Origin of the sequence: Qipengyuania sp. NPDC077410, from assembly GCF_044543405.1 — a bacterium.
GTDB lineage: Bacteria > Pseudomonadota > Alphaproteobacteria > Sphingomonadales > Sphingomonadaceae > Qipengyuania > Qipengyuania pacifica.
In genome coordinates, this window is record NZ_JBITWB010000002.1 from 553,437 (window position 1) to 607,029 (window position 53,593).

The 53,593-nt window shown below is 58.5% G+C and carries 62 protein-coding genes and 1 pseudogene; 35 read left to right on the forward strand and 28 right to left on the reverse strand.

What is annotated here, in order from left to right:
- Positions 1 to 153 precede the first annotated feature (153 nt).
- Genes ACIGGE_RS10675 through ACIGGE_RS10700 form a run of 6 tightly spaced genes read left to right on the forward strand, consistent with a single transcriptional unit; the run spans position 154 to position 2,839 of the window.
- Positions 154 to 678 (forward strand): hypothetical protein, encoded by a 525-nt coding sequence (locus ACIGGE_RS10675; RefSeq protein ID WP_397490323.1) that lies wholly within the window; start codon positions 154 to 156, stop codon positions 676 to 678.
- Between the two features lie 6 nt (positions 679 to 684).
- Complete coding sequence (locus ACIGGE_RS10680) at positions 685 to 1,107, forward strand: hypothetical protein (protein WP_397490324.1); 423 nt, start codon at positions 685 to 687, stop codon at positions 1,105 to 1,107.
- A complete protein-coding gene (locus tag ACIGGE_RS10685; RefSeq protein WP_397490325.1) occupies positions 1,107 to 1,745 on the forward strand; it encodes a hypothetical protein in 639 nt (212 codons plus the stop codon). The genes ACIGGE_RS10680 and ACIGGE_RS10685 overlap by 1 nt, the downstream gene beginning before the upstream one ends.
- Positions 1,746 to 1,755: 10 nt before the next feature.
- Positions 1,756 to 2,235: a hypothetical protein gene (locus tag ACIGGE_RS10690; RefSeq protein ID WP_397490327.1), complete on the forward strand. Its 480-nt coding sequence runs from the start codon at positions 1,756 to 1,758 to the stop codon at positions 2,233 to 2,235.
- A 14-nt stretch (positions 2,236 to 2,249) separates the two neighbouring features.
- Complete coding sequence (locus ACIGGE_RS10695; RefSeq protein WP_397490328.1) at positions 2,250 to 2,492, forward strand: hypothetical protein; 243 nt, start codon at positions 2,250 to 2,252, stop codon at positions 2,490 to 2,492.
- Positions 2,492 to 2,839: a hypothetical protein gene (locus ACIGGE_RS10700; RefSeq protein ID WP_397490329.1), complete on the forward strand. Its 348-nt coding sequence runs from the start codon at positions 2,492 to 2,494 to the stop codon at positions 2,837 to 2,839. The genes ACIGGE_RS10695 and ACIGGE_RS10700 overlap by 1 nt, the downstream gene beginning before the upstream one ends.
- A 30-nt stretch (positions 2,840 to 2,869) precedes the next feature.
- On the opposite strand, the gene ACIGGE_RS10705 is transcribed toward ACIGGE_RS10700, so the two are convergent.
- The 6 genes from ACIGGE_RS10705 to ACIGGE_RS10730 all read right to left on the reverse strand — a co-directional run bounded on the left by ACIGGE_RS10705 (position 2,870) and on the right by ACIGGE_RS10730 (position 5,955).
- Positions 2,870 to 3,418: a hypothetical protein gene (locus ACIGGE_RS10705; RefSeq protein ID WP_397490330.1), complete on the reverse strand. Its 549-nt coding sequence runs from the start codon at positions 3,416 to 3,418 to the stop codon at positions 2,870 to 2,872.
- Between the two features lie 4 nt (positions 3,419 to 3,422).
- Positions 3,423 to 3,788: a hypothetical protein gene (locus ACIGGE_RS10710; RefSeq protein WP_397490331.1), complete on the reverse strand. Its 366-nt coding sequence runs from the start codon at positions 3,786 to 3,788 to the stop codon at positions 3,423 to 3,425.
- Positions 3,778 to 4,362 (reverse strand): hypothetical protein, encoded by a 585-nt coding sequence (locus ACIGGE_RS10715; protein WP_397490332.1) that lies wholly within the window; start codon positions 4,360 to 4,362, stop codon positions 3,778 to 3,780. Before ACIGGE_RS10715 ends, ACIGGE_RS10710 begins: the two co-directional genes overlap by 11 nt.
- 133 nt (positions 4,363 to 4,495) lie before the next feature.
- Complete coding sequence (locus ACIGGE_RS10720; protein WP_397490333.1) at positions 4,496 to 5,053, reverse strand: hypothetical protein; 558 nt, start codon at positions 5,051 to 5,053, stop codon at positions 4,496 to 4,498.
- A gap of 1 nt (position 5,054) precedes the next feature.
- Complete coding sequence (locus tag ACIGGE_RS10725) at positions 5,055 to 5,447, reverse strand: hypothetical protein (protein WP_397490334.1); 393 nt, start codon at positions 5,445 to 5,447, stop codon at positions 5,055 to 5,057.
- Position 5,448: 1 nt separating this feature from the next.
- The gene (locus ACIGGE_RS10730; protein ID WP_397490335.1) at positions 5,449 to 5,955 is read right to left on the reverse strand and encodes a hypothetical protein; all 507 of its coding nucleotides are present in this window, start codon (positions 5,953 to 5,955) and stop codon (positions 5,449 to 5,451) included.
- 591 nt (positions 5,956 to 6,546) lie between these two features.
- Between ACIGGE_RS10730 and ACIGGE_RS10735 the strand changes: the two genes are divergently transcribed.
- Both ACIGGE_RS10735 and ACIGGE_RS10740 read left to right on the forward strand, forming a co-directional pair.
- Positions 6,547 to 7,341, forward strand: a complete 795-nt coding sequence (locus ACIGGE_RS10735) for a hypothetical protein (protein WP_397490336.1) — start codon at positions 6,547 to 6,549, stop codon at positions 7,339 to 7,341.
- 306 nt (positions 7,342 to 7,647) lie between these two features.
- The gene (locus tag ACIGGE_RS10740; protein WP_397490337.1) at positions 7,648 to 8,049 is read left to right on the forward strand and encodes a hypothetical protein; all 402 of its coding nucleotides are present in this window, start codon (positions 7,648 to 7,650) and stop codon (positions 8,047 to 8,049) included.
- Here the strand turns inward: ACIGGE_RS10740 and ACIGGE_RS10745 are convergent.
- Positions 8,046 to 8,606: a D-Ala-D-Ala carboxypeptidase family metallohydrolase gene (locus ACIGGE_RS10745; RefSeq protein ID WP_397490338.1), complete on the reverse strand. Its 561-nt coding sequence runs from the start codon at positions 8,604 to 8,606 to the stop codon at positions 8,046 to 8,048. The genes ACIGGE_RS10740 and ACIGGE_RS10745 overlap by 4 nt on opposite strands.
- Before the next feature lie 78 nt (positions 8,607 to 8,684).
- On the opposite strand from ACIGGE_RS10745, the gene ACIGGE_RS10750 reads away from it, so the two are divergent.
- Positions 8,685 to 8,864, forward strand: a complete 180-nt coding sequence (locus tag ACIGGE_RS10750; protein ID WP_397490339.1) for a hypothetical protein — start codon at positions 8,685 to 8,687, stop codon at positions 8,862 to 8,864.
- Positions 8,865 to 9,235: 371 nt separating this feature from the next.
- Here the strand turns inward: ACIGGE_RS10750 and ACIGGE_RS10755 are convergent, their stop codons facing one another.
- The 3 genes from ACIGGE_RS10755 to ACIGGE_RS10765 form a co-directional block, all read right to left on the reverse strand.
- Entirely contained in the window at positions 9,236 to 9,742 is a 507-nt protein-coding gene (locus ACIGGE_RS10755; protein ID WP_397490340.1) for a hypothetical protein, read from the reverse strand.
- 110 nt (positions 9,743 to 9,852) lie between these two features.
- A complete protein-coding gene (locus tag ACIGGE_RS10760) occupies positions 9,853 to 10,494 on the reverse strand; it encodes a hypothetical protein (protein ID WP_397490341.1) in 642 nt (213 codons plus the stop codon).
- A gap of 315 nt (positions 10,495 to 10,809) precedes the next feature.
- On the reverse strand, positions 10,810 to 11,139 hold the full coding sequence (locus tag ACIGGE_RS10765) for an SMR family transporter (protein WP_397490342.1): 330 nt from the start codon (positions 11,137 to 11,139) through the stop codon (positions 10,810 to 10,812).
- A gap of 332 nt (positions 11,140 to 11,471) precedes the next feature.
- Between ACIGGE_RS10765 and ACIGGE_RS10770 the strand changes: the two are divergent.
- The 4 genes and pseudogenes from ACIGGE_RS10770 to ACIGGE_RS10785 form a co-directional block, all read left to right on the forward strand.
- Positions 11,472 to 11,774 (forward strand): annotated as a pseudogene (locus ACIGGE_RS10770) (DNA-protecting protein DprA); the annotation flags it as partial.
- Positions 11,775 to 11,894: 120 nt separating this feature from the next.
- Positions 11,895 to 14,474: a type I DNA topoisomerase gene (topA, locus tag ACIGGE_RS10775; RefSeq protein WP_397490343.1), complete on the forward strand. Its 2,580-nt coding sequence runs from the start codon at positions 11,895 to 11,897 to the stop codon at positions 14,472 to 14,474.
- Positions 14,474 to 14,656 carry a hypothetical protein gene (locus ACIGGE_RS10780; protein ID WP_103023151.1) on the forward strand — a complete coding sequence of 61 codons (183 nt, stop codon included), beginning with the start codon at positions 14,474 to 14,476 and terminating at the stop codon, positions 14,654 to 14,656. Before topA ends, ACIGGE_RS10780 begins: the two co-directional genes overlap by 1 nt.
- A gap of 23 nt (positions 14,657 to 14,679) precedes the next feature.
- Entirely contained in the window at positions 14,680 to 16,131 is a 1,452-nt protein-coding gene (locus ACIGGE_RS10785) for an MFS transporter (RefSeq protein WP_397490344.1), read from the forward strand.
- A 22-nt stretch (positions 16,132 to 16,153) separates the two neighbouring features.
- Here ACIGGE_RS10785 and era read toward each other — a convergent pair whose 3' ends face one another.
- The 3 genes from era to lepB are packed head-to-tail and all read right to left on the reverse strand — an operon-like array spanning position 16,154 to position 18,617.
- On the reverse strand, positions 16,154 to 17,056 hold the full coding sequence (era, locus tag ACIGGE_RS10790) for a GTPase Era (protein WP_397490345.1): 903 nt from the start codon (positions 17,054 to 17,056) through the stop codon (positions 16,154 to 16,156).
- Positions 17,053 to 17,724 carry a ribonuclease III gene (gene rnc / locus ACIGGE_RS10795; RefSeq protein WP_397490346.1) on the reverse strand — a complete coding sequence of 224 codons (672 nt, stop codon included), beginning with the start codon at positions 17,722 to 17,724 and terminating at the stop codon, positions 17,053 to 17,055. The genes era and rnc overlap by 4 nt, the downstream gene beginning before the upstream one ends.
- Positions 17,721 to 18,617 carry a signal peptidase I gene (gene lepB / locus ACIGGE_RS10800; RefSeq protein WP_397490347.1) on the reverse strand — a complete coding sequence of 299 codons (897 nt, stop codon included), beginning with the start codon at positions 18,615 to 18,617 and terminating at the stop codon, positions 17,721 to 17,723. The genes rnc and lepB overlap by 4 nt, the downstream gene beginning before the upstream one ends.
- A gap of 69 nt (positions 18,618 to 18,686) precedes the next feature.
- Between lepB and pgi the strand changes: the two genes are divergently transcribed.
- From pgi to gorA, 7 genes are all read left to right on the forward strand, one after another.
- Positions 18,687 to 20,240 (forward strand): glucose-6-phosphate isomerase, encoded by a 1,554-nt coding sequence (gene pgi / locus ACIGGE_RS10805; RefSeq protein WP_397490348.1) that lies wholly within the window; start codon positions 18,687 to 18,689, stop codon positions 20,238 to 20,240.
- Entirely contained in the window at positions 20,237 to 21,109 is an 873-nt protein-coding gene (locus ACIGGE_RS10810) for a DUF4886 domain-containing protein (RefSeq protein ID WP_397490349.1), read from the forward strand. Before pgi ends, ACIGGE_RS10810 begins: the two co-directional genes overlap by 4 nt.
- 55 nt (positions 21,110 to 21,164) lie before the next feature.
- Complete coding sequence (locus ACIGGE_RS10815) at positions 21,165 to 21,848, forward strand: hypothetical protein (RefSeq protein WP_103023158.1); 684 nt, start codon at positions 21,165 to 21,167, stop codon at positions 21,846 to 21,848.
- A 16-nt stretch (positions 21,849 to 21,864) separates the two neighbouring features.
- Positions 21,865 to 22,269 carry a GtrA family protein gene (locus ACIGGE_RS10820; protein ID WP_103023159.1) on the forward strand — a complete coding sequence of 135 codons (405 nt, stop codon included), beginning with the start codon at positions 21,865 to 21,867 and terminating at the stop codon, positions 22,267 to 22,269.
- 231 nt (positions 22,270 to 22,500) lie between these two features.
- Positions 22,501 to 23,865 (forward strand): DEAD/DEAH box helicase, encoded by a 1,365-nt coding sequence (locus ACIGGE_RS10825; RefSeq protein WP_397490350.1) that lies wholly within the window; start codon positions 22,501 to 22,503, stop codon positions 23,863 to 23,865.
- Positions 23,866 to 23,940: 75 nt separating this feature from the next.
- Entirely contained in the window at positions 23,941 to 24,627 is a 687-nt protein-coding gene (locus tag ACIGGE_RS10830) for a CDP-alcohol phosphatidyltransferase family protein (RefSeq protein WP_301642573.1), read from the forward strand.
- Between the two features lie 82 nt (positions 24,628 to 24,709).
- Positions 24,710 to 26,062, forward strand: coding sequence for a glutathione-disulfide reductase (gene gorA / locus ACIGGE_RS10835; protein WP_397490351.1), 1,353 nt, complete (start codon positions 24,710 to 24,712; stop codon positions 26,060 to 26,062).
- On the opposite strand, the gene ACIGGE_RS10840 is transcribed toward gorA, so the two are convergent.
- Positions 26,059 to 27,156: an NAD(P)/FAD-dependent oxidoreductase gene (locus tag ACIGGE_RS10840; RefSeq protein ID WP_397490352.1), complete on the reverse strand. Its 1,098-nt coding sequence runs from the start codon at positions 27,154 to 27,156 to the stop codon at positions 26,059 to 26,061. The genes gorA and ACIGGE_RS10840 overlap by 4 nt on opposite strands.
- Before the next feature lie 67 nt (positions 27,157 to 27,223).
- On the opposite strand from ACIGGE_RS10840, the gene ACIGGE_RS10845 reads away from it, so the two are divergent.
- From ACIGGE_RS10845 to ACIGGE_RS10875, 7 genes are all read left to right on the forward strand, one after another.
- Complete coding sequence (locus tag ACIGGE_RS10845; RefSeq protein WP_397490353.1) at positions 27,224 to 28,243, forward strand: NAD-dependent epimerase/dehydratase family protein; 1,020 nt, start codon at positions 27,224 to 27,226, stop codon at positions 28,241 to 28,243.
- A 109-nt stretch (positions 28,244 to 28,352) separates the two neighbouring features.
- Positions 28,353 to 28,907 (forward strand): TspO/MBR family protein, encoded by a 555-nt coding sequence (locus ACIGGE_RS10850; protein ID WP_103023164.1) that lies wholly within the window; start codon positions 28,353 to 28,355, stop codon positions 28,905 to 28,907.
- A gap of 31 nt (positions 28,908 to 28,938) precedes the next feature.
- Positions 28,939 to 29,187, forward strand: coding sequence for an accessory factor UbiK family protein (locus ACIGGE_RS10855; RefSeq protein ID WP_103023165.1), 249 nt, complete (start codon positions 28,939 to 28,941; stop codon positions 29,185 to 29,187).
- Between the two features lie 60 nt (positions 29,188 to 29,247).
- Positions 29,248 to 29,496, forward strand: a complete 249-nt coding sequence (locus ACIGGE_RS10860; protein WP_103023166.1) for a hypothetical protein — start codon at positions 29,248 to 29,250, stop codon at positions 29,494 to 29,496.
- Between the two features lie 26 nt (positions 29,497 to 29,522).
- The gene (locus tag ACIGGE_RS10865; protein WP_103023167.1) at positions 29,523 to 30,122 is read left to right on the forward strand and encodes a DNA repair protein RecO; all 600 of its coding nucleotides are present in this window, start codon (positions 29,523 to 29,525) and stop codon (positions 30,120 to 30,122) included.
- The gene (leuB, locus tag ACIGGE_RS10870; RefSeq protein WP_397490354.1) at positions 30,119 to 31,186 is read left to right on the forward strand and encodes a 3-isopropylmalate dehydrogenase; all 1,068 of its coding nucleotides are present in this window, start codon (positions 30,119 to 30,121) and stop codon (positions 31,184 to 31,186) included. The genes ACIGGE_RS10865 and leuB overlap by 4 nt, the downstream gene beginning before the upstream one ends.
- A gap of 56 nt (positions 31,187 to 31,242) precedes the next feature.
- On the forward strand, positions 31,243 to 32,355 hold the full coding sequence (locus ACIGGE_RS10875; protein WP_397490355.1) for a glycosyltransferase family 2 protein: 1,113 nt from the start codon (positions 31,243 to 31,245) through the stop codon (positions 32,353 to 32,355).
- 22 nt (positions 32,356 to 32,377) lie between these two features.
- Here ACIGGE_RS10875 and ACIGGE_RS10880 read toward each other — a convergent pair whose 3' ends face one another.
- Positions 32,378 to 33,649, reverse strand: a complete 1,272-nt coding sequence (locus ACIGGE_RS10880) for a phospholipid carrier-dependent glycosyltransferase (protein ID WP_397490356.1) — start codon at positions 33,647 to 33,649, stop codon at positions 32,378 to 32,380.
- Positions 33,650 to 33,692: 43 nt separating this feature from the next.
- On the reverse strand, positions 33,693 to 34,079 hold the full coding sequence (locus tag ACIGGE_RS10885; protein WP_397490357.1) for a hypothetical protein: 387 nt from the start codon (positions 34,077 to 34,079) through the stop codon (positions 33,693 to 33,695).
- Positions 34,080 to 34,166: 87 nt separating this feature from the next.
- On the opposite strand from ACIGGE_RS10885, the gene ACIGGE_RS10890 reads away from it, so the two are divergent.
- Positions 34,167 to 34,691 carry a TetR/AcrR family transcriptional regulator gene (locus tag ACIGGE_RS10890; protein WP_397490358.1) on the forward strand — a complete coding sequence of 175 codons (525 nt, stop codon included), beginning with the start codon at positions 34,167 to 34,169 and terminating at the stop codon, positions 34,689 to 34,691.
- A 41-nt stretch (positions 34,692 to 34,732) separates the two neighbouring features.
- Entirely contained in the window at positions 34,733 to 35,938 is a 1,206-nt protein-coding gene (locus tag ACIGGE_RS10895) for a trans-sulfuration enzyme family protein (protein ID WP_397490359.1), read from the forward strand.
- On the opposite strand, the gene ACIGGE_RS10900 is transcribed toward ACIGGE_RS10895, so the two are convergent.
- The gene (locus ACIGGE_RS10900; protein WP_146029810.1) at positions 35,935 to 36,348 is read right to left on the reverse strand and encodes a DUF6628 family protein; all 414 of its coding nucleotides are present in this window, start codon (positions 36,346 to 36,348) and stop codon (positions 35,935 to 35,937) included. The genes ACIGGE_RS10895 and ACIGGE_RS10900 overlap by 4 nt on opposite strands.
- Positions 36,349 to 36,848: 500 nt before the next feature.
- Between ACIGGE_RS10900 and apaG the strand changes: the two genes are divergently transcribed.
- Positions 36,849 to 37,247, forward strand: a complete 399-nt coding sequence (gene apaG / locus ACIGGE_RS10905; RefSeq protein WP_103023442.1) for a Co2+/Mg2+ efflux protein ApaG — start codon at positions 36,849 to 36,851, stop codon at positions 37,245 to 37,247.
- A gap of 3 nt (positions 37,248 to 37,250) precedes the next feature.
- Here apaG and ACIGGE_RS10910 read toward each other — a convergent pair whose 3' ends face one another.
- Positions 37,251 to 38,777, reverse strand: coding sequence for a Ppx/GppA family phosphatase (locus ACIGGE_RS10910; protein WP_397490360.1), 1,527 nt, complete (start codon positions 38,775 to 38,777; stop codon positions 37,251 to 37,253).
- Positions 38,774 to 40,939, reverse strand: coding sequence for an RNA degradosome polyphosphate kinase (locus tag ACIGGE_RS10915; protein ID WP_397490361.1), 2,166 nt, complete (start codon positions 40,937 to 40,939; stop codon positions 38,774 to 38,776). The genes ACIGGE_RS10910 and ACIGGE_RS10915 overlap by 4 nt, the downstream gene beginning before the upstream one ends.
- Positions 40,940 to 41,071: 132 nt before the next feature.
- Here ACIGGE_RS10915 and ACIGGE_RS10920 point away from each other — a divergent pair, with 132 nt between their 5' ends.
- The 4 genes from ACIGGE_RS10920 to ACIGGE_RS10935 all read left to right on the forward strand — a co-directional run bounded on the left by ACIGGE_RS10920 (position 41,072) and on the right by ACIGGE_RS10935 (position 44,932).
- Positions 41,072 to 41,869 (forward strand): LysR family transcriptional regulator, encoded by a 798-nt coding sequence (locus ACIGGE_RS10920; RefSeq protein ID WP_103023177.1) that lies wholly within the window; start codon positions 41,072 to 41,074, stop codon positions 41,867 to 41,869.
- 228 nt (positions 41,870 to 42,097) lie between these two features.
- Positions 42,098 to 43,678, forward strand: coding sequence for a Tad domain-containing protein (locus ACIGGE_RS10925; protein ID WP_397490362.1), 1,581 nt, complete (start codon positions 42,098 to 42,100; stop codon positions 43,676 to 43,678).
- Positions 43,675 to 44,304, forward strand: coding sequence for a TadE/TadG family type IV pilus assembly protein (locus ACIGGE_RS10930; RefSeq protein WP_397490363.1), 630 nt, complete (start codon positions 43,675 to 43,677; stop codon positions 44,302 to 44,304). The genes ACIGGE_RS10925 and ACIGGE_RS10930 overlap by 4 nt, the downstream gene beginning before the upstream one ends.
- The gene (locus ACIGGE_RS10935; protein WP_397490364.1) at positions 44,297 to 44,932 is read left to right on the forward strand and encodes a TadE/TadG family type IV pilus assembly protein; all 636 of its coding nucleotides are present in this window, start codon (positions 44,297 to 44,299) and stop codon (positions 44,930 to 44,932) included. The genes ACIGGE_RS10930 and ACIGGE_RS10935 overlap by 8 nt, the downstream gene beginning before the upstream one ends.
- A 12-nt stretch (positions 44,933 to 44,944) precedes the next feature.
- Here ACIGGE_RS10935 and ACIGGE_RS10940 read toward each other — a convergent pair whose 3' ends face one another.
- The 4 genes from ACIGGE_RS10940 to ACIGGE_RS10955 all read right to left on the reverse strand — a co-directional run bounded on the left by ACIGGE_RS10940 (position 44,945) and on the right by ACIGGE_RS10955 (position 48,522).
- A complete protein-coding gene (locus ACIGGE_RS10940) occupies positions 44,945 to 45,586 on the reverse strand; it encodes a GNAT family N-acetyltransferase (RefSeq protein WP_397490365.1) in 642 nt (213 codons plus the stop codon).
- 103 nt (positions 45,587 to 45,689) lie between these two features.
- On the reverse strand, positions 45,690 to 46,622 hold the full coding sequence (locus ACIGGE_RS10945) for a hypothetical protein (protein ID WP_397490366.1): 933 nt from the start codon (positions 46,620 to 46,622) through the stop codon (positions 45,690 to 45,692).
- Positions 46,613 to 47,992 carry a glycosyltransferase gene (locus tag ACIGGE_RS10950; protein ID WP_397490367.1) on the reverse strand — a complete coding sequence of 460 codons (1,380 nt, stop codon included), beginning with the start codon at positions 47,990 to 47,992 and terminating at the stop codon, positions 46,613 to 46,615. The genes ACIGGE_RS10945 and ACIGGE_RS10950 overlap by 10 nt, the downstream gene beginning before the upstream one ends.
- A gap of 263 nt (positions 47,993 to 48,255) precedes the next feature.
- Positions 48,256 to 48,522, reverse strand: a complete 267-nt coding sequence (locus ACIGGE_RS10955) for a hypothetical protein (RefSeq protein WP_196846425.1) — start codon at positions 48,520 to 48,522, stop codon at positions 48,256 to 48,258.
- A 182-nt stretch (positions 48,523 to 48,704) separates the two neighbouring features.
- Here ACIGGE_RS10955 and ACIGGE_RS10960 point away from each other — a divergent pair, with 182 nt between their 5' ends.
- Complete coding sequence (locus tag ACIGGE_RS10960; RefSeq protein ID WP_196846424.1) at positions 48,705 to 48,890, forward strand: DUF1289 domain-containing protein; 186 nt, start codon at positions 48,705 to 48,707, stop codon at positions 48,888 to 48,890.
- Positions 48,891 to 49,024: 134 nt separating this feature from the next.
- Here the strand turns inward: ACIGGE_RS10960 and ACIGGE_RS10965 are convergent, their stop codons facing one another.
- The 5 genes from ACIGGE_RS10965 to ACIGGE_RS10985 form a co-directional block, all read right to left on the reverse strand.
- Complete coding sequence (locus ACIGGE_RS10965; RefSeq protein ID WP_196846423.1) at positions 49,025 to 49,294, reverse strand: hypothetical protein; 270 nt, start codon at positions 49,292 to 49,294, stop codon at positions 49,025 to 49,027.
- Positions 49,291 to 50,073: a hypothetical protein gene (locus ACIGGE_RS10970; RefSeq protein WP_397490368.1), complete on the reverse strand. Its 783-nt coding sequence runs from the start codon at positions 50,071 to 50,073 to the stop codon at positions 49,291 to 49,293. The genes ACIGGE_RS10965 and ACIGGE_RS10970 overlap by 4 nt, the downstream gene beginning before the upstream one ends.
- 250 nt (positions 50,074 to 50,323) lie before the next feature.
- Positions 50,324 to 50,596: a hypothetical protein gene (locus tag ACIGGE_RS10975; protein WP_397490369.1), complete on the reverse strand. Its 273-nt coding sequence runs from the start codon at positions 50,594 to 50,596 to the stop codon at positions 50,324 to 50,326.
- Between the two features lie 360 nt (positions 50,597 to 50,956).
- Positions 50,957 to 51,850 (reverse strand): DUF4435 domain-containing protein, encoded by an 894-nt coding sequence (locus ACIGGE_RS10980; protein WP_397490370.1) that lies wholly within the window; start codon positions 51,848 to 51,850, stop codon positions 50,957 to 50,959.
- A 5-nt stretch (positions 51,851 to 51,855) separates the two neighbouring features.
- The gene (locus ACIGGE_RS10985) at positions 51,856 to 53,376 is read right to left on the reverse strand and encodes an AAA family ATPase (RefSeq protein ID WP_397490371.1); all 1,521 of its coding nucleotides are present in this window, start codon (positions 53,374 to 53,376) and stop codon (positions 51,856 to 51,858) included.
- Between the last annotated feature and the right edge of the window lie 217 nt (positions 53,377 to 53,593).

Sequence of the window (53,593 nt, forward strand, 5' to 3'; positions counted from 1 at the left end):
ATGGCTCAGCGCGTTTACGCGAATGGTGAGCCAATCATGGGACCACCGGGACCAGAAGGTCCGCAAGGTCCAGCAGGACCAAGTGCGGTAGACCAGGACTTGCAGGACTTGTCCATCTTATTCGAAAACAACTTGGTATAAGGAGGACGAATAATGTCCCTAGCAAGCAATCTACAAACACTTGCTACTCGCGTAGCTACAGAGTGCAAGAGCATTCGCACCCTAACCAACGGCAACGCTGCGGACCTATCCGCGCTAACCACTACGGCAAAGACTAACCTAGTTGCTGCGCTCAATGAGTTGAAGTCAGAACTGGACAGCGTAGCAAGTTCAGGCGGTGCAACCATCAATGACGCTTCAACCACAAGCACCACGCAAACTTGGTCGGTCAGCAAGATCGCAAGCGAAATCCAAGCTGCAATTGACGATGTAACAAACGGCGCTCCTACTGCGCTAGACACTTTGGACGAACTGGCAGCGGCCCTTGGTGATGATGCGAACTTCGCTTCAACCATTACCACTGCTCTAGGCAATCGCGTTCGTACAGATACAGCGGCGCAGGGTTTGACTGGTACTCAACAGTCCAACGCTCGCACTAACATCGGAGCAGCTTCGGCAGAGGACGTTGGTAACACCGCAACTGACTTCGTGGCGACATTCAACGCTGGATTGGTGTAATGTCCAATGAGTTTAGTCAGCCAAATTGATGCGCTAGCTGTAGCGGTACGCAATAAGTTCAATGCCATCACCACGGCTCTGGATGGTAAAGCAGACGCCGACCACACTCACGCGCCACGATACGCTGCCTACTCAGGCACTAACTTCACAGTGGACTTGAACAATCTGGACAGGGCGCAGCTAACCCTTACGGGTAATGCATCGCTGACACTGACAGGCGGTACTCACCTACAGACCATTTCCATCGCAGTTAGACAGGATGCAACTGGTGGCAGGACACTGACCCTACCAGCAAGTGTTCGCTTCAACGGCACGGTGACAGAGTACACGGCTCGCACGGATGCCAATGCGCTTGATTATGTGGTCCTCGTCTACAACGCAGATGATGCAAAGTACGACTTCCTAACCGCAAGCGGCGGGGTGGCATAATGGCTGTCGTACTCCATGATAACTTCAATGATGGTGCTGCCGGTGATTGGGTAATCAACAGACCCGGTTGGGTGGCACTGCCCAATTCAACTGGTCACACGGACAAGATGCGTTTGACTGGTAGCGGTACTGCTAGAACTTCCAGTTCGTACCAGAGAGACAACGGTGCAGGACTAGGTGCAGATACTGGTTATTCCGACCATTACCTGATTATCAAACCCAACTTCACGCTACTCAACACTTATACCTATTCAGCGTTGCGCGCTAGCAATGTGTCTAGCGGTGCGACGTTTCTCATGTGTGCTCTGTTTAGCCACAATGGTCCTCAATTCAGGCGCTACGTCGATGGCAGCAATCAAGAGTTCAGTCCTGCGAATGCTCTTGGTACAACCGTGTTACCAGATGATTCCTTTCGCTTTGAAATTATCGGTGATGTAGCTCGCGCTATTAGAGTTAGGGGAGATGGTAGTGAGGTTGTAGAAATTGATAACTTCAATGTGTCCGCTCTCCCACCAAGCAACTACGCCGGTATCACCACATGGTATTCAGGCCACTATGACGAAGTAACAATTGGCAACTTCGAAGGTAGCAGTGGTGGCAATCCAACTCCAAATCACGGCCTACTGGCACTGTTCTAAGAGGTGAACCATGTATCTAGTTTTTGAAGAGCAGGCAGACAGCTTCGTCCGTGTTTGGTCCGGTATGTTCCTGCACTCATCGGGTGAGCAGCAAGCCAGCCTAGCGACGATTGAGCAAATGACGGACGCAGAAGCAGCAGAGTATCGCATCTACCGTATCACCCCTCAGATTGCTCCTGAGGGCAAGGTAATCACCAGTCGCGTCGTTGTTCGCGTCGATGGCTACGTGACGGAAGGCGTAGAGCTAGCGGACGTTGAAGAATACATCGAACCCTTGACCCCTTGGCAGTTTCGTAAGGGACCGCGCCACTTCGACAAGAAGGCCGAGGTTGAGGCGTTCATGGCGACACAGCCAGAAGAAGTGGTTGAGGCTTACGAGTACGCCACCAGCATCGACCGCAATGATCCTATCGCACTTGGCTGCAAACAGGCGCTTGGTTGGACGGACGAGTTCACGGACGAGTTCTTTCACGTGTCCGCTACGCTCTAAAGGTAAATAAGCGTATGAATTTCATACGTGACCTTTTCTCCACTGCGGACAACAGCAATTGGGAACTTGCCAGAGTCCTTACCGCCATCTTCGCAGTCGCCCTTATCGGGTACCAAGGTTACTCCATCTACAAAGGACAGGATTTCGATCCGGTCAGTTTCGCAACCGGAGCAGGTGCTATCCTAGCAGCCGGTGGACTGGGCATTAGCCTGAAAGATAAAGCGCGCTCGTCAAGCCAGCGTGGCGAGGTAACTTAATGACAACCGGGATCGCATCACAAACCACTTCCACAACCACTGTAGCGACCCCTGTGCCGCCCGTGCAGGTCCAAGACGATGGATGGACTGTCAGTGCTACTATCGCGCTTGGAGCCTTAGTCTTTGCCCTTTTTGGGGCGTTCTTCCGTTTGCACTTTCGCGCAGTGAGGACTGAGGCAAATTCTCAGGAAGCGTTGGAGATTGCAAAAGCGAACAAGGGCCGCATTGAGACTTTGGAATCACAATCCAATCTCCATGCAGAGCTTATGTCCCGCTTCGAACGCACGATGGAGAAAATCGAGGGCAAGCTGGATAGGCTCATCGAACTAAGCACCACCAAAAAGTAAGGGCCAGCCTTTCGGCTAGCCCTTCGAATCTCAGTCAATGTGCTTCCAGCGTTCGTTCGCTCGCTGAAACTCGTCGTCTATCACCGCCATCAAATCCTTTGCACAGGGTGGTCCACCAAAGTCGCTCCAATACTCGAAAAACGACGCAGCGCCGTCGCGAACTTCCCTCAAAGCCAACTGCTCTTCGTCGCAGAAGATTTCCTCCCAGCGTGGATCATGTTCGGCTATCGCTCCGAATTGGGCTACCAGTGCGCTCACGTCTGCCCCCGCATAACGGGTGAAGAGCGTCCACCATTCACGATCCAGTGCTCGTTCTTCCTCAATGTCCCATACGTAACCGGTTACGGACCCATCATGCAGGTACATGCGAGGAAAATAATGTCCATTCATGGGTTCTACATGGGCGTTTGCTTGCCAGCCAAACCGATGGGCTTCGGCAATAAACTTACTGCGACGCATCTTTACCGCGTAGGTTGTACTCATTTTCATCAACTCCATACCGACCGCAGCAGGACGGCCCTGCATTGTGTCGATCTTGCCGGTTTGGAGTATTGGGGCCGACCATTCGGCCAGCCCCATGTGATTAACAGTAACGAAGTTTGAACAAGGTCGCGTATCTAGGATCGACGAAACGAAGGCGGAAACCAATTCGCCACATTTGCACGTGACCCGTTCCAGATACCCGCATTGTCCTCGTATGGATCAGCTTCGTTCGTTTCGGTAGTTTGCGCATCCAATCGCCTAATTCAGACTTCTCCAGAATAAGATCGCGGCCATCTGCACGACGACGTTCTTTAACTCTGCGGAGCAGTTCGGCTAGCTGCCCGATTTGACCAATCGGGAACAGGGCAGGTTCACCATCATAATCCAATTCCCAATCCTCAATGGTGACGAGGAAATCCCGCTCATCTTGCTGCTCAATCCGTAGGGTTTGAAGTTCAGTTTCCATGGTCGAACTCCCGTTCGAAAGCTGCAATGTCTGCGTCATGGAAGAGCATGACTTCTAGGGTGTAGCTAGTTTCGTATGATTTGCAGTTGTCCAACAAGCGCAACATGAAATCGCCCTTGCAGTGCTTGAAGCAGAAGGTCACATAGGGCCAGCTTTCCTCTTCGCCATCCTCGCTAATCATCCACCAGACGCTGTTGTCCTGATTGATAAACAAGTTCGTGTCAGGCAATTCACCAGCGACGATGACACGGGGCACCTTTGCAGTTTTACCGCCAGCGCGGTTAACCATCACAAGATCATTGTGCCACGGGGCGAGTTTCAGGACGTTAGGGACGTTGCTAGGCGAGTCCCAGTTTTCAGACATGTATGCGGCGGCAGCTTCCTTGCTACCGGTTTCAGCGATTGCCCAATCCACGTAGGACGCTGGAAACTCGGAAAGTCGGTACTCGTAAACTTCCACGGTACCGTCGCCATGGTCATCCTCGTAATAAACTACGGGATCATCCTCGGCTGGTTTAGGGACTACGAACAGGTGTTCGGTACGGGTGTTCGTTTTGGTTTTTGCTTCAGTCATTCGCTTGCTCATGTAGAAGCCCGACAACGCAAAAGCGGGTCGGGCTTGGTTAGGCACGATGTTATGCCGATCCACACGGGCAAGCGATTCGGCCCGAGTGATCCTTCTATACCTTGGAAGTCGTTCCCGTCAATTAAAATCGGACCTGCCCGCGCTTTACATCGCTGCTAGATTGCGGGGTCGATTCCCAATCTCGGGACGGAAAATCGAACCGCGTCCCATTAAGGAACAGGTACACGGTTGGCATCGCATTCACGTAGTCCACCAGTACCGCACCAGCTAGCTTGTCGAAGCCCCGCTTGCCGGATCGCAGGTTGTGCTTTCCGGTACCTGCCTCGTCGTTCTTTTTCGCCAGCATCAGGTGGACGTTGGCATCTTCGTGGTAGCCGTTGTCGTAGATGAAAGCGAACATCGCCCCTAGGTTGTCTTGCTGCGCTAGGGTCGTGTTCGGGTCTTCGTACATCGCGCCAATGTCTGCCAGCGTGATAAGGTGGGAATTGAAGTTCCAGCGTTCCGCGCTCTTGTTCCTATCCAGCACCAAGCCAAACTGCGTCTTGCCCTTTTCCGGTTCCGGCCCGTTGTCGTAGAACTCTAGGCGGTTCTTTGGCTTCTCGACCGGAATGGAATGCGCAGGCTTATCGCTTGGCATTTCGAAAAGTGAGTTGATTAGGTCTTCTGCTCTGTTGCTCATGTTAGTTTCCTCCCCAAGTTAGTTTGAATAGTGACGCCGACTTTGCGGATGGTATGGTTACATAGAGCGTCAGGGTATCCTCTTCGAAGTTGGCCGACCCACCAAACAGTTCGAACTCATGTTCGCCTTCGATTAACCAGCGAATGCAATCCAATTGGTGCGAAATGCGAACAGCGACATAATTCTCTGCTGCATCGTGCAACGCCCAAAACACCTTCGCATCGTTTTCATCCAACTCAGCTGGATCATCTATCTCAAAATCTGGGTCGTTCGATGGAAAATGCGTCTCCGCGAAATCGTGTAGTTCTTCCCAGAAGAGCGGGTATTTGATGGCGATTGCAAATCCGAAGTCTCCGGCATCTAGTTGATCGCTGAATGTGATTTTGTAGTCCATCTTACTTCCCTCCCTTTGCCTTTTTGGCGGCAATCAAAGCAGATCGAGCAGCACGCCGTTCAGGGGACCAACCAGCCTTAGGTTTGCCCTTCGTGGACTGGCTAATTTTTGCTTTGTGTGCGGCTGATTTTGGTTTGCCCTTTTGAGCAGCACCAATCTTCTTCTTTGCTGTTTGTGTATGGTTGTCACCAGCCTTCATCCGACATACCTGTGCGCTCATTTCGCGGGTGCAGATGAAAGCGGTGTTCACGTTGAAGAGTTTAGAGCAGACGGCATCGTAGCTTCTCCACGTTAATACGAGAGCGTCTTTCGATTCTTCGTTTTGGAGTACACCTAGGCTTCCCTTGTAAGCTGCCCATTCTAGGGCCATTAGCTGCCCATCTGTGAACAGGCTTAGGAATTGGGTATAGGACAGTTCAACCGCGTTGCCTTTAGCTTTCTGGCGCCTCGTTGAAGTCTTGTGCCAGCTTTGTAGGTAGCGGACTAACCTTGGAGTAAGTTGTATCATTTGGTGGCCTTTCGAAACTATTGGACCCCGAGTGGCCACCACAGTCCTCGGGGTCCGCATAGGGGTCGAAACCCTTACGCTGTAATCCTATTCGATGCATGGATTGGTGGCCGACATCGCGATCTTTCTGCTAACCACCTATTTATCCCTTCTAGCGAATCATGTGCTCGAATGTCACTATCTTTGTTCGCTCTCTATTATTAAACGAAAAAATAGAACTGGAATTGCTGATGAAGCAATAGAGTAAGACCATTACCATACTACGTATGGTAAAGGCCCTATCCCCTGTTGGTCCACCAGAAACTCCAATCCTATTAATCGGTCCTTGGCGTTCCTCGCCTCGCTTTCGTAAACTCAAGCGGTCGATCCACTAAGGACAAATTTCTTCCAATGTAGTTCGTCTGGATGGCTTCGCCGTCGCTTTCGCTCCACCTGCGGTCGGCCTTTCGGCCTCCACTTTGGTCGCGCCTCTGGCGCTATGAATGATCTGCCGTAGGCGAGAAAAACCGGCGCGGCGAACTACCCGCGAATACTGACTGCCACACCTGTCTCGTAGTAAACTGGTTAACAACCAGAAGAACCGAGGACAACTTGGCAGCTAAGACAAATTACCTACAGAACGCAGAACTCCTGCGCGAAATCCACAAGAGCAAAGTAACCTACTGCTCGTACCTCAACCGCGAAGATGCGGACTATGATGTAATCATTTCCAGCTTCGATGAGGTAACACCTGAGAACATGGAAAAGTGGGCACAAGAAAAGCAAGATGCTCACCGCCGCACATTGCGCAGCGCCTACATCAAGAAGCACAAGAAGCGGCACGGCAAGGACTATGATGCAATCCAAGGCGATTCCGTGGACCCAGCGGACCTAGTGTACCGCTTAATGACATGGGACCACATTCCCGATCTACCGGAGGGAGTGACGAAGCCGAAGGACAAGAAGCGCATCCTTCCCTTTCCACCCTTCAAGCATTTCAAGCTGGTGGATGGCGAATTCGTGGAAGTGTGCAGGAGCCATTGGCAAGGCGGCATCCAGAACGGATGGTTTAGTGAGGACCACGGCAAACTGACAAATAACCTAGGGCAAGCCTTCATGCTGCTCGTCAAGCGGTATGGACGACGCGGAAACTGGCGCGGATACACCTACAATGATGAGATGCAGGCAGAAGGGCTTGTGGCGCTCTGTAATGGCGCTTTGAAGTTTGACGAGAGCAGAAGCAGCAATCCATTCGCCTATTACACGGTGACTGTTCAGAACGCTTTTACGAAGGTGCTGAACGCGGAGAAGAAGCAAGCCAACACCAAGGATGATTTGCGCGAGAGTGCTGGCATCATGCCTAGCTCTAACCGCCAGTCAGACAATGCGGGGTATGGCCGTGCTTAAAAAGCCAAAGCGGTGTGACTACTGCGCCAGGGAAACGCCACCCTTCGTTTCCAAGACATGCTGCCGTGTTTGCTACGACTACAACAGGAAGGCCGCTAGGGATGGCCATGAGCCTCTACCCAAGTTGGTGTTTCCAGTGATCCTTACTTTGGATGAAGCCCGCGAGGAACAGCGCAGGGATCGTGAAAAGAACGGGGAAGCGTAAGCCTCCCCGTTCCTGCAACTGTGAGCAACCTGTAAGTTAATAAGGAATGTTACAACGCTGCAACCGTAACCTTCTACTTATGTCCGCTGATAACTAGGTACATGAGCGAGTGGGAATACGACAACAGCGTCAATCCAGATGACTACTTTGGTTTCATCTACAAAATTACCAACCTAGATGATGGGCGCATCTACATCGGGCAGAAACAAATCCATACCTACAAGGGTAAGGGTAAGAAGCAGACCAAGAAGGAAGGCCCGTGGCGAAAATACTGGTCTAGCTGCAAGGAATTGAAGGAAGACGTAAAGCGGTTGGGAGAAGACAAGTTCAAGCGCGAAATCCTCCACTGGTGCCCTGAGAAAGCTGGTATGCTCTATGCGGAAGTCTTTGAGCAGTGCAGGCACAATGTCCTAGGTATCACCCTCACAGACGGTCGTAGGGCATCCTACAATGCCAACATCATGGGCAAGTTCTACAAGTCGCCTGACTGGTTTAAGCCCTAAGGCTGCAATCCCGGTAGGTACTTGGTGCCGAAGCGGCCCTTCTTTGCTGTAAGGGTTTGGCGACGAGCGCGAGGACCAAAGCTGCAATGAATCCATCCCTGTGGTGGGAATTCCAAAATCAACTGATCGAATGGCAAACTGGCCGCGATCCATTTGGCAACGGTAATGTCTGGAAAACCAGCAACCGTGAAGTCAGCCGCCTCACCATAGCAGTGTTGGGAAGTCTTGCTCCCACGAAGTGCCTTGTTCAACGCTGGACTGCGCAGGCCACTCGTAACCACGACAGGCGCAGCAAAATGATTGCGCACAGGTTGTAGGACATTCTCGCACAATCTAGCCAGCGCCAATAGCTGCGCACCATCTGGCAGGTTGGAAATGCCACGACGAGCAGCGGTATCACTGACCAGCAATTCCCGAAGTTCAAAGCTAGGGGAAAGTTTGACCCGCAAGTAGGACTTGTCTGTCTTGATTGCGGTAGCGATGGCTTGAGCAGTCTTAGGCCCCCATTTTCCATCAACGGTAAGCCCTAGGGCGTTCTGTGCGTATGTTAATTCCATACGATTAGTTATCGGCCCGTTTGACCCCTGTTTTGACCCTTCTTGCCTAAATACATGGCCAACAAGGGAGGGCACAACATGAAGATCGAAAGCACACCAATTTCTGACGCGGACATTCTAATTCAGGCTCGCAAGGACAAGCTGCAAGCTATCCGAAATGGACACAAGGGCGAGTTGCTAGAACTACTGGATAGGACGATAGCCCTGTTTGCACACGCTGCTAGCGAGGTAGCAAGTAGGAAACCTGCGGAAGATTGACTGACACTAAATTCTCATCGGAAAGGGGGCGGAGGAAACTCCCACCCCTTTTCCATGACTTCTACACAGGGTTGTCCTATTGCTCTAACTAGCCTGTTCTACCTATGTTCCGCACATGGTCAGGCACAAAACAGACACCCTCACGGCGCTCATAGGACAGGGCTACTGGCTGAAACTGTCCTGCCCCTGCGGACATACTGCTAAGATTGATCCTATGCCCCTACGGATGGCTCTGCATGATCGCGGGGCACGTGATACACTGGATGGCTTGAACGCCCGTATGCGCTGCCAGCGGTGCGGAAAGCGCAGCTTCCGCGCAGAACCCTGCTATGGTCCAGCTACATGGTCAGAGAATGGTTAAAAGCTGCGTCTCACCTCGGCCCCGAACAGCTGATTACCTCAAACACCTGTCGTACATGCTCTTCTGAGACCGAGACGGTCCAGTCTCCGTAGAGGTTTGGTAATCTCGAGAATAAATCAGGCCTTACCTTCGCTAAGGAACGGGCGTGCTCAAATGCTCCTGATCCGTGTTTTAGAACGTTGGTCAGTCGATTGATTTCACCTAAAGAAGGATGAATCGTGTAGTCTCGCGCGAGGCGATTCTTGAGCACCCAAAAATGATCTCGACGATCATTCAGATTTGTTAAGGAACGAGCCCACTTTTCCCAGTAATGAAACGCGCTGATAACAAACGCTTCCCTAATTGCCGTCATGGACAACGTTACTTCCATGTGAGTGTAATCGAGTTCATGCTGTGTGCTACTCACTAAAACCGGTGTGCCGTCTATTAGTTCGTACACGCTGTCGTCATCGCCACTTTCAAGGTAAGCTAACGATGCTTTCCTGGCATCATTAACAGCCGCAGTAGTCGTCGCCAAAGCCGCTCCATAGGCTGCTCGGATTCGGTCTAATCCCGATTGATAAAGAAACGCGATTGTGGCAGCGGGTAGTTGGACCAAATCATCTCTCGCTATGGCTACTTGAAGGGTTATCCGTTCGATGGCCAAACGGCCTTTACCTCTCCTGCATCGAACATCACGTCTTTAAAAATCACTGGGCGCAATGAGTCGCTCTGAATGGAAACCACGTCATTTCGATGATCGAAGCGCATACGCTCAGGACGACGAAGTAATTGGCGCGCCCCATCATTGTACCTACCCCAAACGCTCATCCGATGGTGGGTAACTTGATCGAGTATCTCCAAATCCACCTTCTTATGGAAGTCCTCACGCTCGGCCTTTTGCTTCATGTCAATTGAAGCTGCCCCACTATGGGGTACACCGCCCCACTGGCTGATAATCCGATTGCGAACGCTCTTAAGCGAGGTGTCAGGTGAGGGTTTGGAAGGCTTAGGAAAACGGCTTTCGGCATGGTCTCTAGCTGTTGCTTCATCTACCGGTGCTTGGATTTGTTGAGTAGGTTTCATAACCCAAAGAAGGTAGAAATAGAGGGCTAAGAACACGAGGAAGAATGCGATTGCCGAAAGGATCGTTTCTACCGTCAATCGCTCTCCAACTACCTCGCGGACCTGCTCAGGGTAAACTGCACCGAAGAACGCGACCGCTAGAGCGACGAGTGCTATGGCCTGCACGTACAGCTTCGAAAGGTGGTCGTAGATCGTTTCGCGCATAATGTCTCGTTCGCAGAAAGGTTGACTTAGTGCGCTGGACTTTGGGGGTTTTCTGTATCAGCGGCAAGCAAGCTCGTCGCTTATCAACACCCCGCCGCAAAACTTGTGCAACTGCCGCTTGCTTTATGAAATTGTTATCGATTCCGATTTTTGACTAAGTTGTTGTGTTACAATACGAATTAACTGTGAACGGCAGCTTTTCGGTCCCACGGCAGTTTATGCGCAAACATCATTGTCAGCGGAATGACCGAGATTGGGGTGGTTTGCCGACTGTCCGCGTGCTGACAAAGAGCGTCGCAAGCGGACAGTCGCACTTTAGTGAGCCGACACCTTCGAAAATACGTTCATCACCACGACGCCAGCTACTATCAACCCCATGCCCAGCATGGCGGGAGCATCAAGTTTCTGTCCTTGGAAAACCCAGGCTATGGCTGCGATCAGAACTATGCCGACGCCTGACCAAATTGCATAAGCAATGCCTGTCGGAATCGTTTTTAGTGTCAGCGATAGAAAGTAGAAAGCGACCACATAGGCGACAGCAGTGACCAGACCCGGCACCAGCTTGGTGAAACCATCCGACTGCTTCATGAAGGTGGTGCCGATCACTTCAGCGATTATGGCCAAACTCAAATAAACGTATTTCATACTCGCGCTCCACATTTGGTCCGGGAGCGCGAAACCTCATCGCGTCACACCGAACCCAGTTCGATTGACGCCGAGGCAGAGAAGAACCCGCTGAAACGGGCGCAGGAGCCACCACCCTGCTGCTCTATTTTCGACCAAGCCACAATAATGCGTTACGTGGTTAACGTCACGTCTCCTTTTGCACTTTTCCGTTTGGGTTTCGATGACCGCAATCGGGTCGTTAGCGAACAAGCGGCTTTTGAACATCTTTTTCGCTAACGACTAACTCGTCGCGCATCAAAATGCATTGGACTCAGTGTCTTGTGAGAAGTTGTGCTACTGCCGCTTGCTTTATCCGCGAAGGCGCAGTCCTGGTGCAATCTCCGGAAGATGTAACGGAACTGCTCAGGACTTTCGAGGGCGAGCCGCGCTCGACTTTTCGCGAGCCGGCGCAGGCGTTCCATTACACGCATGATGACCTCGCCGACACTCATCCCGCGGATATCGAGCAACTGCTGACGACGGCTCCGATCGGGGTCGATGAACTTATCAGGCAATCTGAAACATCTGCAGCAGCAGTGCAGTTGGCGCTACTGGAACTGGAGATCGCCGGCAGACTGGAGCGCCATGCCGCAGGGCGGGTCTCGCTCAAATGACGTCAGGTAGTTAGCTCCGAACGATCAGGGTTCACCACAATCCTGCTTGACGGCTCTTGGGAGCGGTCCCCATTTTCGCGCGTATACGCACATGCACACGTAAGGACTGCCTTCTTCACCATGCAACTGGTCATCGTCGAATCGCCCGCGAAGGCGAAAACCATCGAGAAATACCTCGGCAAGGACTTCAAGGTTCTCGCTTCCTACGGTCACGTCCGCGACCTGCCGCCCAAGGACGGCAGCGTGCGTCCGGACGAAGGGTTCGAGATGGACTGGGAGCTTTACCGGGACAAGCAGAGCCGCTTCAAGGAAATCGCCGACAACGCCAAGAAGGCCGATCGCCTGATCCTCGCGACCGACCCTGACCGCGAGGGCGAGGCGATTTCATGGCATGTGCGCGAACTGCTGCAGAAGCGCAAGGCGCTGCCTAAGGATGTCGAACGCGTTACCTTCAACGCCATTACCAAGCAGGCGGTGACCGACGCCATGAAGGCGCCGCGCGAACTGGATCAGGACCTGATCGACGCCTACCTCGCGCGCCGCGCGCTCGATTATCTGTACGGCTTCACGCTTTCGCCCGTCCTGTGGCGCCGCCTGCCCGGTGCGAAAAGCGCAGGCCGCGTGCAATCGGTCGCCCTGCGGCTGATCGTCGATCGCGAGATCGAGATCGAACAGTTCCGGGCCGACGAATACTGGTCCGTCATCGCCAAGCTGCAGCACGACGGCACGGAATTCGACGCGCGCCTCGTCAAGTTCGATGGCAAGAAGCTCGAAAAGCTGACACTGGGCGATGAAGGCAGCGCCATGGCTGCCAAGCAGGCGGTCGAAGGCGCGAACTTCACGGTCGAGGAGGTCGAGACCAAGCCGTTCAAGCGCAATCCGGCTCCCCCGTTCACCACGTCGACCCTGCAGCAGGAAGCTGCGCGCAAGCTCGGTTTTTCCGCCAGCCACACCATGCGCCTCGCCCAGTCGCTCTATGAAGCCGGGGCAATCACCTACATGCGTACCGACGGGGTCGGCATGGATGGCAGCGCCATTTCCGCCTGCCGCAAGGCGATTGCCGACCGCTATGGCGGACACGCGCTGCCCGACAGCCCGCGCATGTACAAGACCAAGGCGAAGAACGCCCAGGAAGCGCACGAAGCCATCCGCCCGACCGATTTCGACCGCGACCGCGCCGGGTCGGGTGACGAGGGCAAGCTGTACGATCTTATTTTCAAGCGTGCGACGGCCAGCCAGATGGCCGCCGCCAGTCTGGAACGCACGACCGTGACCATGCGCGACCCCACCGGCCAGCACGAATTGCGCGCCACCGGACAGGTTGTGAAATATCCCGGCTTCCTTGCGGTCTACCAGGAAGGCCGCGACGATGCGGACGATGATGAGGACGGCCTGCTTCCGACTATATCCAAGGGCGATGCGCCGCTGAAACGCGGGGTCGAGGCGAACCAGCACTTCACGCAGCCACCGCCGCGCTTTTCCGAAGCCAGCCTGGTCAAGCGGCTGGAGGAACTTGGCATCGGTCGCCCGTCGACTTACGCCAGCACGATCCAGACGCTGCGCGATCGCAACTATGTGCGGATGGAAAAAAACCGTTTCTTCGCAGAGGAATCGGGCCGGCTGCTGACGGCGTTTCTTGAGCGGTTTTTCGAGCAATATGTGGCCTTCGATTACACCGCGGGCCTGGAAGACGAGCTCGACGTCGTTTCCGACGGCAAGGAAGACTGGAAAAAACTGCTCGAAGCCTTCTGGCGCGATTTCAAGCCCAAGACCGAAGAGGTGATGGACAAGAAGCCTTCGGAAGTGACCGAAGTGCTCGACGGTTTCCTCGCCGATTACCTGTTCCCCGAACGCGCCGACGGCAAGGATCCACGCCATTGCCCGCTGTGCGAAAGCGAAGGCCGCGAAGGCGGACGGCTGGCGCTGCGCGGCGGTCGCTACGGCGCCTTCGTCGCCTGTGCCAACTATCCGGAATGCAAGTACACGCGCCAGTTCGCCAAGCCCGGCGGCGCGGATGGCGATGACGGTGCTGACGACGGCGTGATGGGCGAAGACCCCGAAACCGGCCTGCCGGTGGAGCGCAAGAGCGGCCGCTTCGGCCCCTATGTCCAGCTGGGCGAGGGCAAGGAAGCGAAACGCGCGAGCATCCCCAAGGACCTCGACGATTTCGATCTCGAATGGGCGCTCAAGCTGTTGAGCCTGCCGCGCATCGTCGGAGCGCATCCCGAAACCGGCAAGGAAATCGAAGCCGCGATAGGACGTTACGGCCCGTATCTTCGCCATGATGGCAAGTATGGCAAGCTGTCGTCGACGCAGGAAGTCTTCGATGTCGGCATGAACCGCGCGGTCGATATCCTCGCCCAGGCGGCCGATCGCAAGGGCGGCGGTCGCGGCAAGGCCGAACCCATCAAGACGCTGGGCGAACATCCGACCAGCGGCGGCGAAATGAAGGTCATGCCGGGACGCTATGGCCCCTATGTGACCGATGGCACGACGAACGCGACCATCCCGAAGGACATGAAACCCGAAGACCTGACCGATGCACAGGCGATCGAGCTGATCGACGCGCGGGTCGCCAAGGGGCCGGCGAAAAAGAAGAAGGCCGCTCCGAAAAAGAAGGCCCCGGCCAAAAAGAAGGCTGCGCCCAAGAAAGCTGCTGCGAAGAAAAAGCCGGCGGCCAAGAAAGCGAAGGCAGACTGATGGCCAAGGAACGTTTCGAACGCCACAAGCAGCCGTGGAACGGCGAGGAAGCAGGTCAGCTGCGCACCCTTGCCGCCAAGGGCAAGGGGCTGAAGGAGATCGCCAAGGCGCTCAATCGCAGCGAGGAATCGACCAAGGACTTCGCCAAGAAGAACAAGATCGACATCGCGAAGAAGCGTTAAGGCACAGGGAAAGGCCGCCCGCGATGGCGTCAAAGCAAACGACCGGGCCAGGCCATGGCCGGATCGATCAGGACAATACTGCGCCCGGCCTGCTCGAGATGGACGGGCTGCCGATGCCGCGCCGCATCTGGGCGATCTGCGCAATTAGTTTCGGAACGGCCCTGTTCGTCGTGGACGGCGCCATCGCCAATGTCGCCCTCCCGACAATCGCGCGCGACCTTTCGGTAAGCAATGGCGCGGTAACGAGCGTCGTCACCGTGTATCAACTCGTGATGGTGATGGTGCTGCTGCCCTTCGCCACGATTGGTGATAGGATCGGGCACCGGCGTTTGTATCAGATCGGCCAGGTCATCTTCTTCCTCGCATCCGCGGCTGCGTTGCTGATCGACAGCTTCTGGCATCTGATTGCGGTGCGGGTACTGCAGAGCTTCGGCGCGGGGATCGCATTGGCTGTGTCGGCGGCGATGTTGAGGACCATCTATCCGGCCAAGAGCCTGGGCAGCGGGTTGGGGATCAACAGCGTGATCGTTGCGACTTCCTATGCAGTGGCACCTACACTGGGTGGCTTCATCGTCGAACATCTCGACTGGCGGTGGGTTTTCGTAGCCGCCGCGCCCTTGGCACTGATCTCGCTGGCGATCGGCCGGTTTCTGCCCGAACCTGAACCGCGTTCTGGCCGCGTCGATACGATAAGCGGCCTGTGGAGCGCATTGACCGCGCTCTTGCTGATCGGCGGACTGACGCTCGCGACACACGATATGATCGTCCCCGGTTTTGCCGCGATCGTGGCGGGGGTAATCTCAGCCTTTCTGCTGACCCGGCGGGAAAACGGCAAGGAACGCCCGATTCTGCCGGTGGACCTCATGCGGCGTCCGGTGATCGGATTGTCCGTGCTGGCGGCGGTATGCGCGTTCGTAGCCTCCGCCATGCTGATCGTGGCACTGCCTTTCCGGTTCGAACAGGGCATGGGCTATGCGCCGGACGAGGTCGGTCTGTTGATCGCACCGTTCCCCCTGACCATGCTGGTGGTCGCGCCTGCGGCGGGTTGGCTGTCGGACCGCATCTCGCCATCGGTCATGGGCGTGGTCGGCATGGGGATCGCGATTGCGGGACTGCTATGTCTCACGTTTATGCCCGACCATCTGGGTGCAGCGGGTATCGCCTGGCGGCTGTCGCTCTGCGCCTTGGGCTTCGGCCTGTTCCTTGCACCAAACTCACGGCTGATGATCGGCAGCGCGCCCAAGGACCGCGCTGCGGCCGCGGGCGGAATGCTGTCGACAGCACGTCTGTTCGGCCAATCGACCGGAGCGGCGGTCGTCGGTCTGGTGCTGGCGATCGGGCTGGGGCTGGGAGCCACACCCTTTGCTATCGCGTTGGCGTTCTGCGTCCTTGCGATGGCTTGTAGCGCGTACCGCTACAAGGCGACGGGGGCCACACTGAGACGCACACCCCAGCACGCCGATATCGTTCGCTGATGGCCTCAGCTAAACTCGCGCACTAGCTCTTCCATTCGAGGCCCATTTCCTCGAACATTTCCTTGTCTTCGCTCCAGCGTTCGTCGGTCTTGACGTGCAGGAACAGGTGGACCTTCTGGCCCAGCAGTTCGGTGAGTTCCTTGCGCGCCGCCTCGCCGATGGCCTTGATCCGGCTGCCGCCCTTGCCGAGCACGATGGCGCGCTGGTTGTCGCGCATGACCACGATCTGCTGGTGGATCTCGACGCTGCCATCCTTGCGCTGAATGTACTTTTCCGGGCGCACGGCGGAATCGTAGGGCAGTTCTTCGTGCAGCTGCTGGTAAAGCTGTTCGCGGGTGATCTCGGTGGCGAGAAGGCGTTCGCTGGCGTCCGACACCTGGTCTTCAGGATACATCCACGGACCTTCGGGCATCATCGCGGCAAGCGCGGCCTTCATTTCCGGCACCCCGTCGCCGGTCAGCGCCGAAACGAAATAGATGTCGGCGAAATCGATCTTGCCGCCCAGTTCCTGCGCCAGCGCCAGGAGAGGTTCCTTCTTTGCCGCATCGACCTTGTTGAGGACGAGGATCTTGCGCTCGGGCCGCGAGGCGATCTGTTCGATCAGCGGTTCCAGTTCGTGGCGGCGCTGCTTGATCGGATCGACCAGCAGCAGAACGGCATCGGCTGCCTCTGCACCTTCCCACGCCGCGCTGACCATCGCACGGTCGAGCCGGCGCTTGGGCGCGAAGATACCGGGCGTGTCGACCAGGATCATCTGCGTATCGCCGTCCAGCGCGATGCCCATCATCCGCGCCCGCGTGGTCTGCGCCTTTGCGCTGGTAATCGCGACCTTCTGGCCCACCAGCTGGTTGACCAGCGTGCTCTTGCCCGCGTTGGGCGCGCCTAGGACGGCGACCACACCGCATCTGGTTTGTTTGTCGCTCACCCGAACTTCTCCATGAATTCTCTTGCCGCCTGTTTTTCGGCTTCTTGTTTGCTTCCTGCGGTGGCTACCGCTTCACCCACCTTGTGGACCTTGACGCGTACGGTGAATTTGGCGGCATGATCAGGCCCCGATCGGTCTATCAGTTCATATTCCGGCGGTCGCCGCTGATTGCCCGCTGCCCATTCCTGCAGCGCGCTCTTGGGATGTTTGGCTTTGCCAGCCCCGCTTTCGAGCGCCGGGCGCCAGAGTAGGTGAACCATGCCGCGTGCCTGGACAAAACCGTTGTCGATGAATTCGGCGCCGAGAAGCGCTTCCATCACATCGCCCAGGATGTTGTCGCTGTCACGGCCGCCGTCGCTGCTGGCCTGTTTGGAAATCCGGATATGCGGGGCAAGCCCAATGCCGCGCGCGATGGTGGCGCACATTTCGCGGCTGACGATAGCGTTGAGCCGCTGGGCAAGCTTGCCTTCGGGCGCGTCGCTCTGGGCATAGAGCCAATCCGCAATCGACAGGCCAAGAACGCGGTCGCCAAGGAATTCCAGCCGTTCGTAATCCTGCTTCTCGCCCATGCTGCCATGGGTCAGCGCGGCAAACCACAGGGCCTCGTCCTTTAAGGTGAAGCCAGTCTCTGCAAGCCAGTCGCGGGTTTCGGGCTTGAGCGCGTTCATATGTCGCTCCCGATGCGATTCCAGCGGGCGGCGGTAAACCACGTCCACGGCAGCAGCCATTCGGCGCTTCCGTCCGTGGACCAGAGTACCCGGCTCGCTCGACCGACCAGCAGATTTGCATCGACAAATCCAACGCCCCCATCGGGAATGGCAGGAAAGCGGCTGTCGAGGGAATTGTCCCGATTGTCGCCCATCATGAACAGGTGGCGTTCGGGCACGATTACGGGTTCGGTATTATCGGGATCGATCCGGATAGGCTCGCCATTGCCATCCATAGACAATGCACCTGTACCGTCAGTCAGAAAACGTGGGCCGACATCGCCGAAGTCGATGGTCAGATAGCTTTTGCCCGAAGGTAGCGTCTCGCGAAACTGGCGGTAACGACAGAGCGTGCCATCGACGACCACGCCGCCATCGCTGCGGCAACCGGTGTTCTCGCTCATCGGGATATCGGCATAACCTGCCTCTTCCTTGGGCAAGGCTTCCCCGTTGAGGATTACCACACCGTCCCGGACCGCCACCGTGTCTCCCGGCAGGCCGATCACGCGCTTGACGTAATCGACGCCGGACACCGGGTGTTTGAAAATGGCGACATCGCCGCGTTCGGGCAGTTTCGCGAAAATCCTTCCTTCGAAAAGCGGTAGGTCAGCCGGAAGAGAATAGCGGGAATATCCGTACGGCCATTTGGCGGCCACCAGATAATCCCCGTTGCGCAATCCGGGCAGCATCGATTCGGAGGGAATGGTGAAGGGCGAGAATATGAAGCTGCGGAAGATCAGCACTGCGATCACCAGCTTGGCGACAAACCACAGGAAACTGCCGAGCGATTCCTTTTCTTGCGGCTTGGTGGAGGCATCCAAGGATGCATTCGTATCCAGCGTCGGGTCTGTCATGCGGGGTTCTCAATCATCGCCGAAGTCCCTAGTCGCAGGAGCGCAGCCATTAAAGGATTTTTGCCCGCCATGACGACCGCCGCCGAGCTCTGGGCCCGCCTCGACAATCTGCCTCGCCCTACACTTGGCGAATTGTTCAGCACGCAACGCGACGGGGGTGAGGGCGGTAGCGAACCGGGCAATGAGGAGCGCGTCGCCAATCTTTCTGGCCGGATCGAACTCGACGAAGGCGGAATATTGTTCGACTGGTCGAAGACCCATCTCGACAGTGCCGTGATCTCCGCATTCCAGGATCTGGCAGAAACGATGGACTTCGCCGGAATGCGCAAGAAACTTTTCGCGGGGGAGATCGTCAATCCGACGGAAGGCCGCGCCGCCGATCACGGCACACTGCGCGGAACGGGCGACGAGGCCAAGGTCGAAGAAGCGATGGCGCTGATCGACCGCATGGGCATGCTGGTCGAAGCGATCCACCAGGGCGCACTCGGTGAAATCGAGCACCTCATTCACATCGGCATTGGCGGCAGTGCCTTGGGCCCCGCGCTCGGGGTCGACGCGCTCTCCCGCGATCTGTCCTATTGCGATGTGCACGTCGTATCCAACATCGATGGCGTCGCGCTCGAAGAAGCTTTCGCCAAATGCGATCCGGCCAAGACCCTGATTGCTGTCGCCAGCAAGACGTTCACGACCATCGAAACGATGACCAACGCGGAAAGCGCGCTCAAATGGCTGAGTGACAACGGGGTTTCGGACCCCGGGGGACGCGTCATTGCGCTGACGGCCAATCCGGAAGGCGCCGTAGAATGGGGCGTGGACGAAACACGGATCCTTCCCTTCCAGGAAAGCGTCGGCGGGCGATATTCGATCTGGTCGAGTATCGGATTTCCGATCGCGATGGCGGTGGGTATGGATGATTTTCGCGCCTTCCTTGCCGGTGCGAAGGCTGTGGATGCGCATTTCCGGGATACCGATATCGCCGATAATCTGGTGATGCGGGCGGCCTTCGCCGATCTTTACTATGCCCGCGTTCGCGGCTGCCAGACCCGTGCCGTATTCGCCTATGACGAACGGCTGGGCCTGTTTCCCGACTATCTCCAGCAGCTCGAAATGGAATCGAATGGTAAGCGCGTCACTGTAGACATGCAGCCGGTCGACGGCCCGACTGCACCGATTACGTGGGGTGGGGTCGGCACGGATGCGCAGCACGCGGTCTTCCAGTTGCTGCATCAGGGCACGCATCTGGTTCCGGTCGATTTCATCGCCAGCATTGCGCCGGGGGACGATCTCGACCCTGCACATCACCGTATCCTGCTGATGAACTGCTTCGCCCAAGGCGCGGCATTGATGGCAGGCAAGAAGGGCGATGATCCTGCGCGCAATTATCCCGGTGACCGTCCAAGCGCGACGATCCTGTGCGACGACCTCGACGCTGCTACGCTCGGTGCACTCATCGCGTTTCACGAACACCGCACATTCGCGAATGCCGTCCTGTTGGGCATTAATCCCTTCGACCAGTTCGGGGTGGAACTGGGTAAACAGATGGCAAAGGCGATCGAACAGGGTGGCGAACGCTTTGACGCGAGTACCGAAGCGCTTTTGCAGGCAGCGGGCCTTTCGCAATGATCGGGGTCGTTCGCATCCTGCTGGCTGCCGTCGCCCTTACCTCCGCACCTTTAGCTGCGCAGGAAGAGCACCGAATCCTTTTCATCGGCAACAGCTTCACCCAGGGCGCCAACTCTGCCGTGCTGAGATATCGTCCCGACAGCGTGAACGATCTCAACGGAGAGGGCATCGGCGGCATTCCGGCGCTATTCGCCAAATTCGCCGAGCAAGCGGATCTCGATTGGGAAGTCAGCCACGAACTGCAGGGCGGAACTACGCTGGGCTTTCATTTGCGCGAGAGGCGCAAACTGATCGATCATGCCTGGGACGTGGTGGTAATGCAGGAATATTCCGTCCTCAACCCCGAGGATCCGGGGAATGCGACCGATACCGGCAGGGACGCCAGCGCGCTTGCGAAAATGTTCGAAACGGCCAATCCGAATGCGCGCGTTTATCTCATGTCGACGTGGAGCAGGGCGGACCAGACCTACAAGCCGGAAGGTCACTGGTACGGACAAACCGTAGGGCAGATGGCCATCGATCTGCGTGGCGCCATGGATCGGATCGACAACCAGGCTGAACAGATCGACGGTGTCATCCCGGTAGGCGAGGCGTGGAACCGTGCAATTGCCGCAGGCATTGCCGACGACAACCCATATGATGGGCGCGACTACGGCAAGGTCGATCTATGGAGCTACGATCACTACCACGCGAGCGCCGAAGGTTCGTACCTTGAAGCTCTCGTCGTCTTCGCAACCATTACTGGTTTCGACGTGCGCGAGTTCGGTGCGAACGAACGCGCAGCCCACGAACTCGGCATCGAACCGAAAGTGGCTGCGGGCCTTCAGTCCCTCGCGATGGAACAGGTGGAACTTGAAGCTGCCCGCTGAAGCAGCGCTGCGGGATTAAGATGACGGCTATCTCCGGACGTGTTAGACGTCTGGAATGAAGGCATGGTTCGCACGGCGCTATCTCGATCTGTTAGGATCGATATACATTTATAACGAGCATCGCGGATATACCGCACTCGACCGGGTTCTCGAAGCGGTTCGGGCAAAGCATCCTGAGGCTACAGAACTTATCGCGGCGGTCGAGAAACACCGTGCCGACGAACGTAAACATTATACCATGTTCAAGCGCTGGTTCGAACTGCGGGGGACAATGCCCATCGCGCTGGACCGGATGTTTGGCCATATCGATCGGTTCATCGAGATTACTTTCGGCTGCACCATCGACAGCCTCGATACCCAGGCCATTATCGCCAGCGACGATCTGTTCGAACGGCTTTGCCGGGTCGTTTCCCTGACCGAAAAGCGCGGTCTGAAACAGGTCGAAATCCTGCTCGATCATCCCATGGTGAAACAGGACAAGGCTCTCCACCGCATCTTCGAGATCGTCCACGTGGATGAACCCGACCATTTCCTGCCTTACGACAAATGGCTTGCCGAAAATGCGCGGCGCATGCCCAATGCGTGGGAACGGGGGATCGATCGCCTGATCCATTCCGAATTGCTTTTCATAAAATTGCCGCTCCTGTTCCTGTGGTTCCGTGCCCCTCGACTGACGGAATGGCGCGACGCGGGCGAAAGTAATCCGCGCCCGACACCACGCTCGCTGGCCACCGCCTGAGAGTTTACAAGCCCGCATGTTCGCTCGTTTCTTCACCCGCCCTGCCGGTCGCATGCTGTTGCGTAACACCGTGGTCAGCACCGGCGTCTTCCTGCTCGGTCTGGCGGTGCTGTGGGTTCTGGTCGAGAAGGCGGGAATGAATGCGGTACTGGCGACGGGATTGAGCTTCCTCGTCGCTAATAGCATCCACTATATTTTCGGCCGAACTTGGATTTTCGCCGGATCGGATCGCAAGCTTTCTACCGGCTATGCGATATTCCTCATGAATGCCATGATCGGTCTGGCAGTGACGGTCGGACTGTTCTGGGTGCTGACAGAACTCACCCCGATGAATTATCTGGTAGCGCGCGTAATCGTGTCGGTTTTCGCCGGCCTTGCCGTTTTCGGCCTCAACGCTTCGATCAATTTCCGTCAGGTCTGACGCCATTACAAATGCTCATCCGCGCGAATTGAATTGACTTTTTGCACTGCAGCATCCAGATGACTGCATCGAAGCGCGCTAGCCAGCGTGAAGCGGCGATGCCTAAAAGTTCATCGCCCCGGCCGCGCCTCGGTCCATATTTCCAGACTTCCCTTTTCACGCGGGTGGTTATTCAACCCCGCGACCGCGCGCCGATTTCGGCTGCGCGCCGCATATCGAATGCGAGTAAACATGACTCAGTTTTCAGATCTCGGGCTGTCGCAGCCCGTTCTTCAGGCCCTCGACCTGAAGGGTTACAGCGAACCCACTCCAATTCAGGCACAGGCGATCCCGGCCGTCCTCGAAGGGCGCGACCTCATGGGCATCGCGCAGACGGGGACCGGCAAGACGGCCGCCTTCATGCTGCCCAGCATCGACCGCCTGCGCGATGCCGACCGGCAGACGCCGTTCAAATCCTGTCGTATGCTGGTGCTCGCGCCGACGCGCGAACTGGCTGGGCAGATTGCCCAAAGCGCCAAGGATTACGGCGCACTTGCCGGCCTCAAGGTGCAGAGCATCGTCGGCGGTACATCGGTCAACAAGGACCGGAACAAGCTGCATCGCGGCACCGATATTCTCGTGGCGACGCCCGGTCGACTGCTCGACCTGATCGATCAGAAGGCCTTCACGCTCGACAAGGTCGAAGTGCTTGTCCTCGATGAAGCCGACCAGATGCTCGATCTGGGCTTCATTCATGCGCTGCGCCGGATCAGCCAGCTCGTGCCGGAAGATCGCCAGACGCTGTTCTTTTCGGCAACCATGCCGAAGCAGATCCAGGAACTGGTCGGCAAATATTGCCGCAACCCGGTCAAGGTCTCGGTCACGCCGGAAAGCACGACCGCAGAACGCATCGACCAGTATCTCTTCATGGTTCAGCAGGACGAGAAGCAGACGCTGCTCGAAATGATCCTGTCCGAACGCCATTCGGTACCCGGCAAGTTCGAGCGCGTGCTGATCTTTGCCCGCACCAAGCATGGTTGCGACCGGATCGTGAAGAAGCTGTCGCAGGTCGGCATCCCGGCCAACGCTATCCACGGCAACAAGAGCCAGCCGCAGCGCGAACGCGCGCTCGATGAGTTCAAGCGCGCCAAGACCCCTATTCTCGTCGCGACAGACGTTGCGGCTCGCGGGATCGATATTCCAGGCGTCAGCCACGTCCTCAATTACGAATTGCCCAATGTGCCGGAACAATATGTCCACCGCATTGGCCGGACGGCGCGTGCGGGCAAGGACGGCATCGCCATTGCCTTTTGTGCCGAAGACGAGCGCGATTATCTGAAGGATATCCGCAAGAAGACCGACGCCGAATTCGAGCGCCTTCCGCTTCCGGACAATTTCCGTGCAGTGGTCGAAGGCGTCGGACCCACGAAGCGCGAACAGAAGCCCCGCCTGGCGAGGCCGAAAGTTCGCCCCACGGGCGATGCGGCCAAGAAGCGTAAACCGAAGGTCAAGCATCCCAACCGCGCTGGTGCACCGAAGCGGGAAGGTGCGCCGGCTGGAGGCAAGAGCAGAAGCGGCAATCGCCGCCGTCGTTCAGGCGCTCGCCAGCCTGGCTAGCCCATCAGCATGAGAACAGGGGCATGCCCCTGTCCACATGATGTCATCCGCCTTGTCATTATCGAGCGCAACCGCATGGAACCTGCTTTCAAGCCGAAGATCACTCCGATCGATCGCATTCAGGAAAACCTGGTTGCCCGGGTGGAGCGGCGTGCGCTGAACTGGCTCTGCGCCAGAATGCCGCGGCGCGTATCTCCGGATATGCTGACGGCATTCGGGATGTTTGGCGCGCTGCTGGTCTTCACGGGCTATCTCGGCAGCAATCTGGATCCTGACTGGCTGTGGCTCTCGATCGGCGGATATGTCGTTCACTGGCTGGGGGACTCCCTCGATGGCAGCCTCGCGCGCTTTCGCAAGATCGAACGCCCGCGTTACGGCTATTTCCTCGACCATAGCTGCGATGGTTTTGCGACCACGCTGCTGGTGGTCGGGATCGGCCTCAGTCCCTTCGTATTGCTCGAAGTATCCCTAGTGGCGCTGGCAGGGTATCTGCTCATGTCGATCCATGCTTTTCTGTCGGTTCGCGTGCTTGGCGAACTGCGCCTTTCCTACCTCAATGCCGGGCCTACGGAGATGCGGCTGATCCTGGTTGCCCTGACCCTGGCAATGTACATCGCCGGGCGCGAAGCTCCCGTTCTGTGGCAACTCAATCCGTTCGATATTTTTGTGGGCGGGGTAGGCATACTGCTGGTCACGCTGTTCGTGACACAGACAATTCAGGTCGCGCGGCGGCTGGCGGTTGAAGAGCCTCCGCTCAACTAGCTGAAAATACTTTCCCTGGTCCGACCTTGGCAAACGCCCGATGCGTCGCGATATCGCGGGCCTGCGCAACGAGGAGCCCCGCATGTCCGACAAGTACGATTTCGATCTTTTCACAATCGGCGCAGGGTCTGGGGGCGTACGCGCCAGCCGGGTCGCGGCTGCCCACGGAGCGAAGGTCGCAATCGCTGAAGAACATCGGGTCGGCGGTACCTGTGTCATCCGCGGGTGTGTTCCCAAGAAGATGCTGATCTACGGCGCGCATTTCGCCGAGGATCTGAAAGACGCGCGCAATTTCGGCTGGTCTACCGAAAATGCCAAGTTCGACTGGGTAACCCTTCGCGACAACGTCTTGAACGATGTCGACCGCCTCGAAGGCGCCTATACCGAGACGCTGGAGAATAACGACGTCTCCATCTATCACGAGCGTGCCGAGATAACCGGACCTCACGAAATCACGCTGGCCAGCGGGACCAAGGTCACCGCCAAGCACATTCTCATCGCTACGGGTGCCCGTCCGCGGATGCCGGAGTGCCAGGGTGCGGAACACGCGATCAGTTCGAACGAGGCGTTCCATCTCGATGAACTGCCGAAGAAGATCATCATCGCAGGCGGCGGGTACATCGCGAATGAATTTGCCGGTATCTTCAACGAGTTCGGCTGCGATGTTCACATCGTCAATCGCGGTGACAAGCTGCTGCGTAGCTATGACGAAGCGGTTCGCGACCGGCTTCTGCAGATTTCGACGATGAAGGGCATCAAGTTCCGCTTCAACACCACTTTCGAATATATCAAGCCGTGCGACGACGGCGGGTATTTCGTGAAGATGTCCGATTGCGACGAGGAGAAGGCCGATCTCGTCATGTTTGCGGTCGGCCGTATTCCGAATACCGAAGGGCTCGGTCTTGAAACTGCCGGTGTAGAGCTTGGCGACAAGGGCGAGGTCAAAGTCGACCGGTTCAGCAAGACCAATGTGGATCACATCTACGCGGTGGGCGACGTGACGGATCGCGTGCAGCTGACACCTGTCGCCATTCGCGAAGGCCAGGCTTTTGCCGACAGCGTCTTCGGGAAGGGGGACCCAATTGCCGTGGACCACGGCTGCATCCCGAGTGCGGTTTTCAGCCATCCGCCCATCGCCGCGGTCGGCATGACCGAAGGCGAGGCAAAGAACAAACTCGGCAGCGTGAAGGTCTATCTGTCCGACTTCCGACCGATGAAGAACGTCCTCGCTGGGCGTAACGAGCGTAGCCTGATGAAGATGATCTGCGACGGCGACAGCGGGAAGATCGTGGGCATTCACATGATTGCACCCGAAGCCCCGGAAATGATGCAGGCGGCTGCGATTGCGGTGAAGGCCGGTCTGACCAAGGCGGATTTCGATGCCACGACCGCGATCCATCCGACGATGGCGGAAGAACTGGTCCTGATGCGCTAGTTCAGCCGCATGAGCGACAGGTCTTCGGGCCTGACGTTCACGGCGCGCAATTCGCCAGGCCATGCGCTGCGGGTGACCAGTGCCTCTGCAGCCAGGGCCATGGCGGGGGAAGTCTGCAATCCGAAGCCGCCCTGGCCGGCGAGCCAGAAGAAATCCGGTGCGTGGCTGTCGAAGCTGGCTATGGGCAAACGGTCGGGCGTAAAGCTGCGCAGACCGGCCCATTTGCTCGCCAAGCGCGGGATCGTGAGGGTGGTCGCCTGCTCGACTTCCCATGCGGCGCGGGCGACGTCTTCATCCTCGGGCTGGGCATCGCAGGGCGCGCTTGTCCCTTCGTCCATGGGGCAGGCTAGGAGGCGTCCGGCGCCTTCGGGTTCGATATAGAAGCCCGGGCCGACCGTTTTGGTGAAGGGCCATGTGGAGACATCGATCGGGACGTCGAACGTGATGACCGTACGGCGTAGCGGGCGGATGCTGATGGGTTTGACCTGCGCTAGTCCGGCAATCTCGTCGACCCAGGCCCCGGCGGCGTTGACGACCGTTCTTGCAGCGTAGCTGGTGCCCGGCGTATCGACGATCCAGCGGGTGCCATCGTGCTGCATTCCCGTGACCGGAGCGCCGCAAGCGATCGAACCTCCGTTTTTAATCAAGGCTTTACGATGCGTTTCGAGCATGGAGTGTGCATCGAGTTTGCGGCCGTTTTCGTCGAGCAGGGCGCCGCAGATCCGGTCTTCGCGCAGAACCGGGACCAGTTCGCGCGCCTCGGATACGGAGAGGCGCCGCGCCTGCGAGGACCATTCACTATAGTGATATGCAAGTCGATCAAGCGTATGATCCTGCTGTTCGAGAGCGACGAACAGTGCCGAATGGCGCCAAGCGTTCGGTTCTTCGAGCAAGGGGATGCTGGCCGCCGTCAGGGCCCGGACCAGGGCGCTGTCCATGTCGAAATGGGCGAAGGCGGCGCTACGTCCCGAAGCATGGACACCCGGAGCCGCTTCCGCTTCGCACACGACCGTCCTGCCGTGCCTTGCCAGCCGGGATGCAGCCGACAGGCCGGCGATCCCGGCGCCGATGACGAGATAATCGATCTGCAGCATGGTACCTCGTTGCTCCTCGAAACCAATCCGCCTAGCCTTCTTGCGTGCATAACGACGGGGGACGCAGATGACAGCTACGGTACTTGTGACGGGCGGCACAGGCTATATCGGCGGAGAAGTGATCGATCGGTTGCTGGCGAGGGACTACACCGTCCACACGACGGTCAGGAACAAGGCGAAGAGCGAACCGAAATTGCGCAGCCGGTGGGGTGGCGCTGGCGAGCGCCTGAAAGTGTTTCAGGCCGATCTGCTGAGCGACGAGGGCTGGGCGGAGGCGAATGCGGGTTGCAGCGCGGTTGCCCATGTCGCCTCGCCGTTTCCCCTGCGGGTACCGAAGAACAAGGACGAGCTAATCATTCCCGCCCGCGAGGGCACGCTCCGCGCACTCGAATTCGCCACTGCGGCAGGTGCTGAAAGGTTCGTTCAGACCAGCAGTGCCGCGGCGATCGCCTATGGGCAACCGGACAAGGATCATTTCACCCATCTCGACTGGACGGATCTTACCGCAGGGGTCCCGCCCTATATCGAGAGCAAGACGGTGGCTGAACGCGCGGCGCGCGACTGGGTGGCGATCCATGCGCCGGACCTGATTTTCTGTTCGATCAATCCGGTCGCCGTTTTCGGCCCGGTTCACGACGATGACATGTCGACTAGCGTGGAAATCGTGAAGAAGCTGATCGACGGATCGATCCCGCTGATCCCGAACATGGGTATCTGCGTGACCGACGTGCGCGATGTGGCGGAAGCGCATGTCCGCGCAATCGAGGCGCCTGCGGAAAAGGTCCGCGGCGAGCGCTTTCCGACGAGCGAGAAGTTCCTCTGGATAAGCGAGATGGCCGACATCATCCGCCAGCGCGTGCCCGAGCATGCGGGCAAGGTACCAAGCCGCCCGATGCCGAACTGGCTGGTGCGTGTGCTGGCGCTGTTTCTGGACGAAATGAAGCAGATCAAGAGCGAACTGGGCAATGTGCGCGATGTATCCGGCAAGCATACCGAAGACGTGCTGGGCATGCGTTTCATACCGGCGGAAGAAACGCTGGAAGCCACCATCCGCAGCCTGGTGGCCAAGGGAATAGTCAAGGTTTGACCCCGTGATCGGCCCGCACCGGCATGGGACGGAATTGCCATGCTGCATTGCCACCTGCGCGGTGTCTCGCCAGAAAGCGCATGAAACGAATCGTTGACGGGGTAAATGGATGAACATGCTGGCGTCGCGCGGGCAGCTGCGCGCAAGTTTCATTCGGTGGGCGCTCTTCACCGTGCCACTTTGCGTGTTGCTTGGATTTCTGGCGGGCCGTTTGGGCAGCCCGGACACGGCATGGTTCGCTGCTCTGGAGAAGCCCGGCATTTTCCCCGAACCCAAGTGGTTCGGCATCGTGTGGACTATTCTCTACATCATGATCGGGCTCGCCGTGGCGGTAGTCGCATCGGCCTGGGGGGCCCGGGGACGCAGCACCGCGCTGTGGGTTTTCGCCATCCATTTCCTGCTCAACCTGTCGTGGAGCTATGTCTTTTTCGGCGCGCAGCAGATCACCGGTGGGCTGATCGTCCTGGCGCTGATCGTGCTGACCCTGCTGGCGGTGATCGCGCTGTTCTGGCGCGTGCGCAAGCTGGCGGGGGCCCTGCTGCTGCCGTACCTCGCCTGGGTCCTGTTCGCGAGCGTGCTGAACTATCAGTTCCTCCAGCTCAATCCCGATGCCGACGGCGGCGATGCCAATGGCGCGGTCGAACGCGTGCGCATCGGCAATTGATACGGGCGGGGTCTGCGCCTAGATAGTAGCCATGCAAAGCCAGAACCCCATGATCGCCGATTTCGTCAAACTCGCCAATTCGGCGGCCGGAACCCTTGCCGGCATGGGCCGCGAAGCGCGCGACGCTGCGCGCGAACGCGCCAAGGAAACCTTCGGCGGCATGGACTTCGTCAGCCGCGAGGAATTCGACGCGGTCAAGACGATGGCCAGCAAGGCGCGCGAAGAAGCCGAGGATCTGAAGGCCCGCGTAACCGCGCTCGAAGCCCGTATCGGAAGCTGACGAGGGCCGCGGGAACCCGCTGCCAATTCAGGGTGTTGCAGTTCCTGAAAGGGGCTGCACATGTTTACCCAGCTCAATCCCCCGATACCCTTGCACGTTCTAGGGAAAGGTGACGGCTACGCTCTGGCCGTGATCGATTACGGCCAGGAGCATAATCTGATCTGGGTCACCGCCATCGACGATACGGGCGAGATCTGGTGCGCTCCCAATCCGGAAATCCGCATGCAGGCCAACTGGAGCATGGGGCGCGGCAAGGGTCTGGCCGTGGCTGCATCGAAGGAAGCGCTGCGCCAGCAAGTCTCGACTTGAGCATCCGTTAGCTTAAGGCGGGAGCCATGCACCTCACCGCACCCGCCATTCTGGTCGCAGCCCGCCCGCATGGGGAAACGGCGGTGATCGCACGGATGCTGACCGAGGAGAGCGGGCTGGTTGCCGCCTATGTCGCAGGGGGACGGGGGCGGCAATTGCGCCCCGTCGTTATCCCGGGCAATCTGGTGCAGGCCGATATTCGTGCCAAGTCGGACAGCCAGTTGCCGTTCGCCCGGCTGGAACTGGTAACGAGCCGCGGGCCATGGCTGAGCGAGCCGCTGCCCGCCGCCGCCATCGCCTGGGCCACCGCGCTGACGGCCAGCGTGCTGCCGGAACGCAATGCCTATCCCGCGCTCTACGGTGCGCTCGGCGGATTGCTCGATGCGATCTGTTCGGCGCAAGCGGCGCGGCAGTGGGTAGAGGCGCTGGCCGTGTACGAGGCGCTGATGCTGCGCGAACTCGGTTATGGCGGAGAACGCCCGGCGATAGCGAACCTTGGGCAGGCCTTGGAAATTCTCGACCGGCAGGAGCCCCTTATCGCACGCTACCTGCTTGCCGATACCCGCACCGACGTCCTAGCTGCACGACAACTCTTGCGGCAGCGACTGGCACGGATGGTAGAATGAAAATTGCGGTATTTGCAGGTGACGGGATCGGGCCGGAAGTAACGGCACAGGCGCTGCGCGTGCTGGACGAACTTTCCCTTCCCGGGCTGACCCTGTACGAAGGCGATGTAGGTGCCGTCGCCTATCGCCGCCACGGCCAGCCCCTGCCGGACGAAACGCTGGAGATGGCGCGGGCGGCCGATGCCGTTCTGTTCGGAGCCGTCGGCGATTTTTCGTGCGACGATCTGCCGCGCCACCTGCGCCCGGAGCAAGCCATTCTGGGTCTGCGCAGCGAGCTGGGCCTGTTTGCCAATCTGCGCCCGGCAGCCGGTTTTCCGGGGTTGGAGCACCTGTCGTCGCTCAAGCCCGAGATTGCGCGCAGTATCGACGTGCTGGTGGTGCGCGAACTGAACGGTGACGTGTATTTCGGTGACAAGGGCGAGCGGGCGAGCGCCGGCGGCCGCGAAGGGTGGGACGCCATGTCCTATAACGAAGCCGAAGTGCGCCGCATCGCGCACACCGCCTTCCGCGCCGCGATGGGACGGGGCAAGAGGCTGACCAGCGTGGACAAGGCCAATGTGCTGGAAACCAGCCGCATCTGGCGCGAAACGGTGATCGACGTCGCCAAGGATTATCCCGAGGTCACGCTGGATAACATGTATGTCGACAATGCTGCGATGCAGATGGTGAAGGCCCCCGGGCAGTTCGACACGATCGTCACCGGCAATCTGTTCGGCGATATTCTTTCCGATCAGGCCAGTGCCTGTGTCGGATCGATCGGACTGCTGGCAAGCGCCAGCCTGGGCGAGCGCCAGACCGAATATGGCACATTCGGCCTTTACGAGCCGATCCACGGCAGCGCGCCCGATATTGCGGGGCAGGGCAAGGCCAATCCGGTTGCCGCCGTGCTGAGCCTTGCCATGCTGCTGCGCCACTCGCTCGGCCGGGAGGACGAAGCGGTACGCGTGGAGCGCGCGGTGGAGGGTATTCTTGCCGATGGAATATTCGGCGGAGATCTGGGCGGCAATGCCACAACCGGCGAAATTGGCGATGCCATTGTTAGCAAGCTGCTAACCATATCTTGAGGATTGCGGCATAAGCGGGTGAAGCAATGGACATGAACCCGGAAACGCAGCCTTCCATGGCCTCCACCTCCGCAGCCAGCGCTCTCGAGCTGGCGATAATTCTCCCCACTCTCAACGAGCGGGACAATCTTGCCCCGCTGGTAGAGCGGATCGAAGGCGCGCTGGGGCGGTCCGGCTGGGAAGTCATGATCGTGGACGACAATTCCGCCGACGGGACCAGTGACGAGGCGCGCCGCCTTTCCCTGTCCGATCCGCGCGTGCGGGTCATCCAGCGGATCGGTCGCCGCGGCCTGTCGAGCGCCGCGATCGAAGGTTTCTGTGCCACCGCTGCGCCCTATGTGGCGGTGATGGACGCCGATCATCAGCACGATCCCAAACTGCTGGTCGAGATGCTGGCAGCCGTGAAATCGAGCGAGGCCGACGTCGCCGTGGCCAGCCGCTTTGCCGAAGGCGCGAGCATGGCCGAATGGAACCGGCCCGACCGCGAAAAGCTTTCGAGCGTCGCTAACACGCTTGCTCGCAAATTGACCGGGGTCGACCTGTCCGACCCGATGAGCGGATTCTTCCTGCTGCGCAGCGCCACGGCGCGCGAGCTGGTGCCGGGCCTTTCGGGGATCGGTTTCAAGATCCTGCTCGACCTGCTCGCCACTTCCGAAACACCGCTCAAGGTGAAGGACTTCCCGATGAATTTCTCCGCCCGCCGTTCCGGCGAAAGCAAGCTCGACCGGGCGATCGCCCTCGATTTCCTGGCCGGTCTTTACGACAAGAGCTTCGGCCGGGTCATTCCGACGCGCTTTGCGCTGTTCGGCACGGTCGGGGTCATCGGCGTGGGTGTCCACATGGCGATCCTCTACGCCTTCATGCTGGTGGGCGGTGCGAATTTCAGCTGGAGCCAGGCGGTCGCGACCTTCGGCGCGATGACGTTCAATTTCTGGCTCAACAACTTCCTCACCTACCGCGACCGGCGCCTGAAAGAAGCGAACAAAGTCTTCTGGGGCTGGGTCAGCTTCATCGCCGCCTGTTCCATCGGCGCTTTCGCCAATGTGGCCGTGGCGACGACGCTGCACGATCGCGGGTTGCCGACTGTCGTGGCCGCGCTGGTCGGCATCGGCATCGGTTCGGTCTGGAATTATGCCCTGTCCAGCCGCTTCGTCTGGGGACGGTACTGACCCGCGGAAGCTGACAGCGGCGCTAGCGCCAGCTTGCGAGCCAGGTCCAGACCTTGAAACTGTCGGGCCCGGCGAGCGGTGCGGCGCTGATGATCGGGTAGAACCAGGCGAACATCAGCACGCTGCCGATCACGGGCGCAAGCGCGGATTTGCGCCAGCCATTGCGCCATAGCGCATCGCAGGCCAGCGCCAGTGCAGCGAGCAGGGCCATGCTGGGCAGGCTGTAATGGTAATAGAACTGCACCGGCTTGTTGGCGAAGATCCAGAAAGCCAGACTGACGGTGTAGACGACCACCGCGCCGAGGGCGGCCCAGTAGCGGCGCACCACGCCATGCCAGGCACACCATGCGAGGGCCGGGAGGCCGAGAATCATGGTCAGCGGATTGCCGATCAGCATGATGCCGCGCTGCACCCCGTCCACCGGTTCGTAGAGATACCAGATCGCGCGGGCATTCAGCACCCATTGTTCCCAGGTCGACTGATAGGGATGCGGCTTGAGCACGTTTTCCTGCTGCATGAGCATGAACTGGTGGTGGAAGATCAACCCTTCGGTGATGGGATTTTCACGAAAGAAGAAGGCCGGCAGGAAGCTGGCGGCGTAAACGGCCAGCGGAACGACGCCGAGCCATAGCGCGGCTTCGACCAGCGTCGTGCCGGGAACGGGCGCGCCGCGGCGGCTGAGGAAGAGGCGGCGGCGTCCCGCTGCCGCGCGGGCAAAGAAGAACACCAGACCCGGCAGCATGGCCACCGTGATCGCATTCCATTTGGCTCCCATGGCAAGGCCCAGCGCGATGCCCGTCAGCGCCAGCCGCCAGCGCCCCTGTTCCGGCTGCCGGATCGCCCCGGCGAACTGCCACGCGGCGACGCACAGGAAGGTCAGGTAGAAAATGTCCAGCATCGCGATGCGGGCATGGATGAAGAGGTGGAAGCCGGTGGCCACCAGAACGCCGTAGGAAAGCGTTGCGAAACGGCTTTGCGTGCCGAACCACAGCGCGCGCATGGCGGCAAACAGGGCCAGCGTTCCGAACAGGGTCGGCAGCAGGCGCCAGCCCCAGGGATTGTCGCCGAACAGGGCGATGCCGAGCGCGATCAGTTCCTTGCCGACCAGTGGATGTTCGCGGTTGATGAAAGTGCCCAGCGTCAGAAACTCGCGCGCGGCGGGCAGGTAATGGACCTCGTCGAAATAGGGATGGGTGACGACGGTCAGGAACGGCAGGCAGCCCAGCAGGAAGGCGAGCGCCAGGGCGGCGCACCAGCGGATCGGGTCCTTGGGTTGCTCTGGCGCGCGGCTCATCGCCTGCTGGCTTAGAAAAGCCGCGCGTGCGCATCAAGCGGGATCAGTGGGTTGTGCGCTTCTCCAGCCAGAACAGGCGCGCAACCATGGCCAGAAGGCCGATGCTGGCGGTGAGGGCGGTGAAGATCACCCATGGCACGATGTTCATTCCTGCTGCGCGGGCGCGGGGAACGACGAAGAAGAGCGCGGTCCCTGTCGCGAACAGCAGGTCCCACCACACCTGTACGCCCCACAGATTGGTGGTGTGGTTGGTCCAGACGAGCACCACGCCTTCCTTGAAGACGGTGATCGCGGTGTAGCCGAAGAAGGCAGCGGACAGCACTGCGGCCAGCAGCGCGCTGCCCGTCGCTTCGCGATTGGCCAGCACATGGGCGATGACGAGCAGAATGGCGCCCGCGCCGCCTGCAGCGAGGATTTCATAGGACGTCATGGCAGCATCTCCCGAATGTATGTAGCGACTGCTACACTTGTAGCGATTCGTAGCGCTCGCTACAAGTCGGGAATGGCGCCCAACCGTATGTCCCGCGAAACCCTTCTGCCCATGATGGCAGGATATGTGCTGGAGAACGGCCTTGCCGATGTCTCGCTTCGCCCGCTGGCGAAGGCGGCGGGAACGAGCGACCGGATGCTGCTCTATCATTTCGGCAGCAAGGAGGAGCTGGTCGCCGGGCTGCTGGAATATCTGGCCAGCATGTATGCCGCTACGCTCGACGCGGCTTTTCCCGATGGGGCAGCAACTTCGCGGCGTTCGCTCGCCGAGGCGGTTCTTAGAACCACGGCTCAACCGGACTTTGCCCCTTTCATGCGGGTGTGGTGGGACATCGTTGCAGGATGCGCGGACGGTAATGCCCACTATCTCGCCAGCGCCGGAGCGATGGCCGACAGGCTGCTGGAATGGATCGAGACGCATCTGCCGACCGACGACCCCAATCCCGTTGCCGGCGCACGAGCGGTGCTCGCGGTAATCGAAGGGGCCATGATGCTGCGGACCATCGGGCGCGGCGATATCGGTGAAGCGGGGCTTGCCGCGCTGGAATCCTAATCTGCTTGCGGGGCGGGGCCTCCGTGCTATCTCGCCGCGCTATGAAAAAGACTACTGGCATGGACCGTTCCGTCACCTCCAAATGGCGCCCCGCGACGCAGGCCGTGCGCGGCGGCACGTGGCGTAGCGAGCAGGGCGAGACCAGCGAGGCACTGTTCCTCACCAGCGGCTATACCTATGACGATGCGCAGACCGTCGCCGATCGCTTTGCCGGCGAAGCGGCTGGAATGACCTATTCGCGCCTCCAGAACCCGACCGTCGCGATGCTTGAAGAGCGTATCGCGCTGATGGAAGGGGCCGAGGCCTGCCGTGCGCAGGCGAGCGGCATGGCCGCGATGACGACTGCGCTCTTGTGCCAGGTTTCCGCTGGCGACCACGTGGTCGGCGCGCGGGCCGCCTTCGGTTCGTGCCGCTGGCTGCTCGATCACCTGTTGCCGCGCTTCGGGATCGAGACGACCGTCGTCGACAGTGCGGACGATGATGCGTGGGAAGCCGCGATCCGGCCGAACACGAAGGTGTTCTTCTTCGAAACGCCGGCGAACCCGACGCTCGACGTCGTCGATCTGGCGCATGTCTGCGGGGTTGCGCGCGCGCATGGCATTACCACCGTCGTCGACAATGCCTTTGCCACCAGCGCACTTCAGAAACCGATGGAGTTCGGCGCGGATGTGGTTGCCTATAGCGCGACAAAGCTGATGGATGGCCAGGGCAGGGTGCTGGCGGGTGCCGTATGCGGATCGCAGGAGTGGATCGACGAGGTCCTGCTGCCCTTCCAGCGGAATACCGGCCCGAACATTTCACCCTTCAATGCCTGGGTCGTGCACAAGGGGCTGGAAACGCTAGACCTGCGCGCGCGCAGGCAGAGCGAGAATGCAGTGGAACTGGGCAAGTTCGTGGAAAGCCGCGTACCCAAGATCCTGCACCCGGGGCTGCCAAGCCACCCACGCCATGAACTGGCGCAGGCGCAGATGGTCGCCACCGGGCCCATCTTCGCGCTGGACGTGCGGGATCGGGCCACAGCCTTCGCCCTGCTCGACGCGCTGGAACTGGTCGATATTTCGAACAACATCGGGGATGCACGCAGCCTCATGTGCCATCCCGCGAGCACCACCCACGCCGGCATGAGCCAGGAAGCACGCGACGAGATGGGCGTGACCGAAGGACTGCTGCGCATCAATGTCGGGCTGGAAGATGTCGAGGACATCAAGGAAGATCTCGACCGCGCCCTGGCGACAGCGGGGCTCTAGCGTCGCCAGCGATTGCGGGTGGCGATCCGCTCCAGTTCCTCGCCCAGAGCATGGGCAGTCGTCATGGCGACCGGACAGGAGGAATCGTCGGTGAGCACGCCATGGACGTCCAGTCCGGCGCCGCCGACGAGTGCCATCAGCAGCCCTTCGTCGCGCGTCATCCCCGCTGCACAGCAGGGGGCAAGGAGGATGCGGCGCTGCGAAGTCCGGGCCAGATCGACAATCAGCGCCCGTGCCAGCACCAGAAGCTTGCGGAAATCGGTGCCGCCGGCGTCGAGGGCTAGCATGGTCGCCCGTGCGTCATGTAGACCGTGACCTGCCATTCTTCGCAGTATGACGAGCCCCAAGGTCTGATGCCGTCGTGCGGGGAGGGGAAGCTCGAGAGCGGTCGAATCATGCGGATGGGCCATGCGATCTCCTTCGCGGCCCATAGTATGCAAATGATAATCATTCGCAAGTGACGAGTTCGAGGTTTTCCTTTTCAGGCGGTCCTGAAAGGGCGTTGAAGGGAATAGAAACTTTGAAAGTTGGCGCTGGGATCACCGTCCGCGGCATGACCCACGGGAATTGAATCGCTGCCGAGAGATAATAAAAGAGACGTCGGTCAGAGCGCCAGCAGAACCATTCCCGCAATCGGCGCAATGAGCGCCAGATTGACGAACGAATCTCCGCAATGGTCGCGGGCCAGCTGCCCGAAGAATGCGATGATCATGTTCAATCCCCCGATTGCCACAGTCCGGGCTCGCCCGAACTGCTGTCCGTGCCCGTCTAGAGCCCGCCTCTTAGGAGACTGTCACGAGTCACGGTAAAGCGGAATTAACCTTTCAAAGGCCCTCGGGGCCGCGTGTATCGGGGAAATTCCTGCGCACATACTTGCACAAGGGGATCAGGGCATTAGGTTGGCCATGTGATCAAGGAGCTTTTCCAGCATGCCGCAATGACCGACGGGATAACCGTTCGGGTCGCGGTGAACTTCCTGCCCGAACAATCCCGCCCAGAGGCCGGGAAATGGTTCTGGGTCTATCACATCCGTATCGAGAACGGTTCGCACGAGCGCGTCCAGCTAATCACCCGGCACTGGCGGATTACCGATGGGGCGGGCATGGTCAGCCATGTCGACGGGGAAGGCGTGGTCGGTGAAAAGCCCGTCCTTATGCCTGGTCAGAGCCACGATTACGTATCGGGTTGCCCACTGGATACGCCGCATGGCTCGATGGAAGGGTTCTATACATTCCACGCGGAAGACGGGTCGCCGATGGAAGTCCGCATCCCGTTCTTTCCGCTCGCGGCGCCTGCCACCGCAAACTGAAGCTCATTCTTCCTCTTCGCTCAGTTCGGAAACCGCGAAGCTTCCAATTTTTATCTTCGGCTTGAGGTCCAGCCATTCCGCCAGGATTTCGAAATCGCGCGTTGCGGGATAGATTGCGAGAGCTGCGCGGCTTTCGTCCAGACGCAGGACCAGGCTCTTCTTCTTGCGTTTCAGAGCGCTGGTGGTGAGCGACATCCTGCTGCCACCCCCCAATCGGCGTGCGAGGCGGAAACCCAGCCCCCAGGTTACACCCTCGCGCAAGTCGTCGTCACTGGCGAGCACACGCAGCCTTTCGGGCAATTCGGTGCGGCCCATGCTGCCGAACAGCGCAGCGCAGATCATTGCGCGGCCCCTTGCATCCAAATCGATCCAGCGCTTGCCAAGCGACCATTCGATCGCATGGCTGTCGCGCAGATTGGGTTCCACCCGCTGGAGTGCGCCGGACAATTGCGCTGCGGCCAGGCGCAGACGTTCGTTCAGCGTTCCATCGCCGTCGGCGAGATCGACTGTCCAGGCCGCAAGTAAAGTCGCTTCGGTGATCGATGCATCGCGAGGAGCCGCATAGGCTGTCACACCCGCCAGAAGCGGGTCGGCCTGCATCTGCCCGGGTTCGAGCCGTGAATAGAGCAAACCTTCGCGCAGGCCCCAGGACGAGAACACCAGTTCGTCCGGACCGATCTCGTCCAGCAGCGGGCAGAGCAGGGCCGCGGCATCGGGCAGATAATTGGCGCGCATCGGGCTGATGCCGGAGATGTCGATCAGCTTTTCCGGATCGGCCGCGACGAGTTCCTTCGCCAGCCTGCGGGCATCGTCGGGCAGCAGTGAAAAGCCATGCGGATCGGTCAGCGGGTAATCGATGTATCGCATGGCGTAAGCCGCAAGCGCGCGCCATGTGCCGCCGACCATATACATCGGGCCGGTGTGGGCAGCGGCCCAGCCGACCGATGCGAGCTGTTCGTGCACCGCGCTTTCGAATGCTTCCGGGCCTTCCGCGCGAAGCGCGGGCAGGCGAAGGGTGCCCAGCCTCAGGCTCGACGCTTCGCGACAATCATTGTCGGCGATCGAAACCAGTTCGAGGCTGCCCCCGCCGAGATCGGCGACGACACCCTTCGCACCGGGAAAGGCGCCCAGAGCGCCCATGGCCGAGGCGCATGCCTCTTCCTCGCCCGACAGAAGGCGTGGTGTCAGCCCGAGTTTCGCGACGGCTTGCAGGAATTCCCCGCCATTTTCCGCATCGCGGGCCGCTGCGGTTGCAACGGTCTGCACATCTTCCACGCCGAGATCGGAAATGATGAGCGAATAGCGCGCGAGAGCAGCGAGCGCCTCGTCCCATGCTTCCTTGGGGATCCGTCCCGTATTGGAAAGGTCGCGGCCAAGGCGCGCAGCGACTTTCTCGTTCCAGACCACTTCGGGCGCACGCCCGGTGCCTTCGTAGATGACCATGCGCACCGTATTCGAACCGATGTCGATCACCGCGCGCGGCGGCTGGATCAGGCGGCGTTGCCATTTGGCCGAACGGGATTTGTTCATGTCTCTGCCCCTCCAAGGGTCAGGCGAGGGACTTCGTGATCGGTCAGGGCTGCCCCGCGGCCCGACAGCGATGGATTGGACATGAAGTACTGATGGCAGTTGAACCCGCCATCATCGGTCCGCATGCGCCGGTACTGGCCATCCGGGTCCAGCCTCCAGCTTTGTTCGGTATCGAGGATATTCGCCAGCATGACCTGCCCGAGCACCTGGTCGTGGACCGTCTTATTGGTGATCGGGACCATGACTTCCACGCGATGTTCCAGATTGCGGCTCATCGCGTCGGCACTGGTGAGATAGACTTTCGCCTGGCGGCTAGGCAGCGTCTTGCCATTGGCAAACGCCCATACGCGTGAGTGTTCGAGGAAGCGGCCGATGACCGACTTCACGCTGATATTCTCGGAGATGCCGGGCAGGCCAGCCCTGAGCGAGCAGATGCCGCGAACCACCATGCGGATTTCCACTCCGGCGCGGCTGGCTTCGTAAAGCTTGTCGATAACCGCGCGGTTGGTAATCGAATTGAGCTTCACCCAGATACCGGCAGGCTTGCCCGCCTTGGCATTGGCAATCTCGGCATCGATCAGTTCGTAAAGATGTTCCTGAAGGCCGATCGGCGACAGCGATATGCGTTCCAGCTGGTCGGGCTCGATATAGCCAGTGATGAAATTGAACATCTTCGCCGCGTCGCGCCCAAGCGTCGCATCGGCCGTGAAGAAGCTGAGATCGGTATAGATCTTCGCGTTCACCGGGTGATAATTGCCGGTGCCGAAGTGGCAATAGGTGCGATAGCCGTCTTCTTCGCGCCTGACGACGAGGCTGACCTTGGCGTGCGTTTTCCAGTCGGTAAATCCGTAGATGACCTGCACGCCGGCCCGCTCGAGCTCGCTAGCCCAGTGAATGTTGCGCTCTTCATCGAACCGGGCCTTGAGTTCGACCACGGCCGTCACTGCCTTGCCGTTCTGGGCAGCTTCGATGAGCGCCGCGATGACCGGGGACTGGTCGCCTGCGCGATACAGCGTCTGCTTTATGGAAACCACGGCGGGATCGACCGCAGCCTGATGCAGGAAATCAACCACCACATCGAAGCTTTCGAAGGGATGGTGGATGACGATGTCCTTCTCGCGGATGGCGGCGAAGCAATCGCCGTCATGTTCGAGAATGCGTTCGGGATAGCGCGGACTGAAGGGTTCGAACTTCAGATCCGGGCGCGGCTCGCCGCAGATGGTGGCTAGATCGGCCAGGCCAAGCATCCCGTTCGTCTTGACGATCATCGCCTCTTCGACATCGAGCTGATCGCGCAGCAGCGCCTCGGACACCTCGTCGCAATCGTCGTCCAGTTCCAGCAGAACCGTCCGGCCGCGTCGCCGTCTCTGGATGGCGGTGCGGAAATAGCGCACGAGGTCTTCGGCTTCTTCTTCGACCTCGATGTCGCTGTCGCGCAGGACGCGAAAGATGCCGTCGCCCAGCACCTTGAAACCGGGGAAAAGCTGGTCGGCAAAACGCGTAACCAGCTGTTCGATGCCCACGTAGATCGCTTCATCGCCCGGGACACGAACGAAGCGCGGTGCGCCGCTGGGGATCAGCACCATCTCGATCAGATCGGCCTGCCGCTTCCCGCGCTTGAGACGGAAGATCACCCCGATGCCCCTGTTCGCCACGAAGGGAAAAGGGTGGCTGGGATCGATCGCCTGCGGGGTGATCAGCGGCAGAATGTCGCTTTCGAAATAGCGCGCCAGCCAATTCTTGCAGTCTTTCGACAGATCGTCGATCGATGCCAGCAGGATGCCTTCCTGCGAAAGCAAATCGCGCAGGGTTTCCAGACTTGCCTGCTGGCGATCTTCCAGCGCGAGCAATTGTTCGCGGATCGCGGCAAGTTGCTGGCGCGGGCTCGACCCGTCTATGCCCAGCGTTTCGATGCCGCGCTGCACCTGCCCCTCCAGCCCGGCGATCCGGACCATCGTAAACTCGTCGAGATTGCTCGCCGAGATGGACAGGAAGCGCAGCCGCTCCAGCAGAGGATACCGCTCGTTCTCGCTTTCGGCCAGGACACGGCGATTGAAGGACAGCCAGCTCAGTTCGCGATTGGTATAGCGATCCTCGGGCGCAAGCTGCGCAAGCGCTTCGGCGTCATTGGCCGCTACGCGGGAAGGGAATTCCGTACTCATCGGGCTACGAGGCGGGGGCATGGGCTTCCAATATGACGGTTGAATTACACTGTGCCCTGATGGCAGGGAAAGAAAAGGCCCTTTCTCTGCATCTTGTTTCCTGCGCCGGTCGCATTTAAGGCGCAACGCACCATGAAGCGCACCCATCTGCCCCTGAACGCCCTGCGCGTCTACGATGCCGCGGCGCGGCACCTGTCGTTCACACGCGCTGCCGACGAACTGGCGGTCACCCCGGCCGCGGTCGGCCAGCAGATCCGCGCGCTAGAGGATCACCTGGGCACCGTGTTGTTTCGTCGCACCAGCAAGGGGCTGGAACTGACACAGGAAGGCGCGGCCGGTCTGGACGCGCTGCGCGAAGGGTTTCTGAAGTTCGAAGAAAGCGTGTCCGCCATGCAGGCGGGCCAGGCTTCGGACAGTTACACGATAGCCTGCCCGCGTGAATTCTATGCGCAGTGGCTCGCACCGCGGCTGGCAAAGTTCGGGGAGGGGGATGCTGATATCCGCTTCACCTTCGTGGCGGACGAGAATGCCGATTTCACCGAAGCCAATCTCGATTGCGCCATCCGGCTGGTCGACGGGCCGGGCGACCTGCAGGGGATCGAACTGGACGAGGCTCGCCGCGTTACCGTTGCGCGTCCGGCCGAGCACGGCGGGGCGCCCGACAAGTGGATCGACTGGGGCCTGCCGCTGCAGGACGGTGTCGCTGCGCATGTCACCGTCTCCAATGCCGGACAGGCGCTGTCGTCGGCCTTGGCCGGGTTGGGTAAGGCGATCCTGCCGGAACTGCTGGCAAAGGAATCGATCGATGCCGGCAGGCTGGAGGTGCTGGACGGCCCCCATACCGGGACGCGCGCGTACTGGTTAGTTGCGCCAACCCCGCAATGGCGTACTAAAAAGGTCAGGTCGCTGGTCTCGTTCCTTTCGGAATAGAAAAGGGTTGCCAAATTTGAATAGATTTTCTTGCGGATGTGCATGAAAAAATCATATTTTTTCTTGGCTGGACTTTGAACTCTTTTCCCGCGCTGCGATATTCAAAAGATATTTATTTCTCTTTTGACTATTCGTCATTGTTTCGAATTTTAAGCCGAAATTAACCACAAATTCCAAGCCGGGCTTAACGCGGCAATGGCTACCCCACAGCCACAGGGGGCTAGCTTAATGATCCGCACTTTGCGCAATCTACTGACCGATACCAAGGGTAATACGCTGGCGATCTTCGCCGCGGCCCTGGTGCCGCTCGTGGCGATGATCGGTAGCGGGTTGGACCTGAGCTTTGCCTATATGGCCAAGGCGAAATTGCAGAACGCATGCGACGCTGCAGTGCTGGCCGGGCGGCAGTCAATGGACGGCAATTTCTGGAAAGAGGCCAACGAAGCCGAAGCGCATAAGTTTTTCGACTTCAATTTCCCGGTTGGAATGATGGGCACTCAATCGGTTCGCTTTACCGTTGAACAAGACCCAGAGGATAGAGCCCAGCTTGTTGGCTTCGCCGCGGCATCTCTGCCGACCAAGATGATGTATATTTTCGGCTTCGATGCCATTCCCATTGAAGCGAATTGTAATGCCAAACGCGATCTTGGTCACAACGATGTCATGTTGGTGCTCGACACGACCGGCTCAATGAATGAAAGCATCGACAGCATCACTAAAATTGATCGCCTGCGCACCGGGGCTTCTGGTCTTTATCGAGCGCTTGCAGACACTGAAAATGATGCAATCACTCGCTTCGGCATTGTTTCTTATTCGCACACAGTGAATGTCGCGCGTAGCCTGCGGGACCGAGATATTCTTAGGAATCAGACCTACGTCGATGGGATATTCTCGTGGGAAGAGTGCACTTATTTCCCACCATATCTTTATAATTGTCGAGGTGACGGCAAAACTTATAATATAGAAAAAGACATGCCGTACCTTGGACAAAAAGGGTCCAGATATGGTCGCGCCACTTTTATCAGACGTACTGGAAGTAAGACTGTTCACATCAACAACACGCGGTGGTCTTCTCCGGCTGGGACCTCTGAAAGTATAGTCAATTTTCGTGAGAGTGGGGATGGCTGTATCGAGGAGCGCTCTAGTATTGGGGAGAAGGGGACTTCGATTTCCATTTTGCAGACTGTCTCTCAAGCCGACATTGATGCTGTCGCCAGGAATGACAACGAGCGGGAACGCCAATGGGGCCGCTACGATCCGGAAATCGAAGAAGGTGAATCACAGAGTGGCTGTCCGTCCGAATCTCAAAAACTGCAAGTTTACGAGACAGAAGCAGACTTCAATCGGGCAATTAGTAGTGCAACCGCGAACGTCACTGGGGGGACGTATCACGATATAGGAATGCTTTGGGGCGCGCGGTTTCTTTCGCCAACCGGAATGTTCGCATCGGACAATCCAACCAGCCATGGCATCGTCCCGGTAAATCGGCATATTGTGTTCATGACCGATGGCAAACTGGATACAGGCGATTCCCTGTATTCGGCCTACGGGATCGACAAGTATGACAAGCGCATACAAGGTTGGGGAAGTCAGGATCGCAAGCACATAAATCGTTTTCACGCTATTTGCGATCGCGTTAAGTCGGATAGCACCACAATCTGGGTCATTGCTCTGGATGTCACCGACACCGATGAGATCGAGGAATGCGCTAGCAGTGATGCGCACTTTTACACCTCCGATGGATCGGATCTAGAACAGATTTTTGAAAGAATCGGACGCGGGATCGGCAATTTGAGGCTGACGCGATGACTTCTGTTCGGGAGAGAACGCGTCGCCTGCGTCTGAATAAACGCGGCGCAACAATTATCGAATTCGCTTTGATCAGCGCGCCGATGGTATTGTTGCTGATGGGCGGTCTTGAACTTGGCTATAACAGTTACGTCCGCGCCTCCATGCAAGGTGCGCTCAACGATGCGGCGCGCATAGCGGCAGTGGAGTTCCCCGTCATTAATGTCGAGGGCGACACGCTGGGAGATCAGGTGGAAACGCTTATAAAGGCGCAAGTCCAAAATGTTGCGCCTAATGCCGAGATCAAGGTAACCCCAAAAAGCTACTTCGACTTCTCCAACATCAACAACCCGGAGGTTTTGACGAAAGATAGGAACGGTAATGGCGTTTTCGATTTTGGGGACAAGGATTGCTTTATCGACGTGAATGGTAACGGCGTCTGGGATATAGATGCTGGAACGACGGGGAATGGTGGAGCGAGTGACGTCGTCTTTTATACAGCCGATGTCAGCGCACCCCGGCTACTCCCGATCGATGGCTTTCTGCCCGGGGTTGGTCCGACGATTGAGTTCACTCTCAAAACCGCCGTCCGAAACCAGCCCTATGATCACCGAGAAAATCCGGGCGAGGAATGTGGCCGTGACTAATCCGCTTCATCGATTTGGCAAGCTTGGTCGCGATACGCGCGGCTTGGCTTTGACCGAATTCGCCTTCGCAGCGCCAATCTTCCTTACGCTTGTACTTACCGGATTGGAACTTTCCAATCTCGCGCTGGCTCACCTCAAAATAAGCCAGATGGCAATGACCGTCGCAGATAATGCCGGGCGCATAACCGGTGGGCTCAGGGAAACGGATATTTACGAGGTTTTTGCTTCGGCAGAATACACTGGTGACGGGCTCGACTTTGAACCGCACGGGCGCCTGATATTGTCCAGCCTTCAGCATAACAATGCTACTAAAGGAGACGAAGGTCAAACGATCGTATGGCAGCGGTGCTGGGGTAACGACAAGACAATCCGCCCAGCCTATGGCAAAGAGGGCGATGGCAAGAACGACGATAGTTTGAAAGATGGACTAGGCGCTGGCACGTCAAAGATCACCGCGCTGAAAGATACCGCAGTGATGTTCGTCGAAGTAACTTATCATTACCAGCCGCTCGTCTCGACGGCTTTTTTCACGCCGCCGACGATACGTTATGAAAGCGCATTCAACACGCGTGCAGGGAAGAACGATCGACCCAGCAAAGTGCCCGGGGTCGACGAACTCAGCTGCTGAGCAGCCACGATCTCAGCGTTTGCCATCGAAATACGCAAATACGTCGGCCAATCCGGGGGGATCGCGTTCTTCGCGCATCTGTTCCAAAGCCGATGCGACGTCCAGCCTGTATTCCGCCTCCGGCCCGTCCTGGGAGACATGGTGTGCTCCCAGGCGCCGGATGAAACTGCGCGCGGCCTCGTTCTCGCTCAGTACATTGGCCGAAAACGCGGTCAGCCCGCCGGCGAAGGCATTGAGCAGAAGCGTGGCGGCCAGCAATCGGCCGACGCCAAGGCCGTGATAAGCATCGACAACTGCGATCGAGAATTCAGCGATCGGATCGGCGCTGCCCGGGCGAATGGCACGCACCACGCCCATTACCGGCTGTGAAGGGTCGGTAAGGTCCAGCGCACCCCAGGCAAGATGGCGCACTCCGTCCGCACCCAAAAGCCGCTCGATTATCCAGTCGGGCGGGCTTGCCCCTCCGGTGAAGAAACGCAGATAGCGTGAACGCGGACTCATCCGCGCGATACCCTCCCGCAGCCGGATCTCGTCGGCTGGGGTGACGATACGAATGCAGACAGGACGCCCATCTACGAGACTTGTCTCGATCGCAGCATCGCCGCAGCCTTCAGATATGGGAATCCCGGTGCGATCGTCGCCGGTACCGACCATCTTCATCTCCATCACGGCTCTGCATTGCTTGTAACGAAACAGAACCCACCACCCCGTAGCGCGCGCTTTGCCGTTTCGAACCCCTTGATCCGCAGCAAACCGATCAGAAACGCCGCATGACACCTAAACGGCCTTGGACATAGCTGTATCCCGTCCCGACGGAACCGTTGTTCGAAGGCGTGTCGGTGTAGATAATTTCGCCGAATGTCGACCAGTTGCGATCCGTGTCGGGGCTTTGGAAACGGAATTGGGCGAAGTTCGACCGGCGCCAGTCGGTGGCTGCGTCGCGCTGCGCGCCGATGCCCCCCGCGCCGAGCAGTTCCCATCCGCCCACGAACCGGCGAAGCTGCACTACTGGAAGAACCTGTGCGTACCAGCGCGGCGAATAATAATCGAATTCGCGCGGTTCGCTGTCGCGGAAATATCTGCCTCGCAATTGCAGGCTGAGCCCCCATTCCGGTTTCACCACATGCACGTAATTCGCTCGCGCGTGGAGGCGCAGATTCTCCCCGGTGAAATCCTGTATTCCTCCCAGCACTGTCACGATGTTCCGGTCATCGACGGGCAGATCGATGGCTGCCCCTACAAAGGTGGAATAGATGTTTTCATCGAGCCCGCGGGGCGTTTCCACCACGTCACGTTCGATGAAAAGCTCTTTGCGGAAGGGGCTGTTGTCATGGATCGATGCGGACCCGATGACGGTATGACCGTCGGTTCCCGCCAGAATGGACCAGTTCCAGTTCCCGCTGCCACTGGCATAGCGTCCGAACACACGTTCGCGGCTTCGCGTGCCGGTGCCGGATGGATCATACCAGGCCTTTTCCACTCGTATGCCGATACGGTCGTCATCGCCTGCATTGCGCAGATCGAAATCGATTGCCGTACGAAGAATGTCGGTGTCGTCGCTATCGGTGGATGCGAATACCTCGCCCCCCAGCGCGCGGGAAGGCTCGATGTCCTGTGCGGATGCGACACCGGGGAGGGCGGCGCTCAGGACGAGCGCGGCGATCGTCTTGTATGTGGGCGTCAGTTCCATTGTTTGCGGCCTCCTGTCAGTTCGGCGAGGTAGCCCCACACCGAAACGGGCTGCATCAGCAGCGGATAGATGAAAGCGTAGAGAAGGAAGCCGCGCAGGCTCTTCTCCATGTCGATATTGTTGCGTTTCAGCATTCTGGTCTGGATGCGGTAAATGACGACATTCCACAGCGCCGCCAGCGGCAGCACCAGAAGGGTGATCGGCCCGGCCAGCCAGAATATTCCGAGAAAGGCCAGGATCAGGCCTGGAATGAAGGCGAAGGTGAAGGTGAGATCAATGCTGACGAACAGCAGGTTCCACCAGATGAACATGGTGCGCAGCCGTGGAGCGACCAGCAGGCGTTTGTGGATCGCCAGCGCCTCGATCATGCCTCGAGCCCATCGTTTGCGCTGGTTCGACAGGCCCCTCAACGTATCGGGTGCGTGCGTCCAGGCGACCGCGTCCTCCGCATGGCCCGTTTTGTAACCCATGCGAAGTAGTGACCAGGTCAGCACGATGTCCTCGCCCACCGTGTCGGGCCATCCGCCCGCTTCGACCAACGCAGCCTTCCTGTAGATCGAGAACGCCCCCTGCGCGACCAGCGTACCGTTATACATGCCCTGCATGCGCTTTACCGCTGCGATGCCGTGGAAATAATCCCACTGCTGCGCTCGCGTGATCCAGCTATCGTTCTGGTTTCCGACGAGCACCGCACCCGCTACGGCCGCAGTCTCGGGCGAACTGGCGTGCAGATGCTCGACCAGCGCGACAAGGCAGCCTTTCTCCAGCAGCGTATCGGCATCGATCGTCACCACCAAATCGTGCGCGGCGAGGGCCAGTCCGTCGTTCAGCACGCGTGCCTTGCCCCGGTTCTGCTTTTCACTGACGAGCAGCAGGTCGCGCCCGCTCGACCCCGCGAACAGTGCCTCGGCATCCCGCACGGCCGTGGCCGTCCCGTCGGTCGAGCCGTCGTCCAGCACCATGATCTGCAGCGCGCCGGGATAATCCAGCGCGGCGATGCTGCGCAGTGTCTCGCCGATCAGCGCTTCCTCGTTATAGGCGGCGATGAGGATGCTCAGCGCGGGCCATTGCTCGGGCGTGCGGCGCAGGGCATGGGGCCGCAGCACCAGGCTGGCCATGAGAAACGCGTTCATGAAGCCAGGCACATAGGCGACGAAAGCCAGCACGAACAACGCTGCCAGCGGGTGGGTAAGCCCGCCCAGATCGCTCAGCCAAGGTAGCGACAGCCAGATGCTGAACACGACCCACCCCAGCGCCAGGATCAGCGACAGGCCAAAGCGCCCTGCGGCCCAGCGGTCTCGCCGGTGACCCTCTTCCCGGATCCGGTCGGGTTGCCAGCCGTGCGAAAGCCGCGCTGTGCTCTCCGCCATGATGTCCCTCCGATACTGGCAGACGATGTCACCTGGCGCGCTGTGCGCACAGGTTCCGTCGTAGATTCAAGGGTTTGTGGTTAACGGTGCGATAACCGCGCCTGCGAACCCTTCGCTAAGGTTGCGCGCGCAGGAGGACATGGCAGCCACAGGGGATGTTCCATGTTCGACACGCTCGGCGACCGCCTGATCGACGGCGCGATCGTGCTCGCCATCTTCGCGGGCAAGGCTGCCATCGCGCTTCTCGCCATCTGACACCGCGATCATTGCGGAACCTGCGCTTCGGCGCGGCCTTCGTGCAGCGCGCGTTCGGCGATCTGTTCGCCCTTGGCTTCCACGCTTTCGACCACGGATTTGAGATCGGGCGGCGGCGCTATGCGCTGGTCCTGCGTGGCTCCTTCGAGCGTGGACCAGGCGCCCCATACCAGCAGCAGGGCGGCGCCGGCGGCGAGGCCGGCCAGGGCAAAGACGCCTCCCGCCCGTGTCCGGCCGTAATCGTAGGTGCCGTCTCCGGCTTTGGCATTTTTCATCGAGCGACCCATTATCGTTCTATCGTTCGTGAGCGTTTCCTCACTTAGGTATAGATACGGATGAGCCGCGTCAGCGGATGCAACAACTCACCGGCCACTCACCACGTTTTATCTCATGTTAACCATGTTGGTTAACCTCTTGGGGGTGGCCAAAGCGTGTCCAGGCGGGCAGGGGGCGCCGCATGCAATCGGTTTCATCTCCCTGTATCGACCTGTGCCGTCTCGATGTTGCGGGAGAGCTGTGCGTCGGCTGCGGCCGTTCAATGGAGGAGATCGCCGGCTGGCAGTCGGCCGACGATGCGGAGAAGCGCGCCATTGTCGAGCGCGCCGCGCGCCGCCTTGCCGACGGCAGCACCGCGCAGGGCTGACCGGGCGGCCGATCCCGCCCCCGATCCTCCTCAAGGTCCCACATCCCCTTCGCCCATGGAAAAGGCGGCAGCCGCCCATGGGACAACTGCCGCCTTGATGCTGACCGGCGGTAAGGAGCCGCCGGCTAGGCTTATCAGTTCGTGGTCGCGGTGCCGTCTTCCACGGCGTCTTCCGCGCGGTCGCTCATTTCGCCAGCAGCGTCGGCCTGTGCGTCGAGCGCTTCTTCCTTGGCTTCGTCGCCCTGTGCTTCGGCAAGGTCGGCCTGCTCTTCAAGGACGTCTTCCTGCGATTCGTACTGCTGCTCGGCCAGATCTTCCTTGGCTTCCTGCTCGCTTTCCGAGCATGCGCCCAGCGCGGTCATGGCGAATGCAGATGCGACGATTGCGGTTGTCTTGAATTTCACTTGGTTTCCCCTTGTCGTGAATCTCGAGAGCGAGAATTCGCCCCTCGGCCCCTGCTACGAACGAGATCCGCTTTGGTGCCCGCTTTATCCAAAAAAAGTTGCGCCGGCGCCTTCCCGTCCTCCGCAACCGCCGCTGTTTCCGCAGGCCCGCCCTGCGCCAGCCGGTCGGCGAAATGGCGCGACAGCGCACATTCGCGGGTATCCGCCTCGCCCTCGCAAGCCACCTCCCGGTCCTCCGCAGTCGCAGCGGGTAGACCGGCCTCCACCTCGCGCCGGATGCGCTCGTACACCGGGTGCCCGGGGCGGATATGCTCGCTATAGCGTTCGGGGCGGCGGTTGCGCAGGAAGAACATCACCAGCGCCTCGTTATGCTTCACGCCATAGGTGATCAGCCCGCCATCGCGGTCGGTCTTCCATTCGGGCACGCCGTCGATCGCGCGGGCGAGCGCGCAATCCTCCAGCCGCTGCACGCCGCGCTCCACCGCAGCATCCCACGCGGCGGAAAACTCCTCCGCGCCGGGCCGGTTGCGCAGTTTGTACAGCGCCTCCATGCTCGCCCCGATATGCATCGCCGCCTGGGTGACGATGCCCGTCGCCGCCAGATGCGCGATGAAGGCGCGCTGGCGCCCGGCGGTGATGGAATTGCGGCGCGCGGCCTTGTGGGGCACGGGGGTAAAGGCCAGCAGCGGATCGTTCGGCTGCGGCGGCAGGCCGATCCGCGCCACGGCAGAGGTCGCCTGCCGCGCGATCTTGCGGGTGGGGGTAGGGCGGTCTGACATGGAATATCCTCTCTATTGGGCAGGATCGCCGGGGCGCAGGCCGGAGCGCCAGGGCAAGGAAAACGAAGACCCCCCACGGCGCAGCCGAGGCAAGCGCGACCGCGCGCCGCGGCTTATGCCGCGGAGCCAAGGCACACGGACGTGTGCCGCCCGGCGTTTGAGGGTCAAAAAAGAAAGACTACGGTCGCTCATGACCACGCATAGAATGCAGATTATTCCCGTGTAGGAAAATGGTTTTTACCGGCGCACTCTAATCCCTGCGCAGCCACGCCAGCGCGCCCGCATCCATCCCCTTGAACTTTGGCCAGCCGTCGGGATCGTCCCCCAGCGGCGCGCAGAGCAAAGCCGTGCCATCGGGCAATTGCCACTTGATCCGGTGGTAGAGCTTGGAGCGGGTGAGGGCGGAGCGGACCAGCCACAACCCGTCTTCCAGCGGATGTCCGTCGCCATGCAGATCGATCGGCTCCGCAAGCGCGGCGGCGGGATCGTGCCAGATCAGATAGAGCGTGGGTTCGTCGGCCATACAGCCTCAATGCAGCGCAGCCGCGAAAGTTCGGGAGAGCCTGCGCGAGGCCCAGCACCCCAAAGCCGGTCAGCCGATTTTGAAGATCACCCGGTAGCTACGCTGAACCTAAAGGATCTCAGCCCCCCCGCGCCATGTGGGATCATAATAGAAGGATCGTCATTGCGATTAGTCTAAATGCTCTGCTTCCAAGACTAAGTCAAAGTGCGCTGCTTCCAAGACTAAAGGGCGAGGGGGCATTCCCGACGGAGTTAAGCTAACTGTCGCTCGAATCAAAAATCGAGCAACTTTCGGAATTAATCGCATTTTCGGCCACTGAACCATCGCCACATATTCAATTATGTCTCTAAATGTATAGCTCTAGATGGCGTCTAAAAACGCGTGTAGCCCCTCCGGCATGTCGCTTCGTGAAGCAAGTAACGCAATATTTATTTCTGGGTTCCTTGCATTAATATCAGCGTTCTCGCTGAAAGGCGTCCGGTTGTCTCTAAACCGAGAAAATAAGCCTTCAAACCACTTCGTTAAAAACTGCGCTACAAACTTGCCTCGATAGCGGATGGTGCCGTCAAGCTGGCCAAATTCTGCTTCGAGATATTTTGCGGCCATAAAAGATGGCTCTCGATACAGATCAACTTGTACTTCTAATCTATAATTTTTTGGCGTAACCGCAGAGAAATCTATATCGATTACTTCATTGAGACCTTTTGGCAAAATCGCCACCCGCGAAATGTTGCACTTTTTAGCGACATAGAGACGACAGTTAATTTGCGCCATCAATTCAATAAATGCTTTGAAATCTATTGCTAGTTGATCAGCGATAGTTTGCCTCAGCGCCGGCTTCCCCCCGCAGCCAAAATCGTCCCGAAGTATTCTCTCGATAAGGTCACCGGAAACCAAATAGTTTTCGATGCTGTAGCGGTCAGTATAGAAGCAATACTCTTTCGCTTCAAATCCGTCCAAGTCGTCAAAATCTCTGTCAACAAAAATTCTAAACTGGCCGGCGTTGCCAACTAATCGCTTGAGAACCTTACTTATTTTTCTAGCTTCGCGTTTTCCATCACACACGTACGGTTCGTATTTTAGGTTGTGGTCGGCGCGAAAGATCCACTGACCCCACACCCTCCGATCGGTTACGCCTTCGAAGACAAAAATAGGTGCCGTCCCCGAGACGCTTCGAAATTTTAATAGCTGAAGTTGTGTGACAGCTAATGAATCCTTTTTGGCTTTAAGCCTTCTTACGAGCACATCCTCCATGGGAATTAAAAGTCGACTTCGTCGATGAAATTCTCATCGTCACCAAATTTGCTAGGATCAAAGGCGATGGTTAGAGGATACGCGAAATTCTCAAGAGAGTTATCAAAGACGAACGGCGAGTGGGTAATCGCGATTAATTGACGACAGTCTGGTGCATCCAAAATATCTGGTAATAAACTCAATTGCCAGTCTAGAGAAAGGGAAAGCTCCGGTTCATCAATAAGGACAATTTTCTTTCCGGGATAGAGGTACATCTTTGCGAAAAGAGAGACCATTTGTTTTTCACCCGACGACAATGAGTTAAGCGCGATGAGTCGATTAGAGATGAGGCTTAGTACCGTCACTGACAGGTCGCTTCGATTTAATTTGAGCAGTTTGCTTTCGGCCGAGGAACTTAACCGTCGTACCTCGGCCCATTCATGCTGCATCTCCTGTTCGGTAGCACTTCCGCTCAAATACTTATTGCAAGTCGCAATAAAGTCGTTAACCGAACGCTCAATATCCTTTGTTTTGTTAACAACATCGGTCAGCTGATCGAGAAAATAGCTCAGGAAGACGCTTGAGCGTGATGTGTCGTCTATGTTTTCTCCGTAAATTTGCTCAATATTGGGTGTCGCGATCTGCGAAAATGGACCGAACGTCTTTGAATCGGTTAATCGTCCAAAAAATATTTCAAGGTCTTCACGCGCAGGAACTCTGCCATCTTGAGCGTTCCAATGGTCTAACTTGTTGGCGATCATATCGTTTATGATCCGCGCCGTGAGATCACGATAGCCAGTGTTCGATTGGCGGGTAATTTGATTATTTAGAGACTCAAGCTGTTCCCGAATATCAGTCAAACCAAAGTTAATTTCCCCCGAGTGAATGCTATCTTCGGCAAATTGCAATCGAGGTTTTTGACGACGGCGCGGCAAATTTTCGTCACGCTTCAGAGTAAGTTCTAAGCGTCGATAAGTAGGTAAATATACAATCTGATAATCTTCGAACAATTCGGCGACGGCGTCATCAAGTGCAGATATAGACGGGATCAACCTTGTGATCGACGTCATTGCTTCATTCATGAAGCGGCGAAATTTCGGACGAGAATAGCCAAAATTTCGATAGATTTCAGAGGCAATTGGAGTATTGACGAAGTCGTCTTCATCCAAGACCGGCCAAAGGTCTAATGCGAAGTGCGCGAAGTCGACAGGATCGACACCTTGGCTCTTGGCTGGCTTACGAGCAAACTCTTCAGCCGCCGAATTCAACCGGTCAAAAGCGGCTTTATCAACTCTAATCTCTGGTCGACCGTGAAATTTTACAATAATCTGATGAAAGTCGAGGTTAATCAACTTAGCATAACGACGGGTGAGAATAGAGTTAAGAACGTTCAGTAACGTGGTTTTGCCAGCACCATTTGGTGCGATGACGACGCTAGCCGCCGTCGGCGATGAAAGGGTAAGATCGCGATAGCCATACATCCCTATTATCGAGAAGCTTTCGATAAGTGGACTTGTCGCTGCTTTTTGGTAATTTCCTTGCATCATCCCTCCGAAAGTGCTGCCAAGTTAGCGATAGTTCTGGTCGTCCTCAACGGAATTTTCCGTTTGATGCTTCTAACTCTGTCAGCCCAATTCGAATGTAAGAAGCGCAGCGATTACATCGCAGTTTCCTATTGATCAGAAACACTCAGCGTTGACTGTCATGTCTTGGGCCTCGGTTCTGAACGTTCCTTTGCATGACGGCTCGCCTACTGTCCTATTG

What these genes read in the sequence shown, in the direction of transcription:
- ACIGGE_RS10760 (WP_397490341.1), bottom strand. Translation starts at nt 10,494, where the DNA reads ATGCGCGAAACGATCTACGACCACCTTTCGAAGCTGTACGTGCAGGCC.
- ACIGGE_RS10890 (WP_397490358.1), top strand. Translation starts at nt 34,167, where the DNA reads ATGTCCCGCGAAACCCTTCTGCCCATGATGGCAGGATATGTGCTGGAG.
- ACIGGE_RS10985 (WP_397490371.1), bottom strand. Translation starts at nt 53,376, where the DNA reads ATGATGCAAGGAAATTACCAAAAAGCAGCGACAAGTCCACTTATCGAA.
- ACIGGE_RS10715 (WP_397490332.1), bottom strand. Translation starts at nt 4,362, where the DNA reads ATGACTGAAGCAAAAACCAAAACGAACACCCGTACCGAACACCTGTTC.
- ACIGGE_RS10880 (WP_397490356.1), bottom strand. Translation starts at nt 33,649, where the DNA reads ATGAGCCGCGCGCCAGAGCAACCCAAGGACCCGATCCGCTGGTGCGCC.
- ACIGGE_RS10900 (WP_146029810.1), bottom strand. Translation starts at nt 36,348, where the DNA reads ATGGCCCATCCGCATGATTCGACCGCTCTCGAGCTTCCCCTCCCCGCA.
- ACIGGE_RS10930 (WP_397490363.1), top strand. Translation starts at nt 43,675, where the DNA reads ATGACTTCTGTTCGGGAGAGAACGCGTCGCCTGCGTCTGAATAAACGC.
- ACIGGE_RS10940 (WP_397490365.1), bottom strand. Translation starts at nt 45,586, where the DNA reads ATGGTCGGTACCGGCGACGATCGCACCGGGATTCCCATATCTGAAGGC.
- ACIGGE_RS10705 (WP_397490330.1), bottom strand. Translation starts at nt 3,418, where the DNA reads ATGGGGCTGGCCGAATGGTCGGCCCCAATACTCCAAACCGGCAAGATC.
- ACIGGE_RS10685 (WP_397490325.1), top strand. Translation starts at nt 1,107, where the DNA reads ATGGCTGTCGTACTCCATGATAACTTCAATGATGGTGCTGCCGGTGAT.
- ACIGGE_RS10675 (WP_397490323.1), top strand. Translation starts at nt 154, where the DNA reads ATGTCCCTAGCAAGCAATCTACAAACACTTGCTACTCGCGTAGCTACA.
- ACIGGE_RS10825 (WP_397490350.1), top strand. Translation starts at nt 22,501, where the DNA reads ATGACTCAGTTTTCAGATCTCGGGCTGTCGCAGCCCGTTCTTCAGGCC.
- ACIGGE_RS10860 (WP_103023166.1), top strand. Translation starts at nt 29,248, where the DNA reads ATGTTTACCCAGCTCAATCCCCCGATACCCTTGCACGTTCTAGGGAAA.
- ACIGGE_RS10780 (WP_103023151.1), top strand. Translation starts at nt 14,474, where the DNA reads ATGGCCAAGGAACGTTTCGAACGCCACAAGCAGCCGTGGAACGGCGAG.
- gorA (WP_397490351.1), top strand. Translation starts at nt 24,710, where the DNA reads ATGTCCGACAAGTACGATTTCGATCTTTTCACAATCGGCGCAGGGTCT.
- ACIGGE_RS10920 (WP_103023177.1), top strand. Translation starts at nt 41,072, where the DNA reads ATGAAGCGCACCCATCTGCCCCTGAACGCCCTGCGCGTCTACGATGCC.
- ACIGGE_RS10850 (WP_103023164.1), top strand. Translation starts at nt 28,353, where the DNA reads ATGAACATGCTGGCGTCGCGCGGGCAGCTGCGCGCAAGTTTCATTCGG.
- ACIGGE_RS10785 (WP_397490344.1), top strand. Translation starts at nt 14,680, where the DNA reads ATGGCGTCAAAGCAAACGACCGGGCCAGGCCATGGCCGGATCGATCAG.
- ACIGGE_RS10950 (WP_397490367.1), bottom strand. Translation starts at nt 47,992, where the DNA reads ATGGCGGAGAGCACAGCGCGGCTTTCGCACGGCTGGCAACCCGACCGG.
- pgi (WP_397490348.1), top strand. Translation starts at nt 18,687, where the DNA reads ATGACGACCGCCGCCGAGCTCTGGGCCCGCCTCGACAATCTGCCTCGC.
- ACIGGE_RS10765 (WP_397490342.1), bottom strand. Translation starts at nt 11,139, where the DNA reads ATGAAATACGTTTATTTGAGTTTGGCCATAATCGCTGAAGTGATCGGC.
- ACIGGE_RS10910 (WP_397490360.1), bottom strand. Translation starts at nt 38,777, where the DNA reads ATGAACAAATCCCGTTCGGCCAAATGGCAACGCCGCCTGATCCAGCCG.
- leuB (WP_397490354.1), top strand. Translation starts at nt 30,119, where the DNA reads ATGAAAATTGCGGTATTTGCAGGTGACGGGATCGGGCCGGAAGTAACG.
- ACIGGE_RS10810 (WP_397490349.1), top strand. Translation starts at nt 20,237, where the DNA reads ATGATCGGGGTCGTTCGCATCCTGCTGGCTGCCGTCGCCCTTACCTCC.
- ACIGGE_RS10725 (WP_397490334.1), bottom strand. Translation starts at nt 5,447, where the DNA reads ATGGACTACAAAATCACATTCAGCGATCAACTAGATGCCGGAGACTTC.
- ACIGGE_RS10845 (WP_397490353.1), top strand. Translation starts at nt 27,224, where the DNA reads ATGACAGCTACGGTACTTGTGACGGGCGGCACAGGCTATATCGGCGGA.
- ACIGGE_RS10815 (WP_103023158.1), top strand. Translation starts at nt 21,165, where the DNA reads ATGAAGGCATGGTTCGCACGGCGCTATCTCGATCTGTTAGGATCGATA.
- ACIGGE_RS10710 (WP_397490331.1), bottom strand. Translation starts at nt 3,788, where the DNA reads ATGGAAACTGAACTTCAAACCCTACGGATTGAGCAGCAAGATGAGCGG.
- ACIGGE_RS10975 (WP_397490369.1), bottom strand. Translation starts at nt 50,596, where the DNA reads ATGGCCGACGAACCCACGCTCTATCTGATCTGGCACGATCCCGCCGCC.
- ACIGGE_RS10875 (WP_397490355.1), top strand. Translation starts at nt 31,243, where the DNA reads ATGGCCTCCACCTCCGCAGCCAGCGCTCTCGAGCTGGCGATAATTCTC.
- ACIGGE_RS10855 (WP_103023165.1), top strand. Translation starts at nt 28,939, where the DNA reads ATGCAAAGCCAGAACCCCATGATCGCCGATTTCGTCAAACTCGCCAAT.
- ACIGGE_RS10885 (WP_397490357.1), bottom strand. Translation starts at nt 34,079, where the DNA reads ATGACGTCCTATGAAATCCTCGCTGCAGGCGGCGCGGGCGCCATTCTG.
- ACIGGE_RS10970 (WP_397490368.1), bottom strand. Translation starts at nt 50,073, where the DNA reads ATGTCAGACCGCCCTACCCCCACCCGCAAGATCGCGCGGCAGGCGACC.
- ACIGGE_RS10915 (WP_397490361.1), bottom strand. Translation starts at nt 40,939, where the DNA reads ATGAGTACGGAATTCCCTTCCCGCGTAGCGGCCAATGACGCCGAAGCG.
- ACIGGE_RS10695 (WP_397490328.1), top strand. Translation starts at nt 2,250, where the DNA reads ATGAATTTCATACGTGACCTTTTCTCCACTGCGGACAACAGCAATTGG.
- ACIGGE_RS10700 (WP_397490329.1), top strand. Translation starts at nt 2,492, where the DNA reads ATGACAACCGGGATCGCATCACAAACCACTTCCACAACCACTGTAGCG.
- ACIGGE_RS10750 (WP_397490339.1), top strand. Translation starts at nt 8,685, where the DNA reads ATGAAGATCGAAAGCACACCAATTTCTGACGCGGACATTCTAATTCAG.
- ACIGGE_RS10895 (WP_397490359.1), top strand. Translation starts at nt 34,733, where the DNA reads ATGAAAAAGACTACTGGCATGGACCGTTCCGTCACCTCCAAATGGCGC.
- ACIGGE_RS10960 (WP_196846424.1), top strand. Translation starts at nt 48,705, where the DNA reads ATGCAATCGGTTTCATCTCCCTGTATCGACCTGTGCCGTCTCGATGTT.
- ACIGGE_RS10840 (WP_397490352.1), bottom strand. Translation starts at nt 27,156, where the DNA reads ATGCTGCAGATCGATTATCTCGTCATCGGCGCCGGGATCGCCGGCCTG.
- ACIGGE_RS10945 (WP_397490366.1), bottom strand. Translation starts at nt 46,622, where the DNA reads ATGGAACTGACGCCCACATACAAGACGATCGCCGCGCTCGTCCTGAGC.
- ACIGGE_RS10680 (WP_397490324.1), top strand. Translation starts at nt 685, where the DNA reads ATGAGTTTAGTCAGCCAAATTGATGCGCTAGCTGTAGCGGTACGCAAT.
- ACIGGE_RS10740 (WP_397490337.1), top strand. Translation starts at nt 7,648, where the DNA reads ATGAGCGAGTGGGAATACGACAACAGCGTCAATCCAGATGACTACTTT.
- lepB (WP_397490347.1), bottom strand. Translation starts at nt 18,617, where the DNA reads ATGACAGACCCGACGCTGGATACGAATGCATCCTTGGATGCCTCCACC.
- ACIGGE_RS10865 (WP_103023167.1), top strand. Translation starts at nt 29,523, where the DNA reads ATGCACCTCACCGCACCCGCCATTCTGGTCGCAGCCCGCCCGCATGGG.
- ACIGGE_RS10955 (WP_196846425.1), bottom strand. Translation starts at nt 48,522, where the DNA reads ATGAAAAATGCCAAAGCCGGAGACGGCACCTACGATTACGGCCGGACA.
- ACIGGE_RS10980 (WP_397490370.1), bottom strand. Translation starts at nt 51,850, where the DNA reads ATGGAGGATGTGCTCGTAAGAAGGCTTAAAGCCAAAAAGGATTCATTA.
- ACIGGE_RS10925 (WP_397490362.1), top strand. Translation starts at nt 42,098, where the DNA reads ATGATCCGCACTTTGCGCAATCTACTGACCGATACCAAGGGTAATACG.
- rnc (WP_397490346.1), bottom strand. Translation starts at nt 17,724, where the DNA reads ATGAACGCGCTCAAGCCCGAAACCCGCGACTGGCTTGCAGAGACTGGC.
- ACIGGE_RS10720 (WP_397490333.1), bottom strand. Translation starts at nt 5,053, where the DNA reads ATGAGCAACAGAGCAGAAGACCTAATCAACTCACTTTTCGAAATGCCA.
- topA (WP_397490343.1), top strand. Translation starts at nt 11,895, where the DNA reads ATGCAACTGGTCATCGTCGAATCGCCCGCGAAGGCGAAAACCATCGAG.
- ACIGGE_RS10830 (WP_301642573.1), top strand. Translation starts at nt 23,941, where the DNA reads ATGGAACCTGCTTTCAAGCCGAAGATCACTCCGATCGATCGCATTCAG.
- ACIGGE_RS10820 (WP_103023159.1), top strand. Translation starts at nt 21,865, where the DNA reads ATGTTCGCTCGTTTCTTCACCCGCCCTGCCGGTCGCATGCTGTTGCGT.
- ACIGGE_RS10745 (WP_397490338.1), bottom strand. Translation starts at nt 8,606, where the DNA reads ATGGAATTAACATACGCACAGAACGCCCTAGGGCTTACCGTTGATGGA.
- ACIGGE_RS10730 (WP_397490335.1), bottom strand. Translation starts at nt 5,955, where the DNA reads ATGATACAACTTACTCCAAGGTTAGTCCGCTACCTACAAAGCTGGCAC.
- ACIGGE_RS10690 (WP_397490327.1), top strand. Translation starts at nt 1,756, where the DNA reads ATGTATCTAGTTTTTGAAGAGCAGGCAGACAGCTTCGTCCGTGTTTGG.